Below are 56635 nucleotides of genomic sequence, written 5' to 3' on the forward strand. Positions count from 1 at the left end.
GTCGGGGTGCTGCTCGTGACCGGGCTGTGGGGAGAGATGATCGCTGCCATGCAGGGCCTCATCGGCGGATTCGTACCGGTGATCTGATGAGCGTCAAGGAGCTGGAGAAGGAGCGGGCGCCGCAGCAGGCGGGGTTCGGGCTGGTCGCCTGGCTGCGGTGGGGCTGGCGCACGCTCACCTCGATGAAGACGGCGCTGATCCTGCTCTTCCTGCTCGCGCTCGCCTCGGTGCCGGGCTCTCTGGTGCCGCAGCGCGGCGTCGACCCCGACAAGGTGGCGCAGCTCTACGACAAGAGCCCCACGCTGGCCGAGTGGTACGACAGGTTCCAGCTCTTCGAGGTGTTCACCTCGGTCTGGTTCGCGGCGATCTACCTGCTGCTGTTCACCTCGCTGATCGGCTGCATCATCCCGCGCACCGCCACCTACCTGCGCGAGGTGCGCCGCAAGCCGCCCGCCGCGCCGAAGAACCTGTCCCGCCTGCCGCACTTCGCCTCTTTCGAGGGCGATCTGCAGGTCGACCGGGCCGCCGCGCGGCTGCGCAAGCTGCGCTTCCGCGTCGTGACCGGCGACGGGTGGGTGTCGGCCGAGAAGGGCTACCTGCGCGAGACCGGAAACCTCTTCTTCCACGTCGCACTGATGGGCATCCTGCTCGCGGTCGGCTTCGGCTCCCTGTTCGGCTACCGCGGCAACGTCCTGGTCGTCGAGGGCGACGGGTTCGCCAACACGGTGGCCGCCTACGACCGGTTCATCCCCGGCAGCCAGGTCTCGGCCGAGTCGCTGGAGCCGTTCTCCTTCCAGCTGGAGGACTTCAAGGTCGCCTACCAGGTGACGGGGGAGAAGCGGGGCCAGGCGCTCGACTACACGGCCCGCCTGAAGGTCAACGACTCGCCGGGGTCGCCCGCCCGCGACTACGACCTCAAGGTCAACGACCCGCTGGAGATCAACGGCACGCAGACGTACCTGATCGGCAACGGCTACGCCCCCGTCTTCAGGGTCACCGACGGCAAGGGGCAGGTCGCCTTCGAGGGCCCGGTGCCGTGCCTCATCGAGGCCAAGGCCACGATGACCTCGGGATGCGTGGTCAAGGTGCCCGACGCGCAGCCGTCGCAGCTGGGGTTCCTGCTGCAGTTCCTGCCCACCAGCGTGCCGCTCACGGACGGCACGTACGCCTCGGCCTTCCCCGGCGAGCTCAACCCCGAGGTGCAGCTCGTCGGGGCCTTCAGCGGCGACCTGGGGCTGCGCTCCGGCCGGCCGCAGTCGGTGTACGAGCTCGCGCCGCCCGACCTCATGAAGAAGCTCACCCCGCTGATAATGGGCAAGAGCGTGCCCAAGCCCCTCGCGGTCGGCCAGTCGATCGACCTGCCCAAGGGGGCCGGCAAGCTGGAGTTCACCGGGGTCAAGCAGTGGATCACGCTCCAGACGGCCTACGACCCCGGGCGCATGCCCGTGCTGATCGCCGCCGCCACGGCCGTCGTCGCCATCGCGCTGTCGCTGATGATCCGCCGCCGCAGGGTGTTCGTGCGGCTCGGGAACGGCGTGGTCGAGGTGGGCGGCCTGACCCGTACAGAGGGCTCCGCGGCGGGCTTCGCCGAGGAGTTCGCCGACATCGTCAAGCTTCTATCCGCAGGAGAAAAGGATGTCCGCTGAGCAACTCGCGGAGCTGAGCGACCTTTTCGTCGTCGCCGCCGTTCTGCTCTACTTCTTCGCCATGCTCGGGTTCGCGATCGAGCTGGCCTTCGGCAGGTCCCGGACGGGCAAGGCGGCCGCCGTCGAGCGGTCCGAGGTCAAACAGCCGGTCGCGGTCGGAGCGGGTGGGGGGCCTTCAGCCGACGGCGTGGTCGCCGACGCCGCCGAGGCCAAGGAGCCGTCAGGCGGGGCGACCAGGGCCGGCAAGGTGGCCCTGGTGCTCGCCTGGGTCGGCTGGGCGGCCAACCTCGCCGCCATCGCCACCCGCGGCATGGCCGTGGACCGGTGGCCGTGGGGCAACATGTACGAGTTCGTGGTGGCCATCTGCTTCGCCGCCGTGACCGCGTTCCTCGGCACCCAGATCCGCTACAACGTGCGCTTCCTCGGCGCCTTCGTGATGGTCACGGCGGCCCTCGGGCTCGGCCTGGCGGTCAAGTTCTTCTACACGGCGGCCGGGCCGGTCGTGCCCGCGCTGGACTCGTACTGGATCGCCATCCACGTCACCGCCGCGATCATCGCCAGCGGCCTGTTCACGCTGGCCGGCGTCGCCGGGGTGCTCTACCTGGTGCGCGGCGACGGCATGTCGCGCCTGCCCTCGCGGGCCGACCTGGAGCGGGTGGCGCACCGGGCGATCGTGTTCTCGTTCCCGCTGTGGACGTTCGCGGTGATCGCGGGCGCGCTCTGGGCCGACCGGGCGTGGGGCCGCTACTGGGGCTGGGACCCCAAGGAGGTCTGGTCGTTCATCACCTGGGTGGCCTACGCCGCCTACCTGCACGCCAAGGTGACGGCCGGCTGGCGGGGCAGGGCCGCGACGATCGTGCAGCTGGTGGCGTTCGCCTGCCTGATGTTCAACCTGATCGGTGTCAACGTCTTCATCAGCGGCCTGCACAGCTACGCCGACGTCTGATCGGCTCAGACGTCGTCGCCACGCATGCGGCGGTCGAGGTCGCGCAGGAAGTCGGGGTCGTCGTCCGGCCCCTTGGGCATGCCCGGACCCGGGGGCACCGGCCACGCGGCGCGCGGGGCCCGCGGGCGACCGCGCGCCATCCAGACGAGACCGCCGAGCACCGGGATCAGGACGACGATCAGGATCCACAGGGCCTTTGGTACGTTCCGAACCTCATCTTCCGGTGCGGTGACCACGTCGAACAGCGAGAACAGCCAGAAGACCAGCAGCGCCAGGCCGATCAGTACACCTGCCATTCCTGAACTGTAAGCCATCCGCGACGTGATCGTGCTTCCCGATGTCCCGTTTCAGGTGACTAGGGGAAGACATGCGTCGTACCGTGGATGCCGATGCGGCGAAGTCGCCGGACTCCACGGGCGTTGAGAGGTGCGATGGCCTTTTCTGACTCCAAGGCGTCTGGTGACAAGGGCCGGCATCGCCGCGGCCGTTGGTGGCGGCGCGGGTCGTACCTCTTCTCGCGGCGCGGCGAGGCGCCCCCCGACGCCGAGCGCTCCGTCTGGTTCAACGCCCGTGAGAAGCCCTTTGAGAGCCGCGCGGAGGCCAAGGCACGTAAGAACCGCGGACGGGGGGCCGAGGTGCCCAGAGGCCGGCCTGGGCCATCCGGAGAGCGCGAGACGACGAGATGGCCGGGGGACGAGCGGGGTGAGCGGATGGCGTGGCCGGGTGACGAGGTACGACGGCCCTCCCAGACGAGCTGGGACGGGTTCTCGTTACGCGAGCGCGGCGAGCGCCTGCCCGCCGCGGTGGTCGAACGCCCCCGCTACACGTGGTACGACTTCGAGCTCGACGACCAGCCCAGGGCCCAGCCCAACCGGCCCGGCATCCCGTCCATGGGCGACGGCCTGCGCCACTGCGGCAAGCTGGAGTCCATCCTGCACCGCCAGTGGGACGCCAGGCAGGGCCCGCCGTCGGCGGACGTCGTACGCGCCGTGGAGAGCCTCGCCCGCCTGCCGGAGCGGCTGAAGGAGAAGCTCGCGGCCGGGCTGGAGGGCATCTACGTCGGCCGCGGCGGCGTCCCGGACCTCGACGACATGGGCTACTTACGCGGCGCCCCGCTCCCGTCGGGCCGCGCCACCTGGGACATCTGCGCGGGCGCGTACGGCGACCGCAAGATCGTCGTGGGTGACCGCCCGTCACCGACCCCGGACGTGATGATGCACGAGGTCGGCCACGCCATCGACGACATCGACTCGGCGTACGGCGGCTGGGTCTCCGACTCGCCGGAGTTCGTCCGCCTCTACGACACGGCCATGCCGCTGCTGGCCTCGACCTTCCACCGCCAGGGCGGGGGGCTCGGCCGCAAGGAGTTCTTCGCCGACGCCTTCGCCGCCATCGCCTCCCGCCAGCGTCCGGCCCTCGTGGACATGCTCGGGGGAGACACGCGGATGGCGCTGGACATCATGCTCTTCTTCAACCGGCGCTACGGAATCTAGGTGATCGGACATGTACGTCATCCGGCTCGCGGACGGGACCCTGCGCGTGCCGCAGAGCCTGACCAGCGAAGACGGGCGTCTGATCGGGAACGCGTACGTCGAGGTGCAGCCCGGCGATCCGGACTACGAGCAGTGGTTGCCGGAGGCGCTGACGGAGGAGGAGCTGGCCGAGCGCCGCAACCAGTGGGAGAAGGAGAACGACGAACTGGAGCGTGAGTTCCTGGCCTTCAAGGCGCGGCAGGAGGACGCCTGAGGGGAACGGACAGGCGCCAGCCACGGTCGGCGGTTGGCGCCGCCCCATGCTGCCGGACGGAAGTGTGGCCGGAAAGCACGCGAACAGTGGATCGCGCCGGCGGTGATCCTGCCGTCGCAGGATCACCGTCTGCACGGTCAGACGCGCGGGGACTCACCTGCCGGCCTGTCGGCCGTCAAAACGTCCTCGCCTCGTAGAAGGGCGTGCACTTCCGACTCGCGGAACCGCCGATGCCCTCCGGGGGTGCGGATACTGCTGATGCGGCCTGCCGCAGCCCAGCGTGTAACCGTCTTTGGGTCTACCCGGAAGAGGGCGGCAACCTCTCCTGGGGTCAGCAGACGCTCGCTGCTACTCTCCACCAATCTCTCCCCCTCGCATCCCGCTTCCTGCCAGCGGGCGGACAGGTAACCAGTGTGTCGAGCGAAGCCTGATTTATCCGTGGTTTTCTGCAAAGATCACGGGTTGTTATCAGCTGACTGCCCGATTGTTATATGATAGAGCCTCTTTGGGGCTCTCGTGGGTGTTTCTTTACGAAACTCCCTGACTGGGAACAGTAGCATCGCTCGCGTTCGATGCGAAGAGCGACCGGTCCACGGGTCCGAGTAACCTCGAACCTGTGCCTCCTGTTCTCGTTTACACACTGTCGCGCATCGGCATCTTTGCGGTCACTCTCGGGGTGCTGTGGCTGCTCGGCCTGCAAAACCCGCTGGTGCTGATCGCCGCATCTTTCTTGATCAGCGGCATAGCGAGCTACGTCCTGCTCAGCAAGCAGCGTGATGCCGTGAGCGAGCGCATCAGCAACAAGATCGACCGGCCGAAGCCGCAAGACGACTAGGGCAGGGGGAACATGCCAATCCGGGCATGGTACTCCCGTCCGAGTCGGGTTGTGTCGCTACCGACAAGTAGTCCACTGTGATGCGCGTAAAACGCCTTCACGCCGATGCCGCGCTCCCGTGTGGGATTCCAACTGAGGGCCATTCCCGTAGTCGGATGAATGGCGCCGATCCCCGGGCGTGAGACCGCTCCCGGGCCGGCGGAGTCCCGGCCCTGCGGATTGTTCAGCCAGCGCTGATGCCCGCCGACGTAGACCGCCGCGCCCGTCACCGAAACCGCGTAGAGCGAGTCGCCCCCGGTGGCGTTCACCCAGGTCGGCTTGATGGTGGCGCCCTTGGTGTACGTCTCGAACCGGGCGGCCGTGTCGCACATCCCGCCCCTGGGCCCGCCCGTGGTGACGACCGCGAAATAGTGGCCGTCGGGCGAGAAATCCAGGCCGCGCACGTACGACGGGAACGCGCTCATGCACGGTCGCGCGTACGCCTCGGTCCGCCAGGGCGCGAGCCTGGCGGTGGGGCCGCTGATGTCGATGAGCCCGAGCTGCGGCCTGGACCGGCCGTCGAGCGTGGTGAACGAGCCGTCCACGGCGAGCCGGTAGCGGGTGGCGGCGATCGCGTAGACCTTCACCCTGGGCGTCAGCGACGCTCCCGGCGTGATGCCGAACGCCGGGTCGGCCGCGCCCGTCGTCGCGTCGATCCTGGCCAGCGCGGTGCGCGGGCTGGTGAAGTCGCCGCCCACGTAGAGCTTGGAGCCCTGCCTGGCCAGCGTGGAGACCATGCCGCCGCCGATGCGCGGCGCGAAGCCGGTCACCAGCGAGCCGTCGGAGAGCTTGAGCCTGGCCAGCGACCTGGCGGGGGAGTCGTTGACGCCGATGAACTCGCCGCCGACGTAGACGGTGCCCTGGTCGCCGGCGGCCAGGCCGTACACGGGGCCCGGGACGATCGGCGCGAAGTCCGGCAGGACGCGGCCGGTGGCCAGGTCGTAGGCGAAGAGATTGGAGCGCGGGTAGGCGGTCGTGCGGGCGGCGTCGCTCACCTCGCTGAACGAGCCGCCGACCACGACGGTGTCGCCGACGACCGTGATCGCGTTGACGATGCCGTCGAGCACGTGGGGGGTGCTGTCTACCGGGTCGGCCGAGACGACGCGGAAATGCGCCGTGGGTGCCGAGGCGATGAGCGCCGCAAGGGCGACACGGGCAAGCATTCGCCAAGTTTTAGCAGACGTTCAGTAGTCTCGCTGCTACTTTCCGTTAAATGTCGTGTTCATGGCCCCGGGTACGGGCCCGGAGGGCCTCCCATAGTCTTGGCCTATGACGCGCGCTCAGTTGGACAAACAGCCGGACGAGGTCGCCGCGATGTTCGATCGCACCGCCCGGCGCTACGACCTCGTCAATGACGTGATCTCCCTCGGGCAGGTCAGGATGTGGCGCAAGGCGGTGGCCGCGGCTGTCGACGCGGGCCCCGGGGAGCTCGTGCTCGACCTGGGCGCCGGCACCGGCACGTCCACCGACGCGTTCACCACGCTGGGCGCGCGGGCCATCGCGTCCGACTTCTCGCTGGGCATGCTCCGCACCGGCGTGCGCCGCCACGGCGGCAACGCGCTGTCGGGAGAAGGGGTGCCCTTCATCGCCGGCGACGCGCTGCGGCTGCCGTTCGCCGACGACGCGTTCGACGCGGTGACGATCTCGGTGGCGCTGCGCAACGTGCACGACACCGGGCAGGCGCTGCGGGAGATGCTGCGCGTCACCAGGCCGGGCGGCCGGCTGGTGATCTTGGAGTTCTCCCACGTGACGTTCGGGCCCTTCGATCTCGTCTACCGCGAATATCTGATGAAGCTGCTGCCAAAAGTGGCCAAGGTGTTCGGCTCGAATGACGATTCCTATGAATATCTGGCGGAGTCGATCCGGGATTGGCCCGACCAGCGCACGCTGGCCCGGACCATTCAGGACGCCGGCTGGGAGCGGGTCGCCTGGCGCAATCTCACGATGGGCATCGTCGCCCTGCACAGAGGGTTCAAGCCGGCGTGAGACCACACGCGACACACCGTTCCTCTTGGATCACAGAACAGCACCCCGACTGCCACTATGTACTGGAAAAGCAGTAGACTGCGGGCCGACAAGTTTGTGAAGGGGTTCACAAAGGAACGAAGGCAGCACACACCCCCAAGGCCTTCGAGCGTGTAGGACAGGACAGTGACCGTGCCAACAGCCACGAAGGCTGACGCTGACGTCATCGTCGTCGGCGCCGGTCCCGCCGGTTCCGCAACCGCCTTTTACCTCGCTCAGGCCGGACTCGACGTCCTGCTCCTGGAGAAGACCAGGTTCCCCCGCGAGAAGGTCTGCGGCGACGGCCTGACGCCGCGGGCGGTCAAGCAGTTGCTCAACATGGGCGTCGACATCGACGCTCCCGGCTGGATCAGGAACAAGGGGCTGCGCGTCGTCGGCGGCGGCCTCCGCTTCGACCTCGACTGGCCCCAGCTCGAGCGCTTCCCCGACTTCGGGCTCGTACGCACCCGCCAGGACTTCGACCAGATCGTCGCCGCCAACGCGGTCAAGAACGGCGTACGCCTGATGGAGGGCGTGACCGTCACGGGGCCCGTCCTCGACGACCGCAGCGGCCACATCGTCGGCGTGACGACCAAGGACGGCCGCGAATACCGCAGCCGCGTGGTGGTGGCCGCCGACGGCAACAGCACCCGCCTGGCCCTGGGCATGGGGCTGCACAAGCGCGAGGACCGCCCGATGGGCGTGGCGGTGCGGACGTACTTCGAAAGCCCGCGCCACGACGACGACTACCTCGAGATCTGGCTGGAACTGTGGGCGCAGGAGAAGCTGCTGCCCGGCTACGGCTGGATCTTCGGCGTCGGCGACGGCACCGCCAACGTGGGCCTCGGCCTGCTCAACACCAGCGCGCAGTTCAAGAACATCGACTACCGGGACCTGCTGCGGACCTGGTGCGAGGCCATGCCCCCCGAGTGGGAGTTCACCGAGGAGAACATGACGGCCCCCATCCGCGGCGCCGCGCTCCCCATGGCCTTCAACCGGCAGCCGCACTACACGCGGGGCCTGGTGCTCGTGGGCGACTCGGGCGGGTCGATCAACCCGTTCAACGGCGAGGGCATCGCCTACGCCATGGAGACCGGCGAGATAGCCGCGGAGGTCATCGTCAAGGCCCTCAGGGGCACGACCCCCGCGGAGCAGGAACGCACTCTGAGGACCTATCCTCAAGTGCTGAAGGACGCCTACGGCGGTTACTTCACCCTGGGCAGGCTGTTCGTCGAGCTCATCGGAAAGCCGGGCGTGATGAGCTTCGGCACCAGGCACGGTCTGCCTCACCCGAGGCTGATGCGCTTCGCCATCAAACTCCTTGGTAATCTCACCGACCGGCGAGGCGATGCGTCAGACATGATCATTAACGCTCTCTCGAAGGTCGCCCCACCAGCATGAATCTCAGAACTGACAGATCCGGCTGCGCGCCCGCGCGCGCGGCGACTCCAGAGGAGGCGTAGCGATGGACCTTTACGTGCCCATCCTGGTGCTCGCCGTTCTCGCGGGGGGCTTCGCGATCTTCTCGGTCGCCATCGCTCCCTTCACCGGCCCCAAGCGCTGGAACCGCGCGAAGCTTGACGCCTATGAATGCGGCATCGAGCCGACGCCCCAGCCTGTCGGTGGTGGACGGTTCCCGCTCAAGTACATGGTCACCGCGATGCTCTTCATCGTGTTCGACATCGAGATCATCTTCCTCTACCCATGGGCGGTCTCGTTCGCGCCGCAGACGAACGACGCCGGCCAGGTGCTCAGCTCCGGCCTGGGGCTGTTCGCTCTCGTGGAGATGGTGCTGTTCATCGTCACCGTGCTCGTCGCCTATGCGTACGTGTGGCGCCGCAAGGGTCTGGACTGGGACTGAAAATGGGACTTGAAGAGAAACTCCCCAGCGGGTTCATCCTCAGCACGGTCGAGGCGGCCGCCGGATGGGCGCGCAAGAACTCCGTGTGGCCCGCCACATTCGGCCTCGCGTGCTGTGCCATCGAGCTGATGGCCACCGGCGGCCCCCACTACGACCTGGCGCGCTTCGGCATGGAGCGCGCTTCGGCGTCTCCTCGGCAGGCCGACCTCATGATCGTCGCCGGTCGCGTCTCGCAGAAGATGGCCCCCGTGCTGCGGCAGATCTACGACCAGATGGCCGAGCCGAAGTGGGTCATCTCCATGGGCGTGTGCGCCTCCAGCGGCGGCATGTTCAACAACTACGCGATCGTGCAGGGCGTCGACCATGTCGTGCCCGTCGACATCTACCTGCCGGGCTGCCCGCCGCGGCCCGAGATGCTGATCGACGCGATCGTGAAGCTCCACGACAAGATCCAGAACATGAAGTTCGGCGCCCACCGCGCCAAGCAGATCGAGGAGCTCGAGCTGCAGGCGCTGCGGCCGCTGCCGCTGATCGACCAGGGAGCCTCGAAGTGACCTCGCCCGACAACCTCCCCGGCAGCCCGGAAAGCGGTGAGACGCCCGAGGCCGCGGTTCCCGCCGTCCCCGAGGCGCCGATCGCCCGCCGCGGCATGTTCGGCGCCCAGGACTCCGGCGACACCTCCGGCTACGGCGGCCTCGTCGTGCGCCGGGCGCCGCAGCTGTCCACGCCCCGCCCGTACGGCGGCTACTTCGACGAGGTCGTCGACGCCCTGGCGCTCGACGACGCCATCGAGCGCGTGGTCGTCGACCGCGGCGAGCTGACCCTGCACGTCAAGCGGGACCGGCTGGTCGAGGTCTGCCAGAAGCTGCGCGACGACCCGGCCCTGCGCTTCGAGCTCTCGCTGGGCGTCACCGGCGTGCACTACCCGCACCTGACGGGCGAGGAGCTGCACGCGGTCATCCACCTGTGCTCGATCACCTACAACCGCCGCGTACGCGTCGAGGCCAGCGCCCCCGACTCCGACCCGCACATTCCATCGACCGTGGGCGTTTACCCTGGTCACGACTGGCATGAGCGTGAGGCGTACGACTTCTTCGGGATCATCTTCGACGGTCACCCCGCGCTCACCCGGATCATGATGCCGGACGACTGGGACGGCCACCCCCAGCGCAAGGACTACCCGCTCGGCGGCATCCCGGTCGAATACCGCGGCGCCACCATCCCCGCGCCCGACCAGAGGAGGAGCTACTCGTGAGCACCGCTTATGACGAGGCGACCGAGGGCAAGGTCTATTCGGTCAACGGCGGCGACTGGGACGAGGTCGTCACCGGAGCCCGCGACACCGAAGAAGAGCGCCTGGTCGTCAACATGGGCCCGCAGCACCCGTCCACGCACGGCGTGCTCCGCCTGGTCCTGACCCTCGACGGCGAGACGGTGACCGAGGCGCGCAGCGTCATCGGCTACCTGCACACCGGCATCGAGAAGAACATGGAATACCGGACGTGGACCCAGGGCACCACGTTCGTGACCCGCATGGACTACCTCTCGCCGATCTTCAACGAGACCGCCTACTGCCTGGGCGTGGAGAAGCTGCTCGGCGTCGAGGACCGCATCCCGGACCGGGCGCAGGCCATCCGCGTGATGATGATGGAGCTCAACCGGATCTCCTCGCACCTGGTCGCGATGGGCACGTTCGGCATGGAGCTGGGCGCGACCACGCCGTTCCTCTTCGGCTACCGCGACCGCGAGATGATCATGGATCTCTTCGAGTACATCACCGGTCTGCGCATGAACCACGCCTACATCAGGCCGGGCGGCGTGAGCGTCGACCTGCCCGCGGGCGCGGTCGACAAGGTCGGCGAGTTCCTCAAGGAGATGCCCAAGCGGATCAAGGACATCCGCAAGCTCCTCGACGCCAACCCGGTCTACCTGCGCCGCACCAAGGACGTGGCCTACCTCGACCTGACCGGCTGCATGGCCCTGGGCATCACCGGCCCGATCATGCGCGCCGCCGGGCTCCCGTGGGACCTGCGCAAGTCGCAGCCCTACTGCGGCTACGAGACGTACGAGTTCGACGTCGCCACCGAGCGCGGCTGCGACGTCTACTCGCGCTACCTCGTGCGCATGAAGGAGATGGAAGAGTCCCTCAAGATCATTGAGCAGGCGCTCGACCGCATCGCCGGCCCGCTCAAGGGCGACCCCGTGATGATCGAGGACAAGAAGATCGGCTGGCCCGCGCAGCTCGCGCTCGGCCCCGACGGGTTCGGCAACTCGCCCGACCACATCGCCCACATCATGGGCACCTCGATGGAAGCGCTCATCCACCACTTCAAGCTGGTGACCGAGGGCTTCCGGGTGCCGGCCGGGCAGGCGTACGCCAGCATCGAGTCGCCCAAGGGCGAGCTCGGCGCCCACGTGGTCAGCGACGGCGGCACCCGCCCCTACCGCGTGCACTTCCGCGAGCCGTCCTTCTGCAACCTGCAGGGTTTCCCCGCGATGGCAGAGGGCGGCCAGGTCGCCGACGTGATCGCCGCGGTGGCTTCTATCGACCCCGTCATGGGAGGTGTGGACCGGTGACTTACTCACCGGAGATCCGTGAGCGTCTTGAGCGGGACGCCAAGGAGATCATCGGGCGTTACCCGAAGACGCGCTCCGCACTGCTGCCGCTGCTCCACCTCGTGCAGTCGGAGGACGGCTACGTCTCCGACGACGGGCAGGAGTTCTGCGCGGAGATGCTGGGCATCAGCAAGGCCGAGGTCACCGGCGTCGCGACCTTCTACACGATGTACAAGCGCAAGCCCGCCGGCGACTACCACGTCGGCGTGTGCATCAACGCGCTGTGCGCGGTCATGGGCGGCGACCAGATCTGGGAGGAGCTGTCCGAGCACGTCGGCGTCGGCCACGAGGAGACGACCTCCGACGGCAAGATCTCGCTGGAGCGCCTGGAGTGCAACGCGGCCTGCGACTTCGCCCCCGTCATGATGGTCAACTGGGAGTTCTTCGACAACCAGACCCCCGAGTCGGCCAAGCAGCTCGTCGACGACCTGCGTGACGGCAAGGACGTGCGGCCGACCCGCGGCCCGAAGAAGCTCTGCAGCTTCAAGGACGCCTCGCGCGTGCTCGCCGGCCTGCCCGACGACCTGGCGGGCGACGGCCCGTCGGCCGCCGGCGCCTCGCTGGAGGGCCTGAAGGTCGCCAAGGCCAACGGATGGAAGGCCCCCGAGGCATGAGCACGACTCTGACACCGGTCCTGACCGCGAACTGGGACCAGCCCAACTCCTTCACCATCGACGTCTACGGCGAGTACGAGGCGGCGAAGAAGGCGCTGGCCATGGAGCCCGACGCGGTCATCCAGGCCGTCAAGGACTCGGGCCTGCGCGGCCGCGGCGGCGCGGGCTTCCCCACCGGCATGAAGTGGGGCTTCATCCCGCAGGGCGACGGCAAGCCGCACTATCTCGTCGTCAACGCCGACGAGTCGGAGCCGGGCACCTGCAAGGACATCCCGCTGATGATGGCCAACCCGCACGCGCTGGTCGAGGGCATCATCATCACGTCCTACGCGATCCGGGCCAACCACGCCTTCATCTACGTGCGCGGCGAGGTGCTCCACGTGATCCGGCGGCTGCACGCGGCCGTGCGGGAGGCGTACGAGAAGGGCTACCTCGGCACCGACATCCTCGGCTCCGGCTACGACCTCGAGCTGGTCGTGCACAGCGGCGCCGGCGCGTACATCTGCGGCGAGGAGACGGCGCTGCTCGACTCGCTGGAGGGCTTCAGAGGTCAACCGCGACTCAAGCCCCCGTTCCCCGCCGTGGCGGGCCTGTACGCCTCGCCGACTGTCGTGAACAACGTCGAGTCGATCGCCAGTGTTCCCTCGATCATCGGCAACGGCGCCGACTGGTTCGCCGGGATGGGCACCGAGAAGTCCAAGGGCTTCGGCATCTTCTCGCTGAGCGGCCACGTCACCCGGCCCGGCCAGTACGAGGCGCCGCTCGGCATCACGCTGCGCGAGCTCCTCGACATGGCGGGCGGCATCAGGGCCGGCCACCAGATCAAGTTCTGGACCCCGGGCGGCTCCTCCACGCCGATCTTCACCGACGAGCACCTCGACGTGCCGCTCGACTTCGAGGCGGTCGGCGCCAAGGGCTCGATGCTCGGCACCCGCGCCCTGCAGATCTTCGACGAGACCACCTGCGTGGTCCGCACGGTGCTGCGCTGGACCGAGTTCTACGCCCACGAGTCCTGCGGCAAGTGCACGCCCTGCCGCGAGGGCACGTACTGGCTCAAGCAGGTGCTCAAGCGCCTGGAGAAGGGCCAGGGCACCGAGGACGACCTGGCCACGATCACCGACATCGCGGACAACATCCTCGGACGTTCGTTCTGCGCTCTGGGCGACGGCGCGACCAGCCCGATCCACTCCTCGGTGAAGTACTTCCGCGAGGAGTACCTCAAGCACTTCGAGATCGGCGGCTGTCCGTTCGACCCGAAGAAGTCCACTCTCTGGGGTGAGCAGTGACTGTCGTAGAGACCGAGACGAACCTGGTGACCCTGACCATCGACGGGTTCCAGGTCAGCGTGCCCAAGGGCACCTTGATCATCCGGGCCGCCGAGCTCCTGGGCATCCAGATCCCCAGGTTCTGCGACCACCCGCTGCTCGACCCGGCGGCCAACTGCCGCCAGTGCCTGGTCGACATCCCCGACGCGGGCAACGGCCGCGGCTTCCCCAAGCCGCAGCCGTCGTGCGCGATCGAGGTCGCCGAGGGCATGGTCGTGCAGACGCAGCTCACCTCGCCGGTCGCCGAGAAGGCGCAGCGCGGGGCCATGGAGCTGCTGCTCATGAACCACCCGCTCGACTGCCCGGTCTGCGACAAGGGCGGCGAGTGCCCCCTGCAGAACCAGGCCATGTCCAACGGCCAGGGCGAGTCCAGGTTCCAGGAGCAGAAGCGGACCTTCCCCAAGCCGCTGCCGCTGTCGACGCAGGTGCTGCTCGACCGCGAGCGCTGCGTCCAGTGCGCCCGGTGCATCCGCTTCTCCGACCAGATCGCCGGCGACCCGCTCATCGAGTTCTTCGAGCGCGGGGCCAAGGAGCAGGTGCGCACCGCCGAGGGCAAGCCGTTCAACTCCTACTTCTCCGGCAACACGGTGCAGATCTGCCCGGTCGGCGCGCTGACCGGCGCCGCCTACCGGTTCCGGGCCCGCCCGTTCGACCTGGTCTCCACGCCGAGCGCGTGCGAGCACTGCGCCGCCGGCTGCGCCCAGCGCACCGACCACCGGCGCGGCCGGGTCACCCGCCGCCTGGCGGGCAACGACCCGCAGGTCAACGAGGAGTGGAACTGCGACAAGGGCCGCTGGGCCTTCACCTACGCCCAGCAGCCCGACCGGCTGAAGACGCCGCTGGTCCGCAACGAGGAGGGCGTGCTCGTGCCCGCCTCGTGGCCGGAGGCGCTGGCGGTGGCCGCCGAGGGCCTGGCCAAGGCCCGCGGCAAGGCCGGCGTGCTGGTCGGCGGCCGGGTCACGGTCGAGGACTCCTACGCGTACGCCAAGTTCGCCCGCCTGGCCCTGGCCAGCAACGACATCGACTTCCGCGCCCGGCCGCACTCCGCCGAGGAGGCGCAGTTCCTGGCCCACGCGGTGGCCGGCAAGGGCATCGAGGTCAGCTACACCGACCTCGAGAACGCCCCCCACGTGCTGCTCGTCGGGTTCGAGCCCGAGGAGGAGTCGCCGATCGTCTTCCTGCGCCTGCGCAAGGCGTGGCAGAAGAAGGGCCTCAAGGTCACCTCGGTCGCCCCGTTCGCCTCGCCCGGCCTGGTCAAGATGGGCGGCACGCTCATCCGCACCGCGCCCGGCGCCGAGGCCGACGCGATCGGCGACCTGGTCGGCACGCTGGCCGAGGGCACGATCGTGCTCGCCGGCGAGCGCCTGGCCACGGTGCCCGGCGCCCTGTCCGCTGTGGTGCGGCTCGCCAACGCCTCCGGCGCCAGGCTCGCCTGGGTGCCGCGCAGGGCGGGCGAGCGCGGCGCGGTCGAGGCCGGCGCGCTGCCCAACCTGCTGCCGATCGGCCGCCCGGTCGACGACGAGACCGCCAGGGCCGAAGTGGCCAGGGCGTGGAACGTGGCCTCGCTGCCCGCCACTCCCGGCCGCGACACGACCGGCATCCTGGAGGCCGCCCGCGCCGGCGAGCTGGACGCGCTGGTCGTGGCCGGCGTCGACCCCTACGATCTGGCGGACCCGGCGGCGGCGCTCGACGCGCTCGAGCACACGCCGTTCATCGTCAGCCTGGAGATCCGCGCCAGCGCCGTCACCGACCGCGCCGACGTGGTCCTGCCCGTCGCCGCGGTGCAGGAGAAGGGCGGCACGTTCGTCAACTGGGAGGGCAGGGGCCGCTCGTTCGAGGCGCCGCTGAGGGTGCCCGGCCTGCAGAGCGACCTGGCCGTGATCGGCAACCTGGCCGACCGGATGGACGTCCACCTGGGCCTGCCGGACGCCAAGGCCGCCAGGCGGGAGCTGTCCGGCCTGGGCGCCTGGCGCGGCAGCCGCGTCACCGCCCCGCACACCGCCACTCGAGCCCAGGTCGCCCCGGCGGCCGGCGAGGCGCTGCTGGCGACCTGGCACCTGCTGCTCGACGAGGGCAGGCTGCAGGACGGCGAGCCGTACCTGGCGGGCACCGCCCGCGCCGCCGAGGCGCTGGTCTCCGAGAGCACGGCGGCCGAGCTCGGGGTCGCGGACGGCGACAAGCTCGTCGTCGGCGACACCGTCACCCTGCCGGTGCGCGTCGCCGACCTGCCGGACCGGGTCGTCTGGGTGCCTGCGAACTCCGGCGGCTGCTCGGTCACCCGTGACCTGCACGCGGTGGCCGGCGACATCGTCACCATCGGGAGCGCCTCATGACCCACGTTCTCGCGGCCGATCCCACCCTCGCCGACTTCGGCAAGGACCCGCTGTGGATCACGATCATCAAGGCCGTGCTGCTGTTCGTCTTCCTGATGCTGGGCATCCTGTTCGGCGTCTGGTTCGAGCGCAAGCTGATCTCGCGGATGCAGAACCGGTACGGGCCCAACCGGGCCGGTAAGTTCGGCCTCCTGCAATCGGTGGCCGACGGCCTGAAGATGGGTCTGAAGGAGGACCTGTTCCCGCGGACCGTGGACCGGGTGCTCTACCTGCTGGCCCCGGTCATCATGGTGATCCCGGCGTTCCTGGCCTTCTCGATCGTGCCTTTCGCGGGGATGGTGAACCTGTTCGGCGTGCAGACGCCGCTGCAGCTGGTCGACCTGCCGGTGGCGGTGCTGTTCATGCTGGCCATGGGCGCGGTGTCGGTCTACGGCGTGGTGCTGGCCGGATGGTCGTCGCGCTCGCCGTACGCGCTGCTGGGCGGTCTGCGGAGCGCGGCGCAGGTGGTCTCGTACGAGATCGCCATGGGCCTGTCGTTCGTGGCCATCTTCCTGTTCGCCGGGACGCTGTCCACCTCGGAGATCGTCAAGGCGCAGGGCGAGACCTGGTTCGTGTTCCTGCTGATCCCGTCGTTCCTGATCTACGTGATCTGCATGTTCGGCGAGGCCGCGCGTATCCCGTTCGACCTGCCCGAAGGCGAGGGCGAGCTGGTCGGAGGCTTCCAGACCGAGTACTCCTCGTCGCTGAAGTTCGCCCTGATCATGATGGGCGAATACCTGCACACCTTCACCGCCTCCGGCATAGCCGTGACGCTGTTCCTCGGCGGCTGGCGGGCGCCGATCCCGATCTCCTGGTGGGAGGGCGCCAACCAGGGCTACTGGCCGGTGCTGTGGTTCCTCATCAAGTTCGTGCTCACCTTCAGCTTCATCATCTGGGTGCGGGCCTCGCTGCCGCGCGTGCGCTACGACCAGCTCATGTCGCTGGGCTGGAAGGTGCTGATCCCCGTCAACCTGGCGTGGATCCTGCTCGTGGCCGGCGTGCGCAGCGTGATGCTCAACGAGGAGTCCCGGATGATCGCCCTCGGCGTGACCGGGGTCGTCGTGATCGGCGCGCTGGCCATCTGGATGCGGTTCGACACCGTCAACCAGCGGCGCAAGGAGGCCCAGAAGGCCCAGGTCGAGGCCGAGTTCGAGGAACTGTCCGAAGAGCCGACGGCAGGTGGCTTCCCGGTGCCGCCGCTCGATCTGCCGCACTACCACGGGGTGCAGCACAAGGAGATTCCCAGTGGGACTAACTGATTGGCTGAACCCCGTCAAGGGCTTCGGGGTCACCTTCCACACCATGTTCAAGAAGCCCGTCACGACGAACTACCCGGAGGAGAAGAAGCCGACGGCTCCTCGCTTCCACGGGCGTCACCAGCTCAACCGCTGGCCTGACGGGCTGGAGAAGTGCGTCGGCTGCGAGCTGTGCGCCTGGGCGTGTCCGGCCGACGCGATCTACGTCGAGGGCGCGGACAACACCGACGAGGAGCGGTTCTCGCCGGGTGAGCGTTACGGGCGCACGTACCAGATCAACTATCTGCGGTGCATCCTCTGCGGTCTGTGCATCGAGGCCTGCCCGACCCGGGCGCTCACCATGACCAACGAGTACGAGCTCGCCGACACCTCCCGAGAGAGCCTCATCTTCACCAAGGAGATGCTGCTCGCGCCGCTGACACAGGGCATGGAGCAGCCGCCGCACCCCATGCGGCTCGGTGAGACCGAAGAGGACTACTACCGGCTGGGGCGGACCAATGGGTGAGACCATCACGTTCTGGGTGCTCGCCGTCGTGTCCGTCGGCGCCGCGCTCGGCATGGTCTTCAACAGGAAGGCCGTGTACTCCGCGCTGATGCTCGGCACGGTGATGCTCAGCCTCGCGGTCCTGTACGCCGTGCAGGACGCGCCCTTCCTGGCCGCGGTGCAGATCATCGTCTACACCGGCGCGATCATGATGCTGTTCCTGTTCGTGCTCATGCTGGTGGGCGTCGACTCCTCCGACTCCTTCGTCGAGACGCTGAAGGGCCAGCGCTTCTGGGCCTCCATCGCGGCTCTCGGCTTCCTGGTGCTGATCGTCGTGGCCTTCGGCAACGCGATCTTCGCCGATCAGGCGGGGCTGGCGCAGGCCACGGCGCAGGGCGGCTACATCCGCTCGATCGCGCTGCTGCTGTTCACCAAGTACGTGTTCGCGTTCGAGATCACCTCGGCGCTGCTGATCACGGCGGCGCTGGGCGCGATGGTGCTGGCGCACCGCGAGCGGCTCACCGAGAAGCCGACGCAGAAGGACCTGGCCCGCGCCAGGTTCCTCGGTGACCAGCCGTCGCCGCTGCCGGGCCCCGGCACCTACGCCAGGAGCAACGCCATCGACATGCCGGCGCTGCTGCCCGACGGGTCGGTCGCCCCGTCCTCGGTCAACCGCTACATCGCCCGCTACGACGTGGAGCACGGCCACCTGCCGGCCGACCCGAAGCTCGCCGAGGCCATCAAGCACACGGCTGAGGAAGACGCCGAGGAGCGCGCCATCGAGCGGGATGACAGCGAGCAGAACAATGAGGTGACCAAGTGACGACGCACTACCTCGTCCTGTCCGGCCTGCTGTTCGCCATCGGCGCTCTGGGCGTGCTGATCCGGCGCAACGCCATCGTGGTGTTCATGTGCGTGGAGCTCATGCTCAACGCCTGCAACCTCGCCTTCGTCACCTTCTCCAGGCAGGTCGGCAACCTGGAAGGCCAGATCATCGCGTTCTTCGTGATGGTGGTGGCCGCGGCCGAGGTCGTGGTCGGCCTGGCAATCATCGTGACGATCTTCCGAACCCGCAGGTCCGCGTCGGTCGACGACGCGAACCTGCTGAAGTACTAAGAGGTGACTGGTGGAATCTCCTGTTGAGATCATCCAGCACACCGGCGGCGTGATCGGGGTCTCCTGGCTGATGATCGCCCTCCCTCTCGTGGGGGCGGCCATCCTGCTGGTGCTGGGCCGGTTCACCAACCGCTGGGGCCATCTGCTGGGCGTGGCCATGTCCCTCGCCTCGTTCGTCGTGGCGGTGCTGGCGTTCTTCGAGCTCGTCGGGTTCGGGGAAGAGCAGCGCCGCAGGGCGGTCGAGCTCTACGACTTCATCCCCGGCATGGTGAAGATGGGGCTGCTGATCGACCCGCTGTCGATCAGCTTCGCGCTGCTGATCACCGGTGTCGGTTCGCTGATCCACATCTACTCGATCGGCTACATGTCGCACGACGAGCACCGGCGCAGGTTCTTCGGATACCTGAACCTGTTCGTCTCCGCGATGCTCCTGCTGGTGCTGTCCGACAACTACGTGGGCCTGTTCATCGGCTGGGAGGGCGTCGGTCTGGCGTCGTACCTGCTGATCGGGTTCTGGCAGTTCAAGCCGTCGGCGGCGGTCGCGGCGAAGAAGGCGTTCGTCGTCAACCGCGTCGGTGACTTCGGCCTGCTGGTCGGCATGTTCCTCATCTGGACCACGTTCGGCACGCTGACGTTCAAGACCCTCGGCGAGCAGATCACGCCGGGCCAGGAGAACGGCACCATGCTGGCCATCGGCCTGCTGCTGCTCCTCGGCGCGTGCGGCAAGTCCGCCCAGCTCCCGCTGCAGTCCTGGCTCCTGGACGCCATGGAGGGCCCGACCCCCGTGTCGGCCCTGATCCACGCGGCGACCATGGTCACCGCCGGCGTCTACCTGGTGGTCCGCTCGGGGGCGTTCTTCTTCCCCGAGGGCTCGGGCGCGGCGCTCGCCGTCGCCATCGTCGGCGCGGCCACGCTGCTCGCCGGTGCGATCATCGGTTGCGCCAAGGACGACATCAAGAAGGGCCTGGCCGGTTCGACGATGTCGCAGATCGGCTACATGATGCTCGGCGCGGGCCTCGGCCCCGCGGGGTACGCGTTCGCGATCGGTCACCTGATCACGCACGGCTTCTTCAAGGCCAACATGTTCCTCGGCGCCGGTTCGGTCATGCACGGCATGAACGACGAGGTGAACATGCGGAAGTTCGGCGGGCTGCGCAAGTTCATGCCGGTCACCTTCGTGACCTTCTTCATCGGCTACCTGGCGATCATTGGCTTCCCGCTGCTGTCCGGTTACTTCACCAAGGACGGCATCATCGAGACCGCGGTCCACCACCAGCCGGTGCTGGGCTGGCTGGCCGTGCTCGGCGCGGGCATCACCGGCTTCTACATGTCGCGGATGGTCTTCATGACCTTCTTCGGTGAGAAGCGCTGGGCCGAGGACGCCCACCCGCACGAGTCGCCGGCCGTCATGACCTGGCCGCTGATCATCCTGTCGATCGGCTCGATCGGGCTGGGCGGCTACCTGGTGCTGAACGGGACTCTGTACGACTTCCTGAAGCCCGCTGTCGGTGGCGACGGACCCGCGCCGCACTTCGACTTCACCAGCACGCCCGGTCTCGCCACCCTCGCGCTCGTCGCGGTCGGCGCGGCCTTCGCCTGGATGAGGTACGGCCGGGCCGAGGTGCCCGCCGTGCAGCCGCGGGCTTCGTTCCTCACCACGTTCGCCCGCCGTGACCTCTACGGCGACGCGATCAACGAGTCGCTCTTCATGCGCCCCGGCCAGTGGCTGACCCGCATCGCGGTGTTCTTCGACAACCGGGGCATCGACGGGCTGGTCAACGGCCTGGCCGCGGGCATCGGGGGCACCTCGGGGCGCATGCGGAGGCTCCAGACGGGCTTCGCCAGAACGTACGCGCTGTCCATCTTCATCGGTGCCGCCCTGCTGACCGGCGCCCTGCTCCTCGTTGGGAACCTCTGATGTCACCCTGGCTTCCGATACTCATGGCGGTGCCCGTGGTGGGCGCCATCGTGGTGGCCCTGCTTCCCAAGGGCAGTGACAAGCTGGCCAAGCAGGTCACCCTGCTGGTCTCGCTGCTGACGCTGGTCCTCACGGGTGTCATGGCCGCCGGGTTCAAGCCGACCGGTCCGCGCTTCCAGTTCACCGCCGAGTACAACTGGATCCCGAGCTTCGGCGTGAAGTTCGGGGTCGGCGTGGACGGCGTCGCGCTCGTGCTGATCGCGCTCTCGGTGGTGCTGGTGCCGATCGTGGTGCTGGCCTCCTGGCACGACGCCGACGGCGTCAAGACCGCCGACGGCACGCTCATCACGCCCAAGCGGTCGGTGAAGACGTACTTCTCGCTGCTGCTCGTGCTCGAGACGATGATGATCGGCGTCTTCGCGGCGACCGACATCTTCCTCTTCTACGTGTTCTTCGAAGCCATGCTGATCCCGATGTACTTCATGATCGGGTCGTACGGCGGCGCCCAGCGGTCCTACGCGGCCGTCAAGTTCCTGCTGTACTCGCTGTTCGGCGGCCTGCTCATGCTGGTCGCGGTCATCGGGCTCTACGTGGTCGGCGGCAGCAAGACCTTCATGTTCCCCGAGCTGATCGGGGTCGTGCAGGACCCGGCCATGCAGAAGTGGCTGTTCGCGGGCTTCTTCATCGCCTTCGCGATCAAGGCGCCGCTCTGGCCGGTGCACACCTGGCTGCCCGACGCGGCCGCGCAGGCTCCGGCCGGTGCCGCCGTGCTGCTGGTGGGCGTGCTGGACAAGGTCGGCACGTTCGGGATGCTCCGCTTCTGCCTGGAGCTGTTCCCCGACGCGGCCAAGGCGTTCACGATGCCGATCGTCGTACTGGCGGTCATCAGCATCATCTACGGCGCCATCGTGGCCATCGGGCAGACCGACATGAAGCGGCTCATCGCGTACACGTCGATCTCCCACTTCGGGTTCATCGTGCTCGGCGTGTTCGCCATGTCGTCGGTCGCCCAGTCCGGCGCGGCCCTCTACATGGTCAACCACGGCTTCGCCACCGGCGCGCTGTTCCTGGCCGCGGGCTTCCTCATCGCCAGGCGCGGCTCGCCGTTCATCGGGGACTACGGAGGCGTGCAGAGCGTCGCACCGGTGCTTGCGGGCTTCTTCCTGGTCGCCGGTCTGGCCGGTCTGTCGCTGCCGGGGCTCTCCTCGTTCGTGAGCGAGTTCATGGTCATGATCGGCACGTACTCCAGCCAGGCCCACGGGTCGGGCGCCCTGACGGTGGCCGCGGTGGTCGCCGCGGTGGCGGTCATCCTCGCCGCCGTCTACATCCTGTGGATGGTCCAGCGGACCATGAACGGGCCGACGGCCGAGCCGGTCAAGGCGTTCAAGGACCTGAACGCCCGCGAGATCTGGGTGCTGGCTCCGCTGGTCGCCCTGATCATCGGCTTCGGCTTCTTCCCCAAGCCGCTGCTCGACGTGATCAACCCGTCGGTGCACCAGACGCTGACCAACGTGAAGGTGCCCACCTCCACCATCGCTGAGAAGGGGACAGGTCAGTGAACTCCATCCCAGCGCCGACAATCGAGTACGGCACGCTGGCGCCGCTGCTGGTGGTGTTCGGCGCGGCCGTCATCGGAGTGCTCGTCGAGGCGTTCGCGCCGCGATACCTGCGTAAGTCGATCCACGTCCCGCTCACCCTGCTGAGCCTGTTCGGCGCGTTCGCCCTGGTGCTCGTGCAGGTGCTGCGCGGCAACGTGCCCACCGCCCCGGTCGCCATGGGCGCCGTCGCGGTGGACGGGCCCGCCCTGTTCATCTGGGGCGTCATCCTCGTCCTGTCGTTCGTGTGCGTGCTGCTGATCAACGACGAGGGCCACTTCGTCGCCTCGGCCGCGGCCGTGCCCGGCAGCGCCGACGAGGAGGAGGCCGAGGCCGCGGGCGGCGGGCACACCGAGGTGTACCCGCTGGTGCTGTTCGCGGTCGGCGGCATGCTGCTCTTCCCGGCCGCCCACGACCTGCTGATGATGTTCGTCGGCCTCGAGGTCATGTCGCTGCCGCTCTACCTGCTGTGCGGCCTGGCCCGCCGGCGCCGCCTCCTGTCGCAGGAGGCGTCCATGAAGTACTTCCTGCTGGGCGCGTTCTCCTCGGCCTTCTTCCTGTACGGCACCGCGATGGTGTACGGCTTCGCCGGCACCGTCTCCCTGCCGGGCATCAACGAGGCCATGGCCAGGAGCGCCTCGCTGGACCCGATCCTGATGCTCGGCCTCGCGCTGCTCGGCGTGGGCCTGCTGTTCAAGATCGGTGCGGCACCGTTCCACGCCTGGAAGCCGGACGTCTACCAGGGCGCTCCGACGCCCATCACCGCCCTCATGGCCTCCGGCACGCTGGTCGCGGCCGTGGGCGCCGTGCTGCGGGTGTTCTGGGTGGGTCTGGGTAACCTCGACTGGAACTGGCGGCCGATCATCTGGGGCGTCGCCGCCCTGACCATGATCGTCGGCTCCATCCTGGCGATCACGCAGACCGAGATCAAGAGGATGCTGGCGTACTCGTCCATCGCGCACGCGGGCTTCCTGCTCGTCGGCGTGATGGCCACGTTCGGCTCCGCCCAGCAGAACGCGGTCTCCCTGAAGGCGATCCTGTTCTACCTGGCGGTCTACGGCATCACGACGGTCGGCGCGTTCGCGGTGGTCACGCTCGTACGCGACCCGGGCGGCGAGGCCGGGCACCTGTCGCGCTGGGCCGGGCTCGGCAAGCGCGCGCCGGTGCTGGCCGGGGTGTTCGCCTTCTTCCTGCTGGCCTTCGCCGGCATCCCGCTGACGAGCGGCTTCTTCGGCAAGTACGCCGTCTTCGCCGCCGCCCTGAACAGCGGCACGCAGCCCGGCGACTCGATGGGCGGCTGGATGGCCGGCCTGGTCGTGGTGGGTGTGGTGGCCTCGGCCATCGCCGCGTTCTTCTACGTCCGCGTGATCGTGCTGATGTTCTTCAGCGAGCCGGCGGCCGACGGTCCGGCGATCGCGGTGCCCAGTATGGGGACCGTGGCCGTCATCGCCGTTTCGTTGCTGGTTACCGTAGGAGTGGGGCTCTACCCGGAGTCCGTGCTCGGTGTTGCCAACGACGCTGCTCGCAGCCTGTTCATCAGATAAGGGGATCTCGTATGTCTGCGCCTCCCGTGGTTGACCTTCCCATCGAGGACGAACGGCTGGCGCAGGACGTGGCCACCGGACTGGCCGCGGTCGAGAAGCTCCTGCGTTCGTCGGTGGAGAGCGAGGACGCCTTCGTCACGGAGGCGTCCAAGCACCTCATCGAGGCCGGCGGCAAGCGGTTCCGTACGCTGATGGTGCTGCTGGCCGCGCAGTTCGGCGACCCGTCCGCGCCGGGGGTCGTGCCCGGCGCGGTGGTGATCGAGCTGACCCACCTGGGTTCGCTCTACCACGACGACGTCATGGACGAGGCCCCGGTCCGCCGGGGCTCCCCGTCCGCCAACGCCCGGTGGGACAACACCGTGGCCATCCTCACCGGCGACTATCTGTTCGCCCAGGCGTCCGACCTGCTCGCGGACCTCGGTCCCGAGCTGATCCGCATCCAGGCTCAGACGTTCTCCCGCCTCGTCCAGGGGCAGATCCGCGAGACCGTCGGGCCGCGCGACGGCGAGGACCCGATCGGCCACTACCTGAGCGTGCTCGCCGACAAGACGGGCTCCCTGATCGCCGCCTCCGGCCGCTTCGGCGCGCTGCTGTCCGGCGCGCCCGCGGACGTCGAGGAGCGGCTCAGCCGCGCGTGCGAGGCCATCGGCGTGGCCTGGCAGCTCGGTGACGACCTGCTGGACGTGGCCTCGTCCGGCGCCCAGTCGGGCAAGACGCCGGGGACCGACCTGCGGGAGGGGATCAAGACCCTCCCGGTTCTGTACGCTCTGGCGTCGGAGGAGCCGTCGCGGCTGCGCGAGCTGCTGGCGGGGCCGGTGGCCGAGGAGGATGTGGAGGAGGCGCTGACCCTGCTCCGCGCCGACCCGGCGATGGCGCAGGCTCGGGCGGAGCTGGAATCCTGGGTGGACCGCGCCCGTACCGACATCTCCGGCCTTCCCGACATCCCCGCCAGGTCCGCATTTTTGGCGCTATGTGACTACGTGGTCCAGCGTTCCGGCTGATTTCCTGACCCGCTTCGCAGCGCGCGCCGCCCTGAAGCCGTCGTACGTGAAGATCGCCAGGGCCAGCCAGACGATCGAGAAGCCGATCCACCGGCTGGACGGCATGGTCTCCTTGGCGATCAGCACGCCGCACGCGAACTGCAGCATCGGTGCGATGTACTGCAGCAGCCCCATGGTGCTGAGCGGCACCCGGATGGCCGCCGCCCCGAAGCAGATCAGCGGGATGGCGGTGGCGACCCCGCCGCCGACCAGCAGCAGGGCGTGCCCGAGTCCGTGGTCGGCGAACGTCCCCTGGCCGTCGGCGTGCAGGAAGAAGATGTAGCCGAGCGCCGGCAGGATCAGCACCAGGGTCTCGATCGCGAGGCCCTCGGTGGCCGGCACGTTGGCCCGCTTCTTCAGCAGCCCGTACACGCCGAAGCTCACCGCCAGCGTCAGCGCGATCCACGGCAGCCGCCCGTAGTCGAGCGTCAGCACCAGCACCGCCAGGGCCCCGAACCCGACGGCCACCCACTGCATCGGCCGCAGCCGCTCCCGCAGCAGCACCACCCCGAACAGCACGTTGACGAGCGGGTTGATGAAGTAGCCCAGGGCGCTCTCGACGACGTGCCCGCTGTTGACGGCGTAGATGTACGTGCCCCAGTTGAGGGTCACGACCATGGCCGCCAGCACCAGCAGCCCCAGCTTCATGGGCTGCTTGAGCAGCGGCCGGAACCACGACCAGTGCCGGCGCACCGCCAGCACGGCCGCGACGGCGACCAGCGACCACACCATCCGGTGGGCGAGGATCTCAACGGCTCCGGATGGCTTGAGGAGCGGCCAGTAGAGGGGGAAGAGCCCCCACATCGTGTAGGCGGCGATCCCGAACAAGACACCGCGCCGAAGGTCAGGCATGAACCCCATCTTCGGCCATTACCACCTTTAAACACAAATGCCTATCACTATACGGAAATGTGTAGAGCTCCTAAAGCGTTAGGGCCTATGTACTCTGGGACGAGACCTACTGGAGGTAGTGCCATGGGCTGGCTGTTCGGCGGCAACAAGACATCGATGGTCCGACCCGAGGACGCCCTCCCCGGCCGCCCGGACCCCATGCCGATCCCGTCCCGTCACGCGGTCCTCGACGCCCCCCTCACCCCGCCCGAGGGCCTCGAGATCGCCGACTTCGGCCTCGGCTGCTTCTGGGGCGCGGAGCGCAAGTTCTGGCAGACGCCCGGGGTGGTCACGACGGCGGTCGGATACCAGGGCGGCTACACGCCCAACCCGACGTACGAGGAGGTCTGCTCCGGCCTCACGGGTCACACCGAGGCCGTCAGGGTGGCCTATGACCCGGCGAAGGTGTCGTACGAGGAGCTCCTGAAGGTCTTCTGGGAGGCCCACGACCCGACCCAGGGCATGCGCCAGGGCAACGACGTGGGCACGCAGTACCGGTCGGCGATCTACTACCACTCACCGGAGCAGCAGAAGGCGGCGGAGGCTTCGCGGGACGCGTACGAGCGGGTCCTGAAGCAGTCGGGCTACGGCGAGATCACCACCGAGCTGGCCCCCGCGGGCCCGTTCTACTATGCGGAGGATTATCACCAGCAGTATTTGTTCAAGAACCCGAACGGCTACTGCGGGATCGGCGGCACCGGGGTGGCCTGTCCGGTCGGCATCGCGCCTGCTGGCGAGTGAACAAGGCGGTCTTCGACGAGGTCTGTGTGCTCTGGGCGGAGCACATGGGCCTGCCTTTCCCCGATGACCTGCATGGCGTGGACATCTACGATCGGCCGGTCGTCTACCTGGATTCCTGCATAGCAGGCCCGATCACCAGCTATGTCGGGAGCCAGAGGGGCGTGCTGAACGATCGTCAGCTGCGAATCGTGAAGGAGTGCGCCCGTGATCTGCGGGCGCTGCTTCCGCGTCTGCGTCGGCGCGAGGGGCGAACGTACGTCGCGCGGCTAGTCCGAATCGGCGAGCTGATCATCAGCGATGCGCATGCAAGCTCTGAGCAGAGCAAGTAAGCGCGGCGACAATCTTCACTACATGGTCAAGGGCGAGCCGCCTGCGGCGGCCCGCCGCGTCGGGCGGTCGCTGGCCGCGCTGCGGCCTGGGGGCCGGTCGCGGCCAGCACCGCCCACGCGCTGACGCTGCCTCGGACTGTGGCTGAGCGGTGCGTCTCGCCAGATGCCATCGGTCGCTGGACGGCTCCCTCAGCCGGATCCGGGGTGAGTCTCTTGCCGCATGCGCTGCTGCTGCCTGAGGAGATGCTCATGGACTGCAGCGCGGAGCCCGTCGGCTGATTTCGATGCTGATGACAACACCTCTGCCCAGGGGACACCGGGGTGCAGCTCATGCCAGGGCGGGCGCGGCCCCCGACGCCCCGCGCCGGGCGCGTAATTACTGAACCCTTCGACAACGACATTCCATAGCGGCTGGTGATCGTCGATCATTAGCCGCACCGCCTTGGAAGCGAACAGGTCGTCGACCAGCAAGCATCGGACGTAAAAGTCTGCGGGATCCAGGTCGGCGCACGCGTCTAGTGTTTGGAGGTGTCGCCTGAGCTTGGAGTGAAGCGCGCCCCTGCTGGCAGAAGTCGACCGTGTGTACCGCCAGCTTGGAGAGGAGTAGGCCGAGCCTACGTACAAGGGGGTCTCGCACAGTGGAGACGACACGGGTTGGTAGAGGGGACATGCGCCAGCGTAGTAGAGCGCGTAGATGCCTTCGTGATCAAGACGGGCCACGTGGCCTAGCTGGACTGCAGGAGTAGTTTCCAAGGCCCACTGAACACTGCGAGCAAGGTTCTCCGGGCGGAGCGGGTCGAAGACAGGTACTGCCCTGCTGGGCTAGTTGCACTGCGTGCAGCTTGAACGTAGCGCCGACGACCGTTGAGGTCGCGATCGCTAGTGGGTGGCTGCTTTGCTTGCGTCTCTCCCCGTCGCCTCATGTCGAGCAGGGGCTTGGCATCGACTCCGAGGGCCCGTGCAATCTGTACGACGGTAGCGACTGTCGGCGGCTTCTTCCCGCTCTGGGAATTCAACGCCTGACTGATGATGGTGCGGCCTCGGCCGCATCGGTCAGCCAGTTGCTGGACACTCCAATTTTTGGACGCCATGAGTCGTCTTAACTCGTGTCCGAGGTCTCTCAAGTAGTCATGCTCGGCCACGTCGCTCCTCGTACGGATGTTCAAAGATGTTCATCATCGTACGATGTGAACAACAGCACCCGCTGGGTCAGTGAAGATCTCCTTCGACGGCAACGATCGAAGGGATTTGAGCAGGTGGCAGACAACTCGCTACTCGCGCTTGTGTTTGCGGTGATAGCGGTCTTCTTCGCGGCTCTCCTGGCAGCAGTCACCGCAGGGTTTCTCAGCTACCTCGATGGAAGTTCTGTAGCAATGGCTCTGATGAAGGGCGGAGCCACATTCGCAGGGGCGTTCACAGTTGGCAGCGTGGTGATCGGTATCTTCCTCGCGAAGTAGCTAGTCGGTTGCGAGAACGGTCCACAGCTGCACTTCTATGCTGTGGCCTGAGGCAGGATGTTGCTCGGGAGTTGCCTGACGAGCGGTTATGTCGATAGTCGGCCCGCAAGCCCGCCGCTGCTCGACAAGGGGAGCGGGAGGTGACTTCAGCGCGTGCTCGGTCCGATCATTGCTGAGGTGGGCAGCCTCGTGGCGGTATGCGACCAAGAGGCTGCCGCCCCGCGTCCGGTGCTCGGGCCTTACGGCCCTGTGCTCCGGGTCGGGTTGCCATCGAATTACCTGCCTACCGCAGGCTGCCGTGACTTCTGGTTCCTGATCTCGGCGTGTAGATTTTCGGCCAGTTCTTCCAAAGTCTCCCCACAACGCACGTTGGAGAGACCGCTGACCCTCGGCACGAAGTTGATGCGCATGGCGACCCAGCCTCCGGACATGTCGATGATCTGCCAGCCAGGGAATCTGCTGAGCACTTGCTGCACGGTCAGAGACACGACTGCGCCCCGGCGATCAGTGACGAGAGCGGATGCGACATGCGCAGTTCCGTGTAGCGGAGGGCGACTCGGTGGGCGGCGCGGGTCGGCTGGGTGAAGGGGTGCCCTGCGTAGATCGCTCGGTGTCTGCGTGGGTTCCAGCCGGTGCGCCACCAGTACGTGCCGTCCGCGCACCAAACGATCAGGCCGACCCAGACCGACACCATGGGAGTGCCGTAGTCGCGATGGACGTCGGCCGTGATTCCCTCCTCTGAAAGGGCCGCGATCAGTTGTTGTGCGGCGGCCAGGGGGTGAGGCGGTAGTGCGTTCATGTACTGAGCGTTGCTGTCACGAAACCGCAGGTGAACGGGCTAGTGCTGCTGGTGGTAGGGCTATTCCTGTCACGAATATCGGTACGGCCGAGGGCGGCGGCTTAACCTAGCGTTGTGACCCAGATACCGCCGCAGTTCTGGTCCGGGCCAGTTGTGGCCGCCGCTCTCGCCGAGTGCGATCTAGCGACCATCCTCGAAGAGGTGCGGCGGGCGAACGGTTGGACGCAGGGTCAGTTAGCTGAGGCGGTCGGCTACTCCCAGAGCTGGGTGTCCAAGGTGTTGCGTGGTCGTCAGCCGCTCACTGTGGACCAGGTTCGGGAGATATCCATCCAGATCGGGGTGCCGCTTCACTTGCTCCGATTCGGAGCCCGAGGGGATGACGATCCGACGAAGCGCAGAGATTTCGGCAAGGCGCTGGCGTTGACCGCGCTGGCGGGGGTGGCCCTGCCCAAGCGTCCCGATGTGGATGAGACGACGGCTGCCACGCTGACCAGCATCACCGGCGCCCAGCGTCGGTTGGAGGCGGTCACGCCTGCGCGTGAACTAAGCAGGCCGGCTGTGGCCCAGGTCGATCTTGCGGGCCGCGTTCTCGGCCGCTCGTCGCGGTCTCCGCATGCTGACGAGATCCGGGCCGGTCTGAGCGAGGCGGCAGGCTTCGCAGCCTGGGTGCATGCCGATATGCAGGACACCGGTTCGGCGCGGCTCTACTACCGTCGCGCCGTCGACAGTGCACGACAGGCCAACCATGCGCTGCTGGCGGCGTACATGATCGGCAGTCTGGCCGCGTTCGAGATTGACGCCAACGACCCGCTGATCGGACTGAATCTCTTGGCGCGGGCGCGGCGGGAGATCGGTGAGCGGCCACCGGCCATCGCTCGTGCGTGGCTGTCGAGTCTCGAAGCGCTCGGCCATGCGACCGCGCGGGACGAGGCGTCGGCGCTTCAGGCGTTGAGTGTGGCTGAGGCGGCGGTACGGGGTGGTGAGCGGGTCGCCGCACCGCCCTGGCCATGGGTGTTCCCGTTCGATCACGCCAAGTTGGCGGGGTATCGGGCTCTGGTGATGGTACGGCTCAAGCGGCCGGTCGAAGCCGTTGCCGCGTTCAACGAGTCGCTTTCGTCGGCCCAGCCCGGTGCGAAGCAGCGGGGTGTGCTCATGACGGAAGTAGCGACGGCTGAGGCCATGTCGGGACGCTATGACGAGGCGCTGTATCTGGCGTCCAATGCGCTTACAGTGGCGACGACGTATGGTTCCGAGCGTGTCCTGCACCGGGTCAAGAACTTCCGCCGATCGTATGCCGGGCCGTCGTCCGGTGCTCTGCGCTCGTTCGATGAGCGTCTTCACGCCACTCTGATCTAGGGGGATCATGGTTCGCATCGCTGTATCCGGTCATCGGGGCTTGCCGGAGGAGACCGCCGTACTGATCGACGGGGCGGTACGCGAGGCGCTTGCTGAGTACGGTTCTGGAGTCGCCGGGTTGTCCTGTCTGGCGGACGGGGCTGATCAGATCTTCGCTCGTGCGGTACTCGACCTCGGTGGTGCGTTGGAAGCCGTGATCCCGGCCAAGGAGTATCGGGACGGGCTGCCGGGCGAGTACCAGGCTACGTACGACGAGTTGCTGGGCCGGGCGGTCCGAACTCACAGGCTGGACTTTGTGGAGTCCACCGCGGAGTCGCACATGGCGGCCAGTGCGCGGATGCTGGACGACGCCGATGTGTTGTTCGCCGTCTGGGACGGGCAGCCGGCCCGAGGCTATGGCGGCACTGCTGACGTGGTGGCCGAGGCGCGGCGGCGGGAGGTGCCCGTGCGGGTGATCTGGCCTGATGGGGCCCGGCGAGATTAGGAGCCTCTAGACGCTAGGTGCCTGGTCAGGGAGCTGATGTGCCTCTAGGTGAGCCTCTAGACCTAGAGGTGATGTCTCTAGGTCTAGAGGCGCGGGCCCTACCGGTCCTCGTCTGCTTGCTGTCGTGCGATCTTGTGAGCGGTGGCGGTCCGTTGTCGGGCTACCTCGGCCCAGAAAGCCTCTCCGTGGCGGTGGCCGCTTCCGGCATAGCGCCATTCGCCTACCGTCACGGTCTTCTCCGGATCGGGAGGCGGAGCGCCTGTGATCGGCCGGGCTTGCTCGGCGCGGAAGCCAGGGCGGGCCTGTCAGTGTCCCCCGTAGCCGAGCATGTGCGCCCACTGTCGCAGGAGCAGGGTTCGGTAGGGCTGGAGCTCGGCGAGGCTGAAACAGGTGTAGATCATGCGGCGGGCGTGCTCGGTGACCTGCAACCCCTCAGTCCGCCCAGTTCGTCCGAGACGTAGACCGGTCGTACGTCAAGCTGATCGCCCCACCGGACGGGCGAGGGCGGCCCGTCCGCCATTCGGACCGTAACTTGACCGGCGGTCCGGCGTATGGCCCGGTCGAGCAGACCGTCCTGGCCGTGCCAATGCGGCGTGGGCTCGGTGGCTTTCGCCATCGAGCCCACGCCGCCGGTTCGTCGTGCCGAGTTAGCTCGCCAGCGCGAGTTTGACGGTCAGGGCGCCGGTCTTTTCGGCCTTGGGGTCGAAGAGGATGGTGTAGGTGCCCGTGGCGGGCAGAGTTGTCGCGGAGATGGTGCAGTTGCGGCCGCAATAGGTGGGGGAGCCCAATGCGGTGCCGTCGGGCTTCTTCACCGATACCTGGGCGTCGATGGAGCTGCCGAAACTGGAGTTGGTGAAGGTGAGGGTCACCTTCTGGTTGGCGGTGCCGTTGAAGGTCCAGGTTCCGTTCTGGCCTGGTGTCATGGTGGTCAGGGTCGAGGTGGCGCCACCGATGGTGATGTTCACCGGAGAGAGGTCGGCGACAGAGTAGGTCCTCAGCGTCAGCTTGCCGACCTGTTCGTCTCGCGGGTTGAATTCGACGGTGTAGGTGCCTGTGGCCGGCAGGGCCACCGGGTCGAGGAAGCAGTTGCGGCCGCAGTAGGTGGCCGCCACCAGCACGGTGCCGTCAGGCTTCTTCACCGTCACCTGGGCGCCGGTGGTGTTGGCGAAGTTGGCGTCGGTGAAGTTGAACGAGACGAGCTTGCCCGAGGTGCCGGAGAAGGACCAGGTTCCGTTCTGGCCCGGCGTCGTCGTCGTGAGGCTGGACGCGGCGCCTCCGACCGTGACGTTGCCGCTCAGGTGGGTGATCGAGTAGAGCTGAGCGGTCAGCTTTCCGACATTCCCATCCTGCGGGTCGAATTCCACCGTGTAGGTACCCGCGACCGGTAGAGCAATCGGTTCCATGAAGCAGTTACGACCGCAGTAAGTGGCCGCCACCAGCACGGAGCCGTCAGGCTTCTTCACCGACACCCGAGCGCCGGTCGTACTGGCGAAATCCGCATCCGTGAAGTTCAACGAGACGAGCTGGCCGGAGGTGCCGGAGAAGGACCAGGTTCCGTTCTGGCCTGGCGTCGTCGTCGTGAGGCTGGACGCGGCGCCTCCGACAATGACGCTGCCGGTCAGGTGAGTCACCGTGTAGAGCTGCAGGGCCAGCGAACCCGTCTTGGCGTTCTGCGGGTTGAGCTCGACCGTGTAGGTACCGGTCGCCGGCAGCACGGTCGGCTCGAGCAGGCAGTTGACGCCGCAGCGGGTGTCGGCGACCAGGTCGGTTCCATCCGGCTTCTTGACCTTGACCTTGGCGTCCGAGCTGGAGGTGAACGTCGAACCGGTGAAGTTGAACGACACCTGCTGGCCCTCGGTCCCGGCGAAGGTCCACACACCGTGCTGTCCGGCGATCGTGGTCGTCAGCGTGGAGGCCGGCCCCCCGACGGTGACCTGCGCCGCCACGTCCTGCGCCACGAGGTTCACCTGGGCGGAGGCCGAGCCGGTGTAGATGCCGGCCGGGTCGACCACCACCTGGTAGGTGCCGTCCGCCGGCAGTACGGTCGCATCGAAGAAACAAGAGGTGGAGCAGGACTTCTTCGGCAGGAAGACCGAGCCGTCCGGTCCGAGCACCGACGCCTGCGCGCTGGTGAACGTTCCGCCCGAGATCGTGATCGAGATCCGCTGCCCGGACTTTCCTGCCAACGACCAGGTCGGGTTCTGCCCCGGCTCGGTGGTGGTCAGCTTGACCGCGGCGCCGCCCGGTGTGAGCGTCCCGGTGACGTCGCCCGCGACGACCTGCGCGGAGATCGAGCCCACGGCCGTTCCATACGGGTCGGCGACCACCGTGTACGTTCCGGTCACCGGCAGCGTGACCGTGTCGAACGCGCACGACGTCTGGCAGTAGGCCGGCTTGAACAGGTCCGATCCGTCGGGGTTGCGCACCGAGGCGCGCGCGTACCCGTTGTTGTCCCACGTCCCGCCCGTCAGGACGAACGCGATGCGCTGACCGGCCGTGCCGGCGAACGACCAGGTGGCGTTCTGCCCCGGCCCGGTGGTGGTCAGCTTGACCGGTGCCCCGCCGGCGGTCAGGGCGCCGGTGACGTCGCCCGCGGTGACCTGCGCGGAGATCGAGCCCACGGCCGCCCCGTACGGGTCGGCGACCACCGTGTACGTTCCGGTCACCGGCAGCGTGACCGTGTCGAACGCGCACGACGCCTTGCAGTAGGCCGGGCTGAACAGGTCCGTTCCATCCGGGTTGCGCACCGAGGCGCGCGCGTACCCGTTGTTGTCCCACGTCCCGCCCGTCAGGACGAACGCGATGCGCTGACCGGCCGTGCCGGCGAACGACCAGGTGGCGTTCTGCCCCGGCCCGGTGGTGGTCAGCTTGACCGGTGCCCCGCCGACGGTCAGGGTGCCGGTGACATCGCCCGCGATCACCCCTGCCGTCATCGGCCCCGGCCGCGCGTCGGTCGGATCGACGATGATCGTGTAGGTGCCGTCCGCGGGAAGCGTGACGGTGTTGAAGGCGCAGGCCGTCGAGCAGTAGGTGGAGCCGTACAGCGGCGTTCCGTCCGGTTTACGGACCGAGGCGTAGGCGGAGCTGGTCAGCCCGCTGACCCCGAACGCGATCCGCTGCCCGGCCTTACCGGCGAACGACCAGTACGCGTCCTGTCCGGGAACCGTGGTCGTCAGTGTGGAGGGCGCTCCGAGCGCGACCGTCCCCGTGAGGTCGGTCACCTCGAACAGTTGCAGCGCGAGCGAGCCGGTCTTGGCGTCCTTCGGATCCCACACCACCGAGTAGGTGCCGGTGACAGGCAGGGTCTCGGTGTCGATGAAGCAGGTCTTGCCGCAGCTCTGCGACGCCAGGACGGCCCCGTCTGGTCGCTTCACCCGCAGGGTGGCGGCGGTGCTCGAACTAAGGGTGCCGTCGGTGAACTCGAAGGAGACCTTCTGGCCGGCTGTTCCGGCGAACGTCCAGGTGCCGTACTGGCCCGGCTGTGTGGTCTCCAGCGATACCTTCGGCCCGCCGATCGCCGCGGTCTTGACGACGTCGGGCGCGATCGTGCTCACGCTGAGCTTGTAGGCGCAGAACTCGTCCTCGTGCGGTGAGACGCGTAGCCGGTACGCGCCCGCCGCGAGGCTGTCGAGGCGCTTGCCACCGCACAGAGAGTTGGTGGCGACGCTCGCGCCCGCGGCGTTGAACAGCTCCCAGTTGAACCAGAGTCCCGGGCACTCCTGCGCGTCAACGAAGATCGAACCCGGCTGGCCCAGCGTGAACTGGTACTCGTCGCGCGCGACCTCGGTCTCCAGGTTGCCCGCTCCCTCGGCCGGGACGCCGTCCGAGGCCGTGAACGGCAGCGACACCGTGAACGTCTGTGGCGGCGTGACGTTCAGGTCGAGGTTGACGTTGTCGATCCCGAACGCCTGGTTCGAGATGCCCGCCACCCCGCTGGCCGTGGTCTTGAACTCGATCTGGCTCTTGTTGTGGGTGACCGGCATCGTGATCCGGTACTTGGCCCACGGCAGGCCGGTCGCGAGTTTCCCGGTCGCGACGGGCGTCAGCGTACTCGGCGTGATCGTGTAGGGGGTACCGCGGTCGGTCTCGACCTGGACCGTCTCGGTGTCGGAGTCGGACGCCCAGTCGCCGACGGCCAGCAGGTCGAAGCTCAACGTCCCGCTCTTGTGAGACGGTAGCGACTGCGCGTAGAACCGGTACGAGTCCGTCCCGCTGAACGGCCCGGCGAACGTGCTCACCGCCGGATCGGTCGACACCCGCGACGGCCGCACGTTCGCGCTGAGCGCCCCCTGGAAGTCGATCGGCAGGTCCCCGTCCTCGTTGACGGTCTGTGCGGTCGGATCGAGGATGGGTTTCGTCTGCTCGGCGGCGGCCTTCGCGAACGAAGTGTCCGCCGTGAGCGCGATGTCCAGGATGCAGTCGTTGAATTGGAGGCCCGCCGGGACGCCGTTCGCCTCGCACTGAGTGGTCGCCAGCTGGACCTGCTCGGGCGTCAGGTCGGCGACCGAGACGATCTTGGCCGGGAACTGCTTGTTCGTGAAGGTCGCGGTGCTCTGGCCCGGACCGTAGGTGAACAGCGACTCATTGTCGTCGATCCGCCAGGAGTCGGCGAAGCTGCTGTGCAGCACGGTCGGCGAGGCGTTGGCGGGCAGTTGGGTGCCGTCCCGCAGACGCAGGTCGTTCTTCGGGTTGCCGTCGGCGTCGCCGAGCAGGCCTATGAGGTCACTGTCGGGGGTCGGCGGCACGTAGAGGCTGGCGGCACCCCTCCTCCAGGACAGGGCAGGGCCGGCCACACCGTCGAACATGACGGCCCACTTGTCGTCCTTGCGCAGGATGAACGCGTTCTTGCCCAGATGGAGGAGCTGGCCGGTTTCGAGCGTGCGCTTCTGGTTGTCGATGTACAGGTCGTTCTCGTGGAACTCGACCAGGTGGTCGCCGGCCTCCATCGCGGCGTCGAACATCACCGAAACGTCCCTGCCGCCGCTGGCGGGGCTGAGCCGGCCCTGGATCTCCAGGTTCCACTTGTCGGACTGGGCGAGGATGAACTCGCCGACGGACTGCAGGTCGTAGCCCAGGCCGTCCGGGGTGGTGAAGTGCGGTTCGCCCTTCACCAGACTGCCGTGGTGGGTGAAATACCACCACAGGATGAGGCCGACCAGCGCCACTACGCCGATCCCCAGCGCCATCTCGATCGTGGCGAAGCCGGCGTCGATCAGGAACGCCCTGCCCGCCTGGCTGGCGAGGAACAGCTCGATCTCAGCGGTCAGCTCGGCCGCGGCGAGTTCGACGCTGCCATAGGCGCCGATGTCTTGGGCGAGCGTGGTCGGACCCACGGTCCGGATGCCCCTGATCAGCGGCAGAAGGTAGTCCGGGGGCTCCCACTTGAAGTCGTCGTCGTCCTCGTCCACGACCGGGATCTTGGCGGGCGGGCTGTTGGGATCCGCCGGGTCCTTCTGCCTCTCGCACTTGCGCTCCTTCTTGACCTCCCGGATGTCCAGGAGGCCGGAGGCGGGCGAGGTGGCTCTGTAGGTGGACAGCTGGTATCCCTTGTCGCCGCCACCGAGCGGGCACGTCTTTCCCTTGCCGTAGACCTGGAACCAGTCCTCGTAGCCGCCCCAGCGGTTGAGGACCGCCCCGGCGCGGACGCCGTTGACGCCATTGGCGGCGATCGCCGCGACGTACCGGCCGACCTGGCGTCCCCAGCCCTCATAGTCCGGGTTGCCCTTGACCTTGGCCTCGACCACCTCGGCGAAGCTGGTGCCGACCCGGTCGTAGTAGACGATGTCGGGCCGATCGCGGCCGTTGTTGAGGTACGTCTCCCATTGGACGTCCGGGTTGATGATCGCGCCGGGCTGTGCGGGCGGCGGGACGCCGAGGTGGTCGTTCAGGTACTTGATGGCGCGCGCCTGCCCAATGGACTCGATGCCGCCGCCGGCGCTGCACTCGTTGGGCTGTTGGTAGATGTAGGTGCCGAGCGCGGGACGGGCGGTAAGGCAGAAGCCGTTGTTGATGCGGCGGCGGGTGGCGTACATATTGTTGAACACGCAGCGTTTTTCGCCTCTGCCGGCGTTCGACCAGTCGTCGCTGTTCGGGGGGCAGGGGGCGGCGGCCGCAGCCACCGCCGCCGCCATTCTGGCCGTTAACGTCTCGTGGACGGGGCCTAACAGTGACGCCACGAGGACGCCCACCATGATTACGCAGAGACGCCGCATGCGTTCACCTCGGATAAATGGGACATAAAGATCCGCAGCGGGAACGTACACCATGAAGATCGGTTTGCGGCAGATCTGGAATCACCACGTTCCGTGATCGTCGACTATGCTGCGGTTCGGACCGCTCTTGGGAGGTACGGTGGTCGTCCACCGGTCATGGGAGATCGCATTCGACGCGTTGGCTTCACGGCCGGTGCGGGCGGCTCGGATGGTCGTCGTGGCTCATGGCCTCGATCGGGACGCCGTGCTCGTGCTGGACGCCGACAGCGACGAGTTCGTGACCGTCCCGGGGCTCCCGGCCCACCTCTCCCGCAATACGGTGTCGCTGTCGTCCGACGGGACCCGGCTGGTGTTCCTGTCGCGGCAGGACGACGGCGCCGGACCCATGCGGGTGGTGCTGCACGCGCTCGCCTCCGGAGCGCGGCAGGAGTTCGTCTCGGACGGTTTCGTGCGGGCGGCGCTCTCACCGGACGGCAGCCGGATCGCCGTCCTGGCAGACCTGTCGAACGGACCCGGAATCCCCGGCGTGGGCGACGAGATCGCCGGCATCGTGCTGATCGAGACCGTCACCGGCGCCCGGCAGCCGCTCTGGTCGGCCGAGGGCTACTGGCAGGAAGACGCCATCAGCTGGTCCCCGGACGGGCGACTCCTCGCCGCTACCTATCTGACGCTGGACGACGTCATCACCACCGTCGTCCTGGACCTTTCCGGCAAGGTGATCGGCGTTCACGAGGATCGGGTCGCCCTACCCGGGGCGCACTCCGTCTGGACGTCCGACCGGGAACTCATCGTCTACCCGGAGCCCGACGACGAGAGCCCCCTCATCGCGATCGACGCCCTGACCGGAAGTGAGCGCCGCTTCACCCGGCGAAACTTCAGCGGCTACCTCGCCATCACCGGTGGCCGGGTCGTGCGTCCGGGATCTTCGCCCGAGCGGGTCGTCACGACCGACTTGAATGACACCGACGAGCGTCCCTTCCTTACCTTCCGCCCCGCCGTCTCGATCGAGGCCATCGACATCGTCCCGTCCGCCGTCAGGTGACCCGTGGGGCGCCTCTTCGGCCGCAGGATCCCGACCGGCCACCGCTAACTCAGCGCCGTCGACAACCACTTGCCGTTTACTCGTACGTAGAGGCGTCTGTTGGTCGAGTCGACCGCAAGTGTCCCATCGACCGGGGTGTGCGTGAACGATGCGTCGCTGACCGGGCCTGCGACCATCCGCAGCGGCGGGTTCGGCTGGTTCTTGGTTGGGATGGCACCGCCGGACTGTCCTCCGATGTTCGCGTTGCAGTTCTCCACCCGGAAATCGCCGGTGCTTGAGGCTTCGTAGTAAATGTGACTGCCAGTCGGCTTTGTGGAGTAACGCCCCACGACGTTACGCAGGACGGCGGTCGAGCCGGAGCCGGAGTAGAGATCGATCCCGGAGTTGACCGTCGCCGCCGACGGACCGTTGGCGATCAGCACGTTCTCCAGGGCGCTGGCGCTTCCCGCCCAGGCGATGATGTTCTGGGCAGTGGAATACCCGGAGGCAAAACCACCCGCGTAAGCATAGATATTGGACGCATAGATATGCCTGCAGGACGCGTCGACCTTCAGGTGCGGGCCGCCCTGCATCCTGGAGGTTTCGAATTTGCAGTCCGTCAGATAGATCCCATTGGGATTATTGTTCTTCGCGGTGCCCTGGGTGATCCACAAGGCCCCGGTGCCGAAGGCCTCCATGCGGCATCCGATGAAATGGATCTGGTTGACGTTGTCGGCACTGTATCCCCAGCCGGCCGTGGCAGAGGAGTTTCGAAGCCACACGTTGGGCTGAGTAGTGCTGTTCGCGGTGCCGGTGCTCTCCTCGATCACCAGATTGTAGAACCTGGAGTCCCAGAACTCGACGGCGTCGATGCACAGGTCGTTGTTGCTCGACATGAAAACATCACGGAAGTAGGAGTTGTCATTGTAGTAAAGCTCGAGCAGCAACCCGGTCTTGCCGTTGCCGTTGAACCCGAGGTTTTCGATCGAACAGTAGCGCCGATGTTCCGACCCGCTCGTGTCGGTAGGGGCTCCGGACATACGCAACAGGATGCCGTTCGCCTTCTTGACCAGCGTGGAGGCCTTGCTGCTCGCCCCGGCCAGTCGGATTCCGTTGCCGCCGATGGACAAGGCCGGGCCGCCGGCCGTCGGGGTGACCGCGTACGCCCCCGCGGGGAAGTACACGGTGCCGCCTCCAGCGGCCACCGCTGCATCGATCGCGGCCTGGACCTTCGGGGTGTCGTCATCGGCCCCGTTGCCGATCGCCCCGTAGTCCTTGACATTGAACCAGTCCAGCGGTGTCGTCTCCGCTGCCGCATACGGGGTCTTCGCGATCATGGCGGCACCCGCCAGCCCTGCGGCGGTGCTCCACAGCGCCCTACGCCCCATGCTCGGACCCTTCGGCTCCGTCACGCCACAGCCCCCCTAGAGATCGGCTTGAGGATTAAATCAGTTCGTCGCGCCCGTTGGTGAGTGAACAAGGCGGTCTTCGACGAGGGGCGTGCTGAACGATCGTCAGCTGCGAATCGTGAAGGAGCGCGCCCGTGATCTGCGGGCGCTGCTACCGCGTCTGCGTCACCGCGAAGGGCGAACGTACGTCGCGGGGTCAGTCCGAACCGGCGAGCTGATCATCAGCGATGCATGCAAGCTCTGAGCAGAGCAAGTGAGCGCGACGACAATCTTCACTACCGGATGAAGGCCGCCCGCCAGCACCGCCTACGCGCTTGACCACCGCCACGAAGGACCCGAGACGGCAGAACTCAACGACGGAAGGGACATCAATGCGCGTACGGTTCGCCGACAAGGCGCCGGCACAGGTCTGGGCCACGCTGCTGGAGTCCGACCGCCCTGAAGGAAGGCGCGACCCAGGCTGACCGAGGCGCGGATATGTCAGCTCGGCGCCTCGTCGGTCCATTCGGCGACCTCGTACGTCTCGTACTCGGATACCTCGCCAGGCTCGTGAAAACGGTCAGGCTGGCTCTCGGTCGTCAGGCGGCGAGGCTTGCCGTCGTCTCCCGGGGGGAGATCGCGGGAGCCGCGCGGCGGCGTCGCCACGAGATCCCGCATGGCCAGCAGTGTTCCGTTGTCAGGGTCGATGATCCACTGGCGTCGGTAGTTACCGAGCTGCTTGGGTGCGGTGGAGAGGCCGAGGGGAATGGTCGTCTCCAACGGCAGGGAAATCACCACTCCAGGACGGCCCAGCGGGTCGGTCGTCCTGCTCTCGACCTTGACGCCGGGCAGGGTGGCGAGCATCCGGAACGCGGCCGCCCGCACCGCCGGCGGGACGAGCGCCTCGGCCAGCAAGGTGCCCGCCACATCACTCAGCGCCCGAACACGCTTCTCACCTTGCAGAGCCCGCATCGGCTGCCGTGTGACTTTCGGAGCATACGCTTCCCAATTGCCCTTGAGATCCAGCAGCGCGTTCTCCAACTGTTCGGGCTGGGTCGGCAGCGCAGCCAGCTGTTGCGGTGTCATGCCGAAGAATCGTCGATCGTCCACCCTGCGGCACGCTTGCTTCCTTTTCGGAGTCTCCAGGAACAGGGTGCCCGGCCCATCAGCAGTCGCGACCTGCACCTTCATGGGAGCTCCCGCCTTCCGCCATTTCTGCCTGTCGCGGGCGGTCCACGGGCGGGCAGGCAAGTCCTGGACGGCGATGCACGCCTTGCCGCGCTGGTCGGTCCAGTCGTCGTACTGCATCCTCGACTCGATCTTGTAGTGGTCCGCCACGTTCTCGCCGACCGCGTAGATCTTCCCGGCGATCCGGGTGGTGTGCCAGTACGTGCCGGTCGGCCCCTTCTGCACATTGGCGGCGGCCACCAGCAGTGCGTTGCCCGGTGCCTGAGGGCTCCCGTTCTCGCCGAAACGGACCGGCTGGTCCCGACCCGAGGTCAGAGAGATGGCGGCCAGGGTCGCCGCGACCAGGGCGGCCGTCGCCATCATGCTCACCGTCGAAACTCTGAAGCTGCGGCGGGAGCGTGGCGGAGGATCAGAGCGCCAGTTGGCACGCAGGGCGAGCTGGTCCGGGCCCTCCTCCTGGGCCAGTGCCGTCCGCATCTGCCGCAGTGCGTCGAGTTCATCCATCGTTGTTCTCCCCCAGGAGGGCTTTGCGGAGTTTCGTCCGAGCCCGGTGAATCTTGGCCTTGACGGTGCCGAGGGGCAGATTCAGAACCGCCGCGATCTCGGCGTATGACAGCTGGCCCCAGGCCAGCAACAAAATGGCGCTGCGATCCTGGGAGCTCAGTGCCGCGAGGGCCTTCGCCAGATGAGGGCCCTGCGCCGCGGCGGCCATGCGATCGCTGACCAGCTCGGCGATGCCGTCCTCGGCCGGGTCCACGCCTGTTCGGGCGAACGCCCTGAACATGCGGGTTTCCTGCCGATGGTGCTTGGCGATCAAATTGCTGGCGATGCCCCATAGCCATGCGGCGAATTCTGATCGCCCGTCGAACCGTCCCCGCTGCCGGAACGCGGTGGCGAACGCTTCCGCCACGATGTCATCGGCGAGAGTGCGTCCAAGGCGACGCTTGATGTAGGCGTGAAGTCGCGGCGCGTGACGGTGGAACAGTTCGCCGAATGCCTCAGGGTCTTCCGAAGAGGCGGCGACAAGTTCTGCATCGCCGAGCTTCTCCGTAGGCCGACTCACCACTCTGGCCGTAGCCACGGGGCGGTGTGTCGCTTCATGATCGGTTCCTCCGGGTCCAGGGTGCTTGATGTACCCCCTCTATCCCGAAGGCCGCTCCCCGGTTGCGTCCCTGTTCGTCAGGCGCCTGATTCCACGGTTCTCTGAGCGCACTGTGGCGGGTTGGGGCTGCGCCGGCGAATCCAGACTGGCTCGCCGACAGATTGATCCACATCGCCGGCACCGGGGTGGCCTGTCCGGTCGGGTTGACGTCCGGTGAGGCCCTGACAAGCGCTAGGGCTTGGTCGCGGGGGTGAGCACCTCCACGCCGCTCGCCTTGAGGGCGTCCCGCAGGTCGGGTGGCGGTGCGGTGTCGGTGATCAGGTAGTCGGCGGCGCCTAGTTCCGACACCTGGGCGAACAGGCGGCGGCCGAACTTGGAGGAGTCGACGAGGATCGCCACGCGGGCCGCACGGGAGATCATCTCCTGCATCATCGCGGCCTCGGCGAGGTTGCTCGTCGTGTAGCCGGCGTCGGCGGCGACCGCGCCGACGCCGATCAGCGCCAGATCGCAGCTGATGTCCAGCTCGGCGCCGGTGTTGGCGCGGAAGCTGACCGGGCCGATCGTGGCGAGGGTGAGCGCGCGCACCGCGCCGCCGAAGACGTAGATGTCGCGGATGGCCGTAGGCGGGAGCGCGCTCGGCACCAGCAGATTGTTCGTCGCCACCGTGAGGTCGCGGTGCTGGCCCAGGCTGCGGGCGAGCGCAAGGGTGGTCGTCCCGCCGTTGATCATGATGGTCGAGCCGTCGTCGACCAGTGTCGCGGCCAGGGCCCCGATCTTCTCCTTCTCCTGCTCCTGCACGGCAAGCCGCTGGTCGACGGCGCGGTCGGTGCGGGAGACCGTGGACAGGCTGACAGCGCCGCCGTATGTACGCACGAGGATGCCCTCGGCGGCCAGCTGATCGAGATCGCGTCGCACGGTGTCGATGGAGACGCCGAAGCGCTCGGCGAGCTCGCTCACCGTGACCTGGCCGGTGTCGGCCACGTACGCGGCCAGCTGAGCTTTGCGCCCGGCGGGTAGGTGGCGCTGCCGCTCGTCCCTGTCAACGCTCACTGGTTCCCCCTTGTCAGTGCGGCAGTATTCCACAAGTCCGTGCCCGCTGGGCATATTGCCGCATAGAGCTGCCAAGAGCCGCAAGGGTGGGCAGGGCCAGGCGAAGGCCGGTAGCGGCGGGGAAATTCACAGATCAGAGGACGGCGATGGGGCGCCGGATCTTGCTTCATGGCTCCACATTATGCCGTACTTCGCAGTTTTCTGCTGTTCTTCTCTTGTCCACGTCCGTAACACGCTGCTAACGTGACGGCAACTCGGCAGAGGACGGAAAGATCTCGATGTAGAAGGAGCCCGTCATGGCGGTTGGTGCAACCCGGGTGAGGCAAGTGATAGGGGCGGCGACAGCGGTTGCGACGGTCGCGCTCGTGGCGGCGTGTGGCTCGGGCGCCTCGGGCGACACCGCCTCGGACGGCAGCGTGACGCTGGAGTTCGCGCAGTGGTGGGGGGCCGAGCTGCCGGCCGGGGAGTTTGACAAGATTGTTAACGATTTCACCGCACAGAATCCGAACATCAAGATCAAGCTGCTGAGCGCGCCGTACGCTTCGACGAAGCAGCAGCTGATCACCGGCGCCGCGTCGAAGACGTTGCCCGACGTGGTGGGCCTCGACGGCGCCTGGGTCAACGACTTCGCCAAGCAGGGCGCGATAACCGATCTGTCCAAGCTGATGGCCGACGCGAAGTACGACGCCGGCCAGCTCGCCAGTCAGGTGCAGATCAAGGGCAAGACCTACATGATCCCGGTGGTCAACTTCGTCTACCCGCTCTTCGTCAACAAGGACCTGCTCACCAAGGCCGGCGTCGCCAAGGTGCCCACCACGCGCACCGAGTTCCTCGACGCGGCCAAGAAGATCAGCGCAACCGGCAGCGACGTGAAGGGCTGGGCGCTCCCGCTCGACACCGCCGTCCCCAACGGCATCCAGAACGACGTCATGTCCTGGCTCTGGGCGTCCGGCGGCAGCATGCTGGCCAACGGCAAGCCCAACCTGACCGGCGCGCCGGTCAAGAACGTGGTCGAGTACGTGAAGAGCCTGAACGACGCGGGCGTCATCGCCCCCGGCTCGCTCACCATGAAAGAACAGGACAAGGTCGAGAAGTTCACCAACGGCCAGGTCGGCATGATGATCGACTCGCTCGCGCACATCAACCTGATCAAGAAGAACAAGCCGGATCTGAAGTTCGAGGTGGCGGCCATTCCGGCCGAGGACGGCTACACCGGCAAGCGCGGCCTCCCGTACGCGTCCTGGGGTATCGGCATCTCCGACTCCACCGAGCACAAGGCCGAGGCGTTCAAGTTCGTGTCCTACCTGCTCAGCAAGGAGACCAACGCGAAGCTGAGCACGATCGCGAACGGCTTCCCGGGTAACAAGCACGCCCAGCCCGACTTCAGCAACAGCGACCCGCTGTTCAAGACCGCTTTCGACATCTACCAGCAGGGCTACCCCGCCAACGAGTTCGTCGGCCTGCCCAAGTCCGAGGACCTGATGCGCAGCTTCGACGAGCAGCTCCAGCTCGTGCTGACCGGCAAGACGAGTGTCGACGACGCCCTCGCCAAGTCGCAGGAGTCCTGGTCCTCGGTGATCGGGTAGCCCGCCCGGGCGCCGTGCCGGTCCCCAGGTGCGGCGCGCGATCAAGGAGAAAGCGATGACATCCGTGATGGCACCGAAGACGGCGGCGCCCACCGAGGAACGGGTCACACCCGGCCGGACCCGCTCCCTGGCAAGGCGCCTGATCCCGTACGGCTATCTGTCCCCCACGGTGCTTCTGATCGTGGTCCTGATGGTGGTCCCCATCGTCATGGTGATCGGCTACTCGTTCCAGGACAACGTGATCGTCCAGGAGAACCCGGTGTTCGCCGGGTTCGCCAACTACACCAAGGTGCTCGCCGACCCGGACTTCCTGGCGGCGCTGCAGAACACCGCCATCTTCATCACGGTCAGCACCGTGGCCCACCTGGTCCTCGGCCTGGCGTTCGCGATGATGCTCAACACCCAGTTGCTGGGCGGGGTCGCCAAGGCCGTTTTCCGGATCGTCTACATCCTGCCCTGGCTGTTCACGATCGCGGTGATCGCCGTCATCTGGCGGCTGCTGCTCGACCCGTCCGGCGTGGTCAACTACGTCCTGCACACGCTGGGGCTCATCCAGGAGGGCGTGAACTGGCTCGGCGACCCGGGCAAGGCGCTCTGGGCGATCACGTTCGTCAACATCTGGTCCGGCTACCCGTTCTTCATGATCAGCCTGCTCGCCGCGCTGCAGGGCATCCCCAACGACCTGTACGAAGCGGCCGCGATGGACGGGACGAACTGGTTCCAGCGGTTCCTGCACGTGACGCTGCCCCAACTGCGACCGGTGATCATCAGCATGGGAGTGCTCGACCTGATCTGGACGTCCCAGCAGTTCGCCCTGATCTGGATGACGACCGGAGGCGGGCCGCTGAACGCCACCGAGATGCTCAGCACCTACACCTACAAGCAGGCCTTCAGCGAGTACGAGTTCGCGACCGCGTCCGCCGCCGCCGTGATCGTGCTGCTGCTGACGATGATCCTGGCCTTCTTCTACGTACGCCAGCAAAGGGAGCGGTGAGACGCATGGCCACCACCATCAAGACCCGTCGCACCCTCGCCAAGGCCGGCGTCATCACCGGCCTCGTCATCGGCGGGCTGTTCGCCGGCCTGCCGGTCCTGTGGCTGCTGTCCACCTCGTTCAAGAGCAACGGGGAAGTCTTCCAGAATCCGCCGAAACTCATCACCGGCAGCTTCTCGTTCGACGCCTACTGGGAGATCCTCGGCGACGGTGCCCAGCTGCGGTACTTCCTCAACAGCTACATCGTCGCCTTCGCGGTGACCATCCTGACGCTGCTGGTGGCCGTCCTGGCGGGGTTCGCCTTCAGCCGCTTCACGTTCCCGTTCCAGAAGACCATCAACGCCGTGATCGTCAGCGTCCAGGCCGTGCCGCCGATCACGCTCGTCATTCCGTACTTCGGGCTCGTCGTCGGGCTCGGGCTGTACAACACCTATCCCGGCCTGATCCTCACGCACATGGTGTTCACCCTCCCGTACGCGATCATCATGATCACCGCGTACCTGAACACGCTGCCACGAGAGCTGGACGAGTCCGTCAAGGTCGACGGCGGCACCAACTGGACCGCGCTGTGGCGGATCCTGGTACCGATCTCGGTGCCCGGTCTGATCGCGGTCGGCGTGTACACGTTCATGATCTCGTGGAACGAGTACCTGTTCGCGCTCACTCTGACCCGTACCGACGACATGCGCACCGTGCCGATCGGCATCCAGATGCTCATGGGCCAGCACTCGTACGAGTGGAACCAGATGATGGCCATGAGCATCCTCGGGTCCATTCCGGTCCTCCTCCTCTTCCTCCTGTTCCAGCGACGGTTCATCGGCGGGCTCACCGCCGGCGCCGTCAAGGCCTGACACACCCAGCACCCAAAAGGAGAAAACGCACAAATGCTGACGACCGGCAAGGCGATCCTGGATGTCGCCAACGAACACAGCTTCGCCGTGCCCGCCTTCAACATCAGCGACTGGGCGATGTTCAAGGGGATCGTCGAGATCAGCGAGGAGACGAACGCACCCCTGATCGTCGGGATCCACCCGGACGAGGTTCGGCACATCGGCCGCGAGATGATCACCGGCATCGTCGAGCGGTCGCACAACTCGAGCGTCCCGATCGCGATCCACTGGGACCACGGCGCCACCTATGAGCAGATCCTGCAGGCGATCCAGTACGGCTTCACCTCCGTGATGATCGACGGGTCGCTGAAGCCGTTCGAGGAGAACATCGCGATCACCAAGAAGGTCACCGACTCGGCGCACGTTCTCGGCGTGTCGGTGGAGGGCGAGCTCGGCACGATCGGCGGGAACGACAGCTACGCCGAGGCGGGCGCCGCCGAGATCATCTACACCGACCCTGACGACGCGGTCACGTTCGTCGAGCAGACCGGCGTGGACAGCCTCGCCGTCGCGATCGGGACGTTCCACGGCCTCTACCCGGCCCACCTCAAGCCGGAGCTGAAGCTCGACCTGCTCAAGGAGATCAAGAGCCGGGTGCAGATCCCCCTGGTGCTGCACGGCGGCTCCGGCAACCCGGATGACGAGATCCGCGAGGCGGCGCGCATCGGCATCAACAAGATCAACATCTCCACCGATATCAAGGTCGCCTACCACGACAAGATGCGCGAGGTGCTGGGCAACGACCGGAAGGTGCGCGAGCCGAACGCCATCCAGCCCGCCTGCCTCGAGGCCATGAAGGTGGTCGCCGCCCAGAAGATCGAGCTGTTCGGCGCCGCCGGTAAGGGCTCGCTCTACTGACATGGCCGACGCGTCCCGAACAATCCTGGGCCTCGGCGGTTGCGTCGACTACGAGTTGAAGCTGACCACCAGTGTCCTGGAACAGCTTGTCGCCGAGTACGGCATCGTGGCCGCGGAACTGACGTCGCCGGCCACGGTGACCAGCGAGCGGGACCTCGTGGTGTCGATCCTGGGGTACGTGGCCCGGGGCGGTGGCGGTGAACACTTCGTCGCCTCCGCCCCGGCGCTGTCGACCTTCGCGGACCGGTTCCCACATCGGGAAACTCTGGGCGGCACCTCGGTGCGGGCCGGGATCGTGATGAGCCGGCTCGGCGTGCCGTCCACGCTGCACCTGGTCAGCGTCAACGACACCTTCCGCCGGCTGCTGCCGGCGGACTGCGAGTACATCAACAGCGGTGTCGGGGACACCTTCCATCCACACCTGATCGTCCAGTACGACAAGGGCCTGCGGGTCCGGGCGGGCGACATCGACATCGTCGCGCCGTTCCCGAACCGCCTGATCTACGTCAACGACCCGGCGAACGCTGCCATGCTGCTCACCGGCGATCTCGGCGACCGGTTGCGGAAAGCGGACATCTTTCTGATCTCCGGATTCAACGCCATGCGCGACCAGGCGGAGCTCGACGAGAGGCTCGCCTCCCTGAAAGAGCACATGCGGCAGCTGCCGTACGGGGCGGTCGCCTACTTCGAGGACGCGGCATACCACGAGCCCGCCTTCAGCCGCCGGGTCCGGGACGCGCTGCTCGACAAGATCGACGTGTACGGACTGAACGAGGACGAGCTGCAGTCGTACATCGGGCGCCCGGTCGACCTGCTCTCGGCCGAGGACGTCGCGGAGGCGCTCACGGCGGTGCACGCGCTCATCCCGGTGCCGACGCTGGTGCTGCACACGAAGTACTGGGCCGCGGCGCTCGGCGCAGGCGCTTACGCCGACGCCCTCGACACCGGCACGGTCATGGCCGCCACCCGCTACTGCCACGGCGACGAATTCAGCGAGGAGGACGTCGAGCGGGTGCGCCGACTGGCCCGGCGGCCCGAGTCCGTCGCCTTCGCGGCGGCGCTGCGCTCGCGCATGGGGGCGAGTGTCGACTGTGTCCCCGGCTTCGCACTCGACGTCCAGAATCCCACCACCGTCGGGCTCGGCGACACGTTCGTCGGCGGCTTCCTCGCCGAGCTGGCCCTGAAGGGACATCGATGACCGTCGAGGTACTGCCTGCCAACCAGCCCGAGACGTTCTATCGCGGCGCCGGCCGGATCGCCGAGTTCCGCAACGTGCCCGGGCTGCCCGACCGCCCGGAGGACTGGGTGGGCTCGGTGACCTCCAGGTTCGGGCTCGCCCCATCCGGGCTGTCCACCCTGGCCGACGGCCGCGTGCTGGCCGAGGCGATCGCCGCGGATCCGCGCTGGTGGCTCGGCCCGGAACGCGCCGACACCGGCGTGCTGGTGAAGCTGCTCGACGCCGGCCAGCGGCTGCCGTTGCACGTGCACCCCGACCGCCGCTTCGCCACCGCGCACCTCGCCTCGCCGTACGGGAAGACCGAGGCATGGGTGATCGTCTCCGCGCGGCCCGGCGCGTACGTCCATCTGGGTTTTGCCCGTGACGTGGAGGCCGCCGAGCTGGCCGGCTGGGTGGACGGGCAGAAAACTGAGGCGATGCTCGCCGCCACCAACAAAATCCCGGTCGCGGCCGGCGACGCGATCCTCTGCCCGGCCGGGCTTCCGCACGCGATCGGCGACGGCATCCTGCTGGTCGAGGTCCAGGAGCCGACCGACTTCTCGGTGCTGCTGGAGTACGAGGGCTTCGGCCTCGCCGGCGGCCACCTCGGCCTCGGCTACGACCTGGCTCTGCAGTGCGTCGACCGCGGCGCCTGGACGCCGTCACGCCTCGACGAACTCCGCGGTACTCCAGCGCGACTGCTGCCCGAGGCCGCGGACAAGTTCTTCGCCGTTCGCCGTTTGCATGGCGGCGAACGCCTGGAACGTGGCTTCAGCGTGCTGGTGGTGGTGGCCGGGGAGGGCAGGCTGATCGGCGACAAGGACGACCTGTCGCTCCGGCGGGGAGACACGCTGCTGGTCCCGTACGCCGCCGGCCCGGTTCTTCTGGACGGCCAGGTCGAGGTGATCCGCCTCTCGGCGTCCGCCTGACTGCCACAGCGCTTCCGCCTTCACCGGCGCAATCATCCCGCTGTGGGGCCAGAGCCGCAGTTCGCGCCAGAGGCGACCCCCGCTGGCCGCGTTGCCGTCAGCGAGCGAACTTCTCGATGGCGGCCGGGGTGACAGGGGTGAAGAAGTTGACGAGGTTGCCGTCGGGGTCACGCAGCAGGAGCGACCGGTTGCCCCACGGCATCGTCGTGGGCTCGTTGACGAGGTCCTCGACGAAGCCGACCACGTTCTGATGCACGCCGTCCACGTCGTCGACGAGGAACTCGATGATCACGGTGCGGTTGTCGGCGGGACGGGCAGCGTCAGGCGCGAAGAGCGGGACGGTGCGGGTGCTGCCGATCGCGAGGGTGGCGGAGGCGGTTCTGAGCTCCGCGAAGTCCGCGCCGGACCAACTGGCCCGCAGTCCCGTGGCTCGCTCGTAGAAGCCGACGAGGCGTGCGATGTCGCCCGTGATGATGCGGATCGATACGAAGTCCATGGTGATTTCCCTGTTCGTGGGGGCTGTTGTCCGGTGGCATACTAGGGCGGATTCTGGACAGAAACCGCCCAGTATTCTCGCTAAGGCTGTGTGACGTGGCTCGACCTACTCATCGCGTCCTCACGCTGTTGGAGCTCCTGCAGTCGGGCGGCATCCGGACGATGGCCGAGCTCGCCGACCGGCTCGGCGTCGACGAGCGCACCGTGCGGCGGTACGTGGACCACCTGATCGACCTCGACGTGCCTGTCGAGTCGGTGCGCGGCCGCTACGGCGGATACCGGCTCGCCCCCGGATACCGCATGCCTCCGCTCATGCTGAGTGACGACGAAGCGCTCGCCGTGCTGCTCGGCCTGGTCGCCGGCCGCCGGTCAGGGTTGATGACGGCGACGGGCACGGCGAGTGAGACGGCGGCGGCCAAGATCCGGCGGGTCCTGCCCGAGCGGCTCGCCCGCAGGCTCGACACCGTGCTCGAATCCCTCGCCTTCACGGCTCCGCCCGGCGAGTTCGCCACCCCGGAGATCGCGGTCCTGCTCTCCATCGCCGACGCCGTGCGCCATCACCGGCCGATCTCGATCAGGTACACCGCCGCCGACGGCCGGCGCAGCGAGCGCACGCTGCATCCGTACGGGCTCGTGGCCCACTCGGGCCGGTGGTACGTCACGGGTGCGGATCCCGAGATCGGCGACGATCGGACCTTCCGGCTGGATCGCATCGCAGATGCGAGGGCCCTGCCGGGTTCGTTCGAGCCGCCTGCCGGGCTTGATCCGGCGCAGCGCGTTCTGTCAGGGCTTGCCAAGGCTCCGTACCGGTATGAAGTGGTCCTGCGCATCCAGGGGACGGTCGAGCAGATCCGCGCCCGGCTTCCCGCCGGTGTTGCGACTGTGGAGGAGCCCACGTCCGCGGGGGGCGCCGATCCCGAGGCCGAGGGCTGGCTCCGCGTCGAGTTGCGAGCCGAGCGGCTCGACTGGTTGCCTCCGGTGCTCGCGTCGCTCGACCGGCCGTTCGTCATCGAGCGACCGGACGAGCTCCGGGGCCTTGTCGCCGCGCTCGCCGACCGGCTCGCGGCCTCTGCCCGCAGGGTCCCGCCTGCGCCGGGCACAGGTGTTGCCTGACGTCCAGCGAGGAACGGTCAAGCGGCGCGGGTGCACTGCCGTTGGTCCACGGTTACCTCGAGGACGATGGCGTCGGTGGTCACCGCGGCGGCGAACCCGCCCGTCGGCCCGCCCGCGAAGCCAGGTCAGCAGGGCAGCCGGTGGCGCCGGGCAGACGGCCGCCAGTTCGGCGGGATGGTTGACGCGCATGCGGCGGACGCGGAGGTGACGCGCGTCCACCGCGGTCTGCTGAGGCAGGATCGACATCGGCACGGCGAGGTGGCCCTCGGCGTGAACCGCGGTCGCGGCCAGCGTGGCGATGTCACGCCTGATGCCCGCCACGAATCTCGGTCAGCGCCTGCCGCACCTGTGTCTCGGGAGCGTCCAGCAGCTCGGCGATCCGGCGCAGCGGCAGGCCGAGGCGCTGCAGCCCGCGGATGCGTTCGAGCCGTGACAGCTCGGCCACGCCGTACCAGCGGTAGCCGGTGGAACGGTCGACCGCGGCGGGAACCAGCAGCCCGCTGCTGTTGACCTCGCTGTCAGCCATGATCGCCGGTCTGGGCTGGCTGGCACTGGCCGCGGCCGGGCTCCTGATGGCCGCTCGCCCGGCCGTGACCTCGACCAATGAGCGGGATGGCCCGCTACTCTACGTACGGATAGGGTTCCCGCAATTGCTTCTTGAGGACCTCGATCCCCGACTCCTCGGGGTCAAGGGTTTCGACGTACTCGATCTGAGGCAGCAGCATCTCGGCGTCCGCGGGGATCAGATTGTACCAGACCCCCATCTGCTGGTTGAACTCGCGCAGATACTGGCGGGCGCGCTCGTCGTCCTCGTTGTCCTCACCGCCGGCCCACTCCCACAGGTCATCGACCTCGAAGTCGCCGACGGCATTGGCGCAGTTCTCCTTGTACCGCCAGTAGAACTCGCCGAACGAGAGCAGCACGTCGCCCGTCCGGCCCGCGTCGTAGGCGAGCGTCTTCGCGGTGCCGTGCAGCTTCCTGAGCGCCTGCTGGCACAGCTCCGCCGCCTGGCTGCCCCATATCTTGGCCAGCGCCTCCGAGTGCCCCTCGATGGTGGCCGCGAAATCGGCCATCCAATTGGCGGAGTTCTGACACACCACGCCGAGGTCCAGGAGAATCCGCGGACGACTCCGCTCGAAGAATTTCCTGACGCCGGCCGCGCTGTTGGTCGAGACGTCCTCCTCGCGCCACGGCTCGATATCAGAGGGAGGCCGGGAACGGCCCGGATCCTGCTGCCCGTTGACAACGTTCCGCAGCTTGCCCATTTGGCGGTTGAAGATTCCCTCGGCCGCGTCGTAGTTCAGGGCGGCGGCGTACACGAGCTGGCCGAAGCCGGCGTAAGACCGGAAGAATGTCTCTAGCTGCTCTCTGAGGTTCTCGAATTTCCGATCGAGCGCCTCCTGCATCCTGTCTGCGGATGCCCATGCGCCGTCCAGATCGATTTTCGTGACGGAGTGGCCGCTGTACGCACCCCAGACGACCTCCCAGACGTAGTGCCCGAAGGCCGCGCCCGGCGTGCAGTCCCCGGACAACGGCGAATACATTCCGTCGCTGATGGGTGGCTGCGAGCTGAGGTCGTCCGTCGCGATTCGCGCCGAGCGCTTCTTGAGCTCCGCTCTGTTGACCTCTATCCCGCGCGCGGGTGACGGCCATGACCGGTCGAGCTCAAGTCCGCTGTGCCACTGCCTCCAGGGTTCGGAGCTGGGTGGTTCCTGCATGAACGCGTCCTTCCGGCGCTACGGGCGGACCACGACGGCCGAGGGGGACGCCGCCTACATACATGTTAGGCATGCCGGTGATCTGGCCGTCAAGATCGCGTAACCCCCGATTCCCCGGCTCTTCACCGTGGATCGCTCCAGATCGTGAGCTCCGGCAGGATCGGACATAGGGGATAAAAGGATCGCTAGCCTCTTCCGGTGATTTCCTGCCGCGCGATCCTCCCCCCGGAGCTCGACCAGGTGACCGCGTGGGTGGGCGCCGGCGGCGGGGGCGCTGCGGTTCGCCGAGGCGTCGGATGAGGGCGACGTGGCAGGCATGGCGATCCCCTCGGCGACGCCGTACAGCGTGAATGTCGGGTATCTCGGGGTGGTCCCGGAGTTCCGGGGGCGCGGATACGCGGACGAGATACTCGCCGAGATCACCCGCATGCAGCCTGGCAGCCGCCGGTGTGTCACCAGTTGGCGGGCTCTGCCAAGGAGTAGGAGGAGGCGATCCGGGCGTGGTCATGGTAGATCGACAGTACGCGCGGGCCGGCGGGCGTCCCGTTCCGCCAGGCGGTGCAGTAGATGCCCGACGACCAGCGGATCGTCTGCGACGTCTTGGGCAGCACGGTGACGCCGGTCCGGCTCCACACCTTCCGCCCGTTGACCCAGACCTCGAAGGCTCCCGCGGTGCTGTGGAACTTCAGGCGGGTGACGATCCTGATCCACGTGCCACGAAGGTTCGTGATCTTGGCGAGTGTGGCCGCGAAGCTGCCCGAGCCGCCGATCCGGAGTTCGTCGTTCTGGACGAACATCAGCTCCCAGGGCCCTTCCGGATCCTCCGGCGACCACTGCTGGAAGGTGACGTTCTGGTTGTGGAACTGCCAGGTCGGCGGCAGGTAGATGGCCTGTCCGTAGTAGCGGTCCTGGCCCACGGCCTGCGTCCGGTCCTGGATGGTCTCGGAGTGGTACCCGCCGCCCTCGTCGAGGTACGTCTGCTGCGCCTCGAGGGCGGTGGTCCCCTTGTACACGGGGCTGCTGACCGTACGGATCACGCCTTGCTTCTGGGGCTTCTGCGGGTAGTTGCTCCAGCCGGTCACAGTCCCGGTGTCCTGGAAGAACACTTCGGCGGCGGTCGCCGAGCCTGCCGGAGCCAGGGCGGGGACGGCGCACAAGGCAACGATGACGAGGGTGATCATTCGTCGGCGCATGTGATCCTCTTCCGTGAGGGATGCTGGGAGGCGAGTATCACACGCGTATAAAAACGGCTGCGGGCCGCCGGAGGAACCTCCCTGGCGATCGTCCACGGAGACGACTCGGCGGGCAGCGAGCTGGCCGCGATGCTCAGCGACGTGGTCGACATCGTGATCGCCGAGGACTCGAAGGCCGAGCTGTCGAAGCGGTACGGAAGCAAGCACTACCCCACCTACGCCTGGTACGGCCCCAACGGCCTGGTGACCACCGCGGGCGCGGGAAGCCATCCCGATTCTGCATATCCTCATCGATGCCCGCGACGGATTCGCCGCCGCTCAGCTCCTCGGCCTCCTTTCCGAATGCGGACGCACCAAGGAGGCCGAACAGCTGAGTCGTTTCGGAATCACACGGCGGTATCCTTCACGATCTATATTCAGGTAGTTTGATGCCAGGCCGGTAAACGGTGAAGCGTACGGCGAGGCCATGAGGCACACGCCGCTTATCGCCATTAATTCGACGTCATCGACCTCTGGAATCACACTCTGACCACCATCAGATACACAAGTCGAGACAGCACGAGAGCGCCTGGAAGACCGGGCCTGAACCTCGTTACCAGTTTCTGGCACCGGACGGGGTGAGGCGCCGTCAGCCGTCGACCGTGACCGTGCCGTATTCGTAGGTGGTCATGCCGTTCTCGTCACCGCCATGCCATCGGCCGGTCATGATCTCCGCAGCCTCCGCCCTGGAAGAGTGGTCGTTCTCGTACATGAGGTCGGTCCAGCGCCGGGAGCCGACCTTGACGACCTGTCCCTTCCAGAACATCGTGCCGGCGTAGTACGTGGTGAAAGCGGTCTCGTCCCCTATGTGCTTACGACCGACGATGGCCTTGTCCTCGTCGGTGGTGAAGAACGAATCGGGTTCGTACTTCGGAGCGCCCGCGGAGTAGGGGTACAGCGACAGGACGGTCACCTGTTCGCCGTTGATGAAGATCCGGCCGCATCGGTAGGTCGTGTAACCGTTCTCGTCGCCGTGATGTTCGCGCCCGATCATCACCTGATTGGACGGGCACACGAACAAGCTGTCCGATTCCCTCATCGTCGAGGTGGTGGTCAACCGCACCTCCACCACGGCAGCCGAGGCCGAAGCCGCGGCAGGCGTGATCAGGCCAGTGGTCAAGAGGGCCGCCAGGACGATCGGCGCAGCGTTTTTCCGCATGTCGAATCCTTCTGATCCAGGTTCTCAGGTCAAGGGGCCGGTATTAGCCGAGGGTGACCGTGGCGTACTCGTAGGCGGTGTAGCCGTTCTCGTCTCCGGCGTGCCGCCGGCCGGTCATGACCTCAAGGGCGCCGCCCGAGGAGGAATGGTTGCTCTCTGGCTCCTTGGTGGTCCAGCGCCGGTTGACGAGCCGCAGAGGCTTCCCCTGCCAGAAGAGGATGACCGTCCCATACGTGGTGTCGCCGTTCTCGTCACCCCAGTGGTCCCGCGAGTTGATGGCCGCGTTGCCGTTGGTGGTGTAGAAGGAATTGCTCTCGGGCATCCTCGCCCAGAGCGGGGACCGCACCGTCGTGGCCTGCTCGTTGTCGATGTAGATCCGACCGCACCAGTACGTGGTGTCGCCGTTCTCGTCCCCGCGGTGTTCCCGCCCGGTCATCACCTCGTTGACCGGGCATTCGAACGAGCTGTACGACTCCTTGACGGTCCCGGTGTGTCCGGGCCTGATCTCGATGGTCGTGGCCAGCGCCGCGTCCGCCGGGGCCACGACCAGGGCGGCCAGACAGAGCGCCGCCAAGGCGCCGGGGAATGCTCTCTTGATCATGAAGTTTCCGCTCCGACTTCGCTGTTACGCCTGCCAAGGTGGGCGCGAGACGAAGATCATGGTGGCCGCCACCACACGGCGGAGTCGTCCTCCTGCCGGTGGATCAGTCGTCAGCCTGGACGATGACGGCGTTGGGGATCAGTGGGGAGGGGCCGCCCATCGACAGCAGCAACAGGAACGCCTGGCCGAGGGCAAGGCATGGGTCGACGCCGGATTCGTCTTCACCCAGCCCGAACCGCAATCACCTGCACCCCCAACACGTCTCCGACCAGTTCCTGTGGCTGGCCTAACTGGCCGACCTGCCGCCTATCCGGCTTCGCCCAGCCGGTCAGGCGCGCGATCTCTGTCGCACTGGATACCACCGGTGACGTCCGGCCCAGACGGTAGGACGGGCCCGCGCTGGACGCCGCCTGACAGATCCGGGCGTGGCGGATTCTGGACACAGACGGCTTTCCGCACTTGGTCGCAGCGTCGTCAACGACAGGCCAAGATCCAGGGCGGCGTGTGCTTCGGCCGTACCTGCACGATCAACGGCGCCTGCGTGAAGCACTGCGGCGCCTGGTACAGCTACAGCTTGAACTACTGCGGAGCTGCTCGGCACGGGAGGCCTCACGGCGCTGGACGGCTCACTGGACTTCGGCGAACTCGACGTGCTGTTCCGCCGTTGATCGAAGCCAGGAGGACGGCTCGTACGAGCCTCATCACGATGGCGGCGGGCAGGCGGGTTTCATGCGGAGATCATGCGCCCCGTGATCGATCGTGGTCAGTGACGACAGTCGCGCTACGGAGGTTACGCATGAAGCACATCCGACACGCAGCCGTCCGCCTCGTGGGCCGGGTCCGCATGGGAGGCATGTACACCTACTGGA

At 67.4% G+C, this 56635-nt stretch carries 56 protein-coding genes (1 of these 56 running past the window's edge); 36 read left to right on the top strand and 20 right to left on the bottom strand.

Going from position 1 to position 56635, the window contains the following annotated elements; genetic code table 11:
- The 3 genes in view from HD596_RS15845 to ccsB are tightly spaced (each overlapping or abutting the next) and all read left to right on the top strand, a layout consistent with a single transcriptional unit that may run on beyond the window.
- Nucleotides 1-87: the final stretch of a cytochrome c biogenesis CcdA family protein gene (locus tag HD596_RS15845; protein ID WP_185069976.1), read on the top strand. 636 nt of this gene lie to the left of the window's left edge; only the last 87 of its 723 coding nucleotides appear in the window; its start codon lies off the left edge, out of view; the stop codon is at nt 85-87.
- Nucleotides 87-1646, top strand: a complete 1560-nt coding sequence (resB, locus tag HD596_RS15850) for a cytochrome c biogenesis protein ResB (RefSeq protein WP_185069977.1) — start codon at nt 87-89, stop codon at nt 1644-1646. The genes HD596_RS15845 and resB overlap by 1 nt, the downstream gene beginning before the upstream one ends.
- Nucleotides 1636-2592, top strand: coding sequence for a c-type cytochrome biogenesis protein CcsB (ccsB, locus tag HD596_RS15855; RefSeq protein WP_185069978.1), 957 nt, complete (start codon nt 1636-1638; stop codon nt 2590-2592). The genes resB and ccsB overlap by 11 nt, the downstream gene beginning before the upstream one ends.
- 5 nt (nt 2593-2597) lie before the next feature.
- Here ccsB and HD596_RS15860 read toward each other — a convergent pair whose 3' ends face one another.
- On the bottom strand, nt 2598-2888 hold the full coding sequence (locus HD596_RS15860; protein WP_185069979.1) for a PLD nuclease N-terminal domain-containing protein: 291 nt from the start codon (nt 2886-2888) through the stop codon (nt 2598-2600).
- A 414-nt stretch (nt 2889-3302) separates the two neighbouring features.
- On the opposite strand from HD596_RS15860, the gene HD596_RS15865 reads away from it, so the two are divergent.
- On the top strand, nt 3303-4085 hold the full coding sequence (locus HD596_RS15865; protein WP_246554481.1) for a hypothetical protein: 783 nt from the start codon (nt 3303-3305) through the stop codon (nt 4083-4085).
- A 10-nt stretch (nt 4086-4095) separates the two neighbouring features.
- Nucleotides 4096-4338 (top strand): hypothetical protein, encoded by a 243-nt coding sequence (locus tag HD596_RS15870; RefSeq protein WP_185069981.1) that lies wholly within the window; start codon nt 4096-4098, stop codon nt 4336-4338.
- Nucleotides 4339-4475: 137 nt separating this feature from the next.
- Here the strand turns inward: HD596_RS15870 and HD596_RS15875 are convergent, their stop codons facing one another.
- Complete coding sequence (locus HD596_RS15875) at nt 4476-4697, bottom strand: BldC family transcriptional regulator (protein WP_026214226.1); 222 nt, start codon at nt 4695-4697, stop codon at nt 4476-4478.
- Nucleotides 4698-4954: 257 nt separating this feature from the next.
- Between HD596_RS15875 and HD596_RS15880 the strand changes: the two genes are divergently transcribed.
- The gene (locus HD596_RS15880; protein ID WP_185069982.1) at nt 4955-5173 is read left to right on the top strand and encodes a DUF4229 domain-containing protein; all 219 of its coding nucleotides are present in this window, start codon (nt 4955-4957) and stop codon (nt 5171-5173) included.
- Here the strand turns inward: HD596_RS15880 and HD596_RS15885 are convergent.
- Nucleotides 5170-6375, bottom strand: coding sequence for a delta-60 repeat domain-containing protein (locus HD596_RS15885; RefSeq protein ID WP_185069983.1), 1206 nt, complete (start codon nt 6373-6375; stop codon nt 5170-5172). The two genes, HD596_RS15880 and HD596_RS15885, sit on opposite strands and share 4 nt — an antisense overlap.
- Nucleotides 6376-6481: 106 nt before the next feature.
- On the opposite strand from HD596_RS15885, the gene HD596_RS15890 reads away from it, so the two are divergent.
- From HD596_RS15890 to HD596_RS15970, 17 genes are all read left to right on the top strand, one after another.
- Nucleotides 6482-7198, top strand: coding sequence for a demethylmenaquinone methyltransferase (locus tag HD596_RS15890; protein WP_185069984.1), 717 nt, complete (start codon nt 6482-6484; stop codon nt 7196-7198).
- Between the two features lie 165 nt (nt 7199-7363).
- Complete coding sequence (locus HD596_RS15895) at nt 7364-8617, top strand: geranylgeranyl reductase family protein (RefSeq protein WP_185069985.1); 1254 nt, start codon at nt 7364-7366, stop codon at nt 8615-8617.
- A 64-nt stretch (nt 8618-8681) separates the two neighbouring features.
- Nucleotides 8682-9077 (top strand): NADH-quinone oxidoreductase subunit A, encoded by a 396-nt coding sequence (locus HD596_RS15900; RefSeq protein ID WP_185069986.1) that lies wholly within the window; start codon nt 8682-8684, stop codon nt 9075-9077.
- A 2-nt stretch (nt 9078-9079) separates the two neighbouring features.
- Entirely contained in the window at nt 9080-9631 is a 552-nt protein-coding gene (locus tag HD596_RS15905) for a NuoB/complex I 20 kDa subunit family protein (RefSeq protein WP_185069987.1), read from the top strand.
- A complete protein-coding gene (locus HD596_RS15910) occupies nt 9628-10332 on the top strand; it encodes an NADH-quinone oxidoreductase subunit C (RefSeq protein ID WP_185069988.1) in 705 nt (234 codons plus the stop codon). Before HD596_RS15905 ends, HD596_RS15910 begins: the two co-directional genes overlap by 4 nt.
- Nucleotides 10329-11654, top strand: coding sequence for an NADH-quinone oxidoreductase subunit D (locus tag HD596_RS15915; protein WP_185069989.1), 1326 nt, complete (start codon nt 10329-10331; stop codon nt 11652-11654). Before HD596_RS15910 ends, HD596_RS15915 begins: the two co-directional genes overlap by 4 nt.
- Nucleotides 11651-12307 (top strand): NADH-quinone oxidoreductase subunit NuoE, encoded by a 657-nt coding sequence (gene nuoE / locus HD596_RS15920; protein ID WP_185069990.1) that lies wholly within the window; start codon nt 11651-11653, stop codon nt 12305-12307. The genes HD596_RS15915 and nuoE overlap by 4 nt, the downstream gene beginning before the upstream one ends.
- Nucleotides 12304-13593, top strand: coding sequence for an NADH-quinone oxidoreductase subunit NuoF (nuoF, locus tag HD596_RS15925; RefSeq protein WP_185069991.1), 1290 nt, complete (start codon nt 12304-12306; stop codon nt 13591-13593). Before nuoE ends, nuoF begins: the two co-directional genes overlap by 4 nt.
- Nucleotides 13590-15965, top strand: coding sequence for an NADH-quinone oxidoreductase subunit G (locus HD596_RS15930; RefSeq protein ID WP_185069992.1), 2376 nt, complete (start codon nt 13590-13592; stop codon nt 15963-15965). The genes nuoF and HD596_RS15930 overlap by 4 nt, the downstream gene beginning before the upstream one ends.
- Nucleotides 15962-17263 carry an NADH-quinone oxidoreductase subunit NuoH gene (gene nuoH / locus HD596_RS15935; protein ID WP_185069993.1) on the top strand — a complete coding sequence of 434 codons (1302 nt, stop codon included), beginning with the start codon at nt 15962-15964 and terminating at the stop codon, nt 17261-17263. Before HD596_RS15930 ends, nuoH begins: the two co-directional genes overlap by 4 nt.
- The gene (gene nuoI, locus HD596_RS15940; protein ID WP_185069994.1) at nt 17250-17765 is read left to right on the top strand and encodes an NADH-quinone oxidoreductase subunit NuoI; all 516 of its coding nucleotides are present in this window, start codon (nt 17250-17252) and stop codon (nt 17763-17765) included. Before nuoH ends, nuoI begins: the two co-directional genes overlap by 14 nt.
- Nucleotides 17758-18567: an NADH-quinone oxidoreductase subunit J gene (locus HD596_RS15945; RefSeq protein ID WP_185069995.1), complete on the top strand. Its 810-nt coding sequence runs from the start codon at nt 17758-17760 to the stop codon at nt 18565-18567. The genes nuoI and HD596_RS15945 overlap by 8 nt, the downstream gene beginning before the upstream one ends.
- Nucleotides 18564-18860 carry an NADH-quinone oxidoreductase subunit NuoK gene (gene nuoK, locus HD596_RS15950; protein ID WP_185069996.1) on the top strand — a complete coding sequence of 99 codons (297 nt, stop codon included), beginning with the start codon at nt 18564-18566 and terminating at the stop codon, nt 18858-18860. Before HD596_RS15945 ends, nuoK begins: the two co-directional genes overlap by 4 nt.
- Nucleotides 18861-18930: 70 nt before the next feature.
- On the top strand, nt 18931-20778 hold the full coding sequence (nuoL, locus tag HD596_RS15955; RefSeq protein ID WP_185078506.1) for an NADH-quinone oxidoreductase subunit L: 1848 nt from the start codon (nt 18931-18933) through the stop codon (nt 20776-20778).
- Nucleotides 20778-22337, top strand: a complete 1560-nt coding sequence (locus tag HD596_RS15960) for an NADH-quinone oxidoreductase subunit M (RefSeq protein ID WP_185069997.1) — start codon at nt 20778-20780, stop codon at nt 22335-22337. Before nuoL ends, HD596_RS15960 begins: the two co-directional genes overlap by 1 nt.
- Nucleotides 22334-23917 carry an NADH-quinone oxidoreductase subunit NuoN gene (gene nuoN / locus HD596_RS15965; protein ID WP_185069998.1) on the top strand — a complete coding sequence of 528 codons (1584 nt, stop codon included), beginning with the start codon at nt 22334-22336 and terminating at the stop codon, nt 23915-23917. The genes HD596_RS15960 and nuoN overlap by 4 nt, the downstream gene beginning before the upstream one ends.
- 11 nt (nt 23918-23928) lie before the next feature.
- On the top strand, nt 23929-24918 hold the full coding sequence (locus HD596_RS15970) for a polyprenyl synthetase family protein (protein ID WP_185069999.1): 990 nt from the start codon (nt 23929-23931) through the stop codon (nt 24916-24918).
- Here HD596_RS15970 and rarD read toward each other — a convergent pair.
- On the bottom strand, nt 24886-25809 hold the full coding sequence (rarD, locus tag HD596_RS15975) for an EamA family transporter RarD (protein ID WP_185070000.1): 924 nt from the start codon (nt 25807-25809) through the stop codon (nt 24886-24888). The two genes, HD596_RS15970 and rarD, sit on opposite strands and share 33 nt — an antisense overlap.
- A gap of 123 nt (nt 25810-25932) precedes the next feature.
- Between rarD and msrA the strand changes: the two genes are divergently transcribed.
- Together msrA and HD596_RS15985 are read left to right on the top strand one after the other, a co-directional pair.
- On the top strand, nt 25933-26589 hold the full coding sequence (msrA, locus tag HD596_RS15980; RefSeq protein WP_185070001.1) for a peptide-methionine (S)-S-oxide reductase MsrA: 657 nt from the start codon (nt 25933-25935) through the stop codon (nt 26587-26589).
- Entirely contained in the window at nt 26586-26918 is a 333-nt protein-coding gene (locus HD596_RS15985) for a hypothetical protein (RefSeq protein ID WP_185070002.1), read from the top strand. Before msrA ends, HD596_RS15985 begins: the two co-directional genes overlap by 4 nt.
- Nucleotides 26919-27107: 189 nt before the next feature.
- Here HD596_RS15985 and HD596_RS65635 read toward each other — a convergent pair whose 3' ends face one another.
- Nucleotides 27108-27638: an Eco29kI family restriction endonuclease gene (locus HD596_RS65635; protein WP_185070003.1), complete on the bottom strand. Its 531-nt coding sequence runs from the start codon at nt 27636-27638 to the stop codon at nt 27108-27110.
- A gap of 5 nt (nt 27639-27643) precedes the next feature.
- Entirely contained in the window at nt 27644-28060 is a 417-nt protein-coding gene (locus HD596_RS65640) for a helix-turn-helix domain-containing protein (protein WP_185070004.1), read from the bottom strand.
- 45 nt (nt 28061-28105) lie between these two features.
- Between HD596_RS65640 and HD596_RS16000 the strand changes: the two genes are divergently transcribed.
- Complete coding sequence (locus HD596_RS16000; RefSeq protein ID WP_185070005.1) at nt 28106-28375, top strand: hypothetical protein; 270 nt, start codon at nt 28106-28108, stop codon at nt 28373-28375.
- A gap of 478 nt (nt 28376-28853) precedes the next feature.
- Here the strand turns inward: HD596_RS16000 and HD596_RS16005 are convergent, their stop codons facing one another.
- Entirely contained in the window at nt 28854-29174 is a 321-nt protein-coding gene (locus HD596_RS16005; RefSeq protein WP_185070006.1) for a hypothetical protein, read from the bottom strand.
- 114 nt (nt 29175-29288) lie between these two features.
- Here HD596_RS16005 and HD596_RS16010 point away from each other — a divergent pair, with 114 nt between their 5' ends.
- Nucleotides 29289-30530, top strand: coding sequence for a helix-turn-helix domain-containing protein (locus HD596_RS16010; protein ID WP_313044211.1), 1242 nt, complete (start codon nt 29289-29291; stop codon nt 30528-30530).
- Between the two features lie 40 nt (nt 30531-30570).
- On the top strand, nt 30571-31014 hold the full coding sequence (locus tag HD596_RS16015; RefSeq protein ID WP_313044213.1) for a hypothetical protein: 444 nt from the start codon (nt 30571-30573) through the stop codon (nt 31012-31014).
- 305 nt (nt 31015-31319) lie between these two features.
- Here the strand turns inward: HD596_RS16015 and HD596_RS63765 are convergent, their stop codons facing one another.
- Nucleotides 31320-31442, bottom strand: coding sequence for a hypothetical protein (locus HD596_RS63765; protein ID WP_281398246.1), 123 nt, complete (start codon nt 31440-31442; stop codon nt 31320-31322).
- A gap of 219 nt (nt 31443-31661) precedes the next feature.
- Nucleotides 31662-37058, bottom strand: coding sequence for a VWD domain-containing protein (locus HD596_RS16020; RefSeq protein WP_185070008.1), 5397 nt, complete (start codon nt 37056-37058; stop codon nt 31662-31664).
- A 385-nt stretch (nt 37059-37443) separates the two neighbouring features.
- On the opposite strand from HD596_RS16020, the gene HD596_RS16025 reads away from it, so the two are divergent.
- Complete coding sequence (locus tag HD596_RS16025) at nt 37444-38268, top strand: TolB-like translocation protein (protein ID WP_185070009.1); 825 nt, start codon at nt 37444-37446, stop codon at nt 38266-38268.
- A 44-nt stretch (nt 38269-38312) separates the two neighbouring features.
- On the opposite strand, the gene HD596_RS16030 is transcribed toward HD596_RS16025, so the two are convergent.
- The 4 genes from HD596_RS16030 to HD596_RS16045 form a co-directional block, all read right to left on the bottom strand.
- Nucleotides 38313-39584, bottom strand: coding sequence for a glycosyl hydrolase family 28-related protein (locus HD596_RS16030; protein WP_185070010.1), 1272 nt, complete (start codon nt 39582-39584; stop codon nt 38313-38315).
- A gap of 552 nt (nt 39585-40136) precedes the next feature.
- Nucleotides 40137-41327 (bottom strand): CU044_5270 family protein, encoded by a 1191-nt coding sequence (locus tag HD596_RS16035; RefSeq protein ID WP_185070011.1) that lies wholly within the window; start codon nt 41325-41327, stop codon nt 40137-40139.
- Nucleotides 41320-41886, bottom strand: a complete 567-nt coding sequence (locus HD596_RS16040; RefSeq protein ID WP_313044219.1) for an RNA polymerase sigma factor — start codon at nt 41884-41886, stop codon at nt 41320-41322. Before HD596_RS16040 ends, HD596_RS16035 begins: the two co-directional genes overlap by 8 nt.
- A 270-nt stretch (nt 41887-42156) precedes the next feature.
- The gene (locus tag HD596_RS16045; RefSeq protein ID WP_221519347.1) at nt 42157-42975 is read right to left on the bottom strand and encodes a DeoR/GlpR family DNA-binding transcription regulator; all 819 of its coding nucleotides are present in this window, start codon (nt 42973-42975) and stop codon (nt 42157-42159) included.
- A gap of 317 nt (nt 42976-43292) precedes the next feature.
- Between HD596_RS16045 and HD596_RS16050 the strand changes: the two genes are divergently transcribed.
- The 6 genes from HD596_RS16050 to HD596_RS16075 are packed head-to-tail and all read left to right on the top strand — an operon-like array spanning nt 43293 to nt 49448.
- A complete protein-coding gene (locus HD596_RS16050) occupies nt 43293-44561 on the top strand; it encodes an ABC transporter substrate-binding protein (protein ID WP_221519348.1) in 1269 nt (422 codons plus the stop codon).
- 55 nt (nt 44562-44616) lie between these two features.
- Nucleotides 44617-45555 (top strand): carbohydrate ABC transporter permease, encoded by a 939-nt coding sequence (locus HD596_RS16055; protein ID WP_221519349.1) that lies wholly within the window; start codon nt 44617-44619, stop codon nt 45553-45555.
- Nucleotides 45556-45560: 5 nt separating this feature from the next.
- Nucleotides 45561-46406 (top strand): carbohydrate ABC transporter permease, encoded by an 846-nt coding sequence (locus HD596_RS16060; protein ID WP_185070012.1) that lies wholly within the window; start codon nt 45561-45563, stop codon nt 46404-46406.
- A gap of 33 nt (nt 46407-46439) precedes the next feature.
- Nucleotides 46440-47303: a ketose-bisphosphate aldolase gene (locus HD596_RS16065; protein ID WP_185070013.1), complete on the top strand. Its 864-nt coding sequence runs from the start codon at nt 46440-46442 to the stop codon at nt 47301-47303.
- Between the two features lies 1 nt (nt 47304).
- On the top strand, nt 47305-48501 hold the full coding sequence (locus HD596_RS16070) for an ADP-dependent glucokinase/phosphofructokinase (protein WP_185070014.1): 1197 nt from the start codon (nt 47305-47307) through the stop codon (nt 48499-48501).
- Complete coding sequence (locus HD596_RS16075; RefSeq protein ID WP_185070015.1) at nt 48498-49448, top strand: class I mannose-6-phosphate isomerase; 951 nt, start codon at nt 48498-48500, stop codon at nt 49446-49448. The genes HD596_RS16070 and HD596_RS16075 overlap by 4 nt, the downstream gene beginning before the upstream one ends.
- A gap of 97 nt (nt 49449-49545) precedes the next feature.
- Here the strand turns inward: HD596_RS16075 and HD596_RS16080 are convergent, their stop codons facing one another.
- Nucleotides 49546-49944 carry a VOC family protein gene (locus HD596_RS16080; RefSeq protein ID WP_185070016.1) on the bottom strand — a complete coding sequence of 133 codons (399 nt, stop codon included), beginning with the start codon at nt 49942-49944 and terminating at the stop codon, nt 49546-49548.
- A gap of 95 nt (nt 49945-50039) precedes the next feature.
- Here HD596_RS16080 and HD596_RS16085 point away from each other — a divergent pair, with 95 nt between their 5' ends.
- Complete coding sequence (locus HD596_RS16085) at nt 50040-51056, top strand: helix-turn-helix transcriptional regulator (RefSeq protein WP_185070017.1); 1017 nt, start codon at nt 50040-50042, stop codon at nt 51054-51056.
- A 301-nt stretch (nt 51057-51357) separates the two neighbouring features.
- Here the strand turns inward: HD596_RS16085 and HD596_RS16090 are convergent, their stop codons facing one another.
- The 6 genes from HD596_RS16090 to HD596_RS16115 all read right to left on the bottom strand — a co-directional run bounded on the left by HD596_RS16090 (nt 51358) and on the right by HD596_RS16115 (nt 56007).
- Nucleotides 51358-51582, bottom strand: a complete 225-nt coding sequence (locus HD596_RS16090; RefSeq protein ID WP_185070018.1) for a MerR family transcriptional regulator — start codon at nt 51580-51582, stop codon at nt 51358-51360.
- A gap of 94 nt (nt 51583-51676) precedes the next feature.
- Complete coding sequence (locus HD596_RS16095) at nt 51677-52774, bottom strand: hypothetical protein (RefSeq protein ID WP_185070019.1); 1098 nt, start codon at nt 52772-52774, stop codon at nt 51677-51679.
- A 452-nt stretch (nt 52775-53226) separates the two neighbouring features.
- Nucleotides 53227-53967: a polysaccharide lyase family 20 protein gene (locus HD596_RS16100; RefSeq protein ID WP_185070020.1), complete on the bottom strand. Its 741-nt coding sequence runs from the start codon at nt 53965-53967 to the stop codon at nt 53227-53229.
- Nucleotides 53968-54595: 628 nt separating this feature from the next.
- Entirely contained in the window at nt 54596-55165 is a 570-nt protein-coding gene (locus tag HD596_RS16105) for a hypothetical protein (RefSeq protein WP_185070021.1), read from the bottom strand.
- 43 nt (nt 55166-55208) lie between these two features.
- Nucleotides 55209-55766, bottom strand: coding sequence for a hypothetical protein (locus tag HD596_RS16110; protein ID WP_185070022.1), 558 nt, complete (start codon nt 55764-55766; stop codon nt 55209-55211).
- A 103-nt stretch (nt 55767-55869) separates the two neighbouring features.
- Nucleotides 55870-56007 (bottom strand): hypothetical protein, encoded by a 138-nt coding sequence (locus HD596_RS16115; RefSeq protein WP_185070023.1) that lies wholly within the window; start codon nt 56005-56007, stop codon nt 55870-55872.
- Nucleotides 56008-56635 lie beyond the last annotated feature (628 nt).

Source organism: Nonomuraea jabiensis (genome assembly GCF_014204795.1).
Lineage (GTDB): Bacteria > Actinomycetota > Actinomycetes > Streptosporangiales > Streptosporangiaceae > Nonomuraea > Nonomuraea jabiensis.

Excerpts from the sequence above, each read along its gene's own strand:
- HD596_RS15885 (WP_185069983.1), bottom strand. The coding sequence starts at position 6,375 with ATGCTTGCCCGTGTCGCCCTTGCGGCGCTCATCGCCTCGGCACCCACG.
- HD596_RS15960 (WP_185069997.1), top strand. The coding sequence starts at position 20,778 with ATGTCACCCTGGCTTCCGATACTCATGGCGGTGCCCGTGGTGGGCGCC.
- HD596_RS15890 (WP_185069984.1), top strand. The coding sequence starts at position 6,482 with ATGACGCGCGCTCAGTTGGACAAACAGCCGGACGAGGTCGCCGCGATG.
- HD596_RS16075 (WP_185070015.1), top strand. The coding sequence starts at position 48,498 with ATGACCGTCGAGGTACTGCCTGCCAACCAGCCCGAGACGTTCTATCGC.
- HD596_RS16060 (WP_185070012.1), top strand. The coding sequence starts at position 45,561 with ATGGCCACCACCATCAAGACCCGTCGCACCCTCGCCAAGGCCGGCGTC.
- HD596_RS15860 (WP_185069979.1), bottom strand. The coding sequence starts at position 2,888 with ATGGCAGGTGTACTGATCGGCCTGGCGCTGCTGGTCTTCTGGCTGTTC.
- HD596_RS15945 (WP_185069995.1), top strand. The coding sequence starts at position 17,758 with ATGGGTGAGACCATCACGTTCTGGGTGCTCGCCGTCGTGTCCGTCGGC.
- HD596_RS15905 (WP_185069987.1), top strand. The coding sequence starts at position 9,080 with ATGGGACTTGAAGAGAAACTCCCCAGCGGGTTCATCCTCAGCACGGTC.
- HD596_RS16005 (WP_185070006.1), bottom strand. The coding sequence starts at position 29,174 with ATGAACGCACTACCGCCTCACCCCCTGGCCGCCGCACAACAACTGATC.
- nuoH (WP_185069993.1), top strand. The coding sequence starts at position 15,962 with ATGACCCACGTTCTCGCGGCCGATCCCACCCTCGCCGACTTCGGCAAG.
- HD596_RS15870 (WP_185069981.1), top strand. The coding sequence starts at position 4,096 with ATGTACGTCATCCGGCTCGCGGACGGGACCCTGCGCGTGCCGCAGAGC.
- HD596_RS16035 (WP_185070011.1), bottom strand. The coding sequence starts at position 41,327 with ATGGATGAACTCGACGCACTGCGGCAGATGCGGACGGCACTGGCCCAG.
- msrA (WP_185070001.1), top strand. The coding sequence starts at position 25,933 with ATGGGCTGGCTGTTCGGCGGCAACAAGACATCGATGGTCCGACCCGAG.
- HD596_RS16065 (WP_185070013.1), top strand. The coding sequence starts at position 46,440 with ATGCTGACGACCGGCAAGGCGATCCTGGATGTCGCCAACGAACACAGC.
- rarD (WP_185070000.1), bottom strand. The coding sequence starts at position 25,809 with ATGCCTGACCTTCGGCGCGGTGTCTTGTTCGGGATCGCCGCCTACACG.
- HD596_RS16105 (WP_185070021.1), bottom strand. The coding sequence starts at position 55,165 with ATGCGGAAAAACGCTGCGCCGATCGTCCTGGCGGCCCTCTTGACCACT.
- resB (WP_185069977.1), top strand. The coding sequence starts at position 87 with ATGAGCGTCAAGGAGCTGGAGAAGGAGCGGGCGCCGCAGCAGGCGGGG.
- HD596_RS16080 (WP_185070016.1), bottom strand. The coding sequence starts at position 49,944 with ATGGACTTCGTATCGATCCGCATCATCACGGGCGACATCGCACGCCTC.
- HD596_RS16090 (WP_185070018.1), bottom strand. The coding sequence starts at position 51,582 with ATGGCTGACAGCGAGGTCAACAGCAGCGGGCTGCTGGTTCCCGCCGCG.
- HD596_RS16100 (WP_185070020.1), bottom strand. The coding sequence starts at position 53,967 with ATGCGCCGACGAATGATCACCCTCGTCATCGTTGCCTTGTGCGCCGTC.
- HD596_RS16030 (WP_185070010.1), bottom strand. The coding sequence starts at position 39,584 with ATGATCGCGAAGACCCCGTATGCGGCAGCGGAGACGACACCGCTGGAC.
- nuoF (WP_185069991.1), top strand. The coding sequence starts at position 12,304 with ATGAGCACGACTCTGACACCGGTCCTGACCGCGAACTGGGACCAGCCC.
- HD596_RS16055 (WP_221519349.1), top strand. The coding sequence starts at position 44,617 with ATGACATCCGTGATGGCACCGAAGACGGCGGCGCCCACCGAGGAACGG.
- HD596_RS16070 (WP_185070014.1), top strand. The coding sequence starts at position 47,305 with ATGGCCGACGCGTCCCGAACAATCCTGGGCCTCGGCGGTTGCGTCGAC.
- HD596_RS16095 (WP_185070019.1), bottom strand. The coding sequence starts at position 52,774 with ATGCAGGAACCACCCAGCTCCGAACCCTGGAGGCAGTGGCACAGCGGA.
- ccsB (WP_185069978.1), top strand. The coding sequence starts at position 1,636 with ATGTCCGCTGAGCAACTCGCGGAGCTGAGCGACCTTTTCGTCGTCGCC.
- nuoL (WP_185078506.1), top strand. The coding sequence starts at position 18,931 with ATGATCGCCCTCCCTCTCGTGGGGGCGGCCATCCTGCTGGTGCTGGGC.
- HD596_RS16110 (WP_185070022.1), bottom strand. The coding sequence starts at position 55,766 with ATGATCAAGAGAGCATTCCCCGGCGCCTTGGCGGCGCTCTGTCTGGCC.
- HD596_RS15970 (WP_185069999.1), top strand. The coding sequence starts at position 23,929 with ATGTCTGCGCCTCCCGTGGTTGACCTTCCCATCGAGGACGAACGGCTG.
- HD596_RS15865 (WP_246554481.1), top strand. The coding sequence starts at position 3,303 with ATGGCGTGGCCGGGTGACGAGGTACGACGGCCCTCCCAGACGAGCTGG.
- HD596_RS15900 (WP_185069986.1), top strand. The coding sequence starts at position 8,682 with ATGGACCTTTACGTGCCCATCCTGGTGCTCGCCGTTCTCGCGGGGGGC.